Genomic DNA, 54120 nt, shown 5'->3' on the forward strand with positions numbered 1-54120 from the left:
AAGCTCGCCGACGGCGGGATCATGCGGACGAACGAGATGCGCCGGGTCGGGTACCCGTCGCACATCCGCGAGTCCCGGCTGCGGGTGTTCGGCACCGAGGGCAGCTTCGAGCAGCTCGCCACCACGACGCTGTGGCAGAACAAGCAAGGCGTCGAGGACGTCAGCCACTTGATGGAGACGAAGCCGAGCGGTTCCGGGGACGACGCCGACCTGGCGAACGTCGACCCCGCGCTGCGGGACGCGTTCCGGTCCGGGCTGTCCCCGGTGCACGACCGCTCGCGGCTGCCGAAGGAGTTCGACGGTCTGCACAACGGGCACGAGGGCTCGCACCACTTCCTCGCCGACGACTTCGTCCGCGCGGTCGCCGACAAGACCCTGCCGCCGATCAACGCGTGGGTCTCCGCCCGCTACACCCTCCCCGGCATCTACGCGCACCAGTCCGCCCTGCAAGGCGGCGTACAGCTCGAGATCCCCGACCACGGCGACGCCCCGGAGTGACCTCCTGCCGATAAGATCCGGTATGGATCTGTTCGCCGGGATTTCTGTTCGGGACTACGACATCGCGGTCGCCTGGTACGAGAAGTTGCTGGGGGCGCCGCCGAGTTTCCTGCCCAACGACATCGAGGCGGTGTGGGAGATCGGCGAGCACCGGTACCTCTACATCGAGGTCGTTCCGGAGCACGCCGGCCACGCGCAGCACACGTTGTTCGTCGAGGACTTCGACGCCGCGCTCGGTGCGATCGCCGAGCGCGGCCTCGAGCCCGCCGACCGGGAGACGTACGACAACGGCGTACGGCATGCGACCTTCTACGACCCGGACGGCAACGAGGTCTCGTACGGCGGCGCGCCGGTGGCGTGACGTCACGGTACGGCGATGTGGTCCAGCTCGGTCCAGGGCAGGACTCTCGCGGTGATGGTCGGATGCTGTTCGAGTTCTGCCCTCAGCAGCCGGTGCACGCCGTCCAGGATGGTGATGCGGTCGTCGGAGCGGTGGACGACGTCGATGGGATGGCGGAGGTCGGCGGCGAGGGTGCGTTCGTACTGTGCCTGGTACGTGACCGGATCCGCGGCGACCTGGCGGGGCGTGACCTGAAAGGGCCGGTCGTCGTGCGCCCAGAACGGTAGGTCGAGATGGTGGGTCAGGTCGCCGACCGGCAGTTCGACCGTCGGTAGGTCGAGGGCGTGCAGCCGTTCGAGGTCCCAGTGGAAGTCGAGGATGTACGCCGTGAGTTCAGGTGGCACCGTCAGCGGGAAAGGGCGGCGGGTCATTCGTAGATGCGGCGCAACCGGAGCGTCATCGAGTTCTCGATGTGCTGGGTCATCGCGGACTCGGCGGCGGCCGGATCGCCCGAGGTGATCGCCTCGACGAGCATGCGGTGTTCGGTGAGGACCTCGGGGCCGATGTCGCGGTCGTAGTGCAACCGGAAGATGTGCAGGTGGCAGTGGGTCCGCTCGAAGGCCGATCGAACCTGTTCGCTCCCGGACAGCGACGCGATCAGCGAATGGAACCGGTTGTCGTGCACGGTCAGCGACTTGTACCCGGCGTAGTCGATCGAAGTCGGCTCGACTGCGTTCGCCAGCTCAGCGCGCAACAGCTTCACACCCTCGGGGGAGATCAGCTCGGCCGCCCGCCGGGCCGCCCAAGGCTCGAGCAGGAGCCGGAACCGGTACAGATCGTCGAACTCCTCGAGCGAGAGGAGCGGAGTCGCGCGGTAACCCTTGAGCGGCTCCTTGACCGCCAGCCCTTCCGACTCCAGCCGGGCCAGCGCCTCCCGCACCGGCGTCGACGACACCTGGAACTCCCGCGCGAGCCCGTCGATCGAGATCCGCGCCCCGGGCCGGATGACGTGGTCCATCAGCATCGTCTTGATGGCCTCGTACACGTCGTCGGCGAGCATCTGCCGCCGGAGCAGCCGCCGGTCCACCGGTGCCACTGGCTCGCTCATGAGGTGTCTCCGGAATCTGGTCGCGGGGTTGACCCCACCGTTCGGTTTCGGCAGGGTAACACTGGTAATCATGCATCATGCACGATTCGGGTGAGAGCAAGCTATGGGAAGGTCGCGAACGATGGTGAGGTTCGAACAGATCGGCGTCCTGCCCGAGCCCGGCGACAACGTCGCGATCGCCTCCCGGCGGCTGGACGCCGGCACCGAGGTCGAGCTCGACGGTACGACGATCACGCTGCCGCACACCGTGCTCGAAGGGCACCGCTTCGTGGTCGTCCCGGTCGCTGCCGGCGACGCGCTGACCTCGTGGAACACCGCGTTCGCGCGCGCCTCCCGTGACCTGGTCCCCGGCGACTACGTCTGTACGCCGACCAGCCTCGCCGCGGTCACTGCCCGCGGTGTGGACGGCCTGCCTGAGGTGCCGAGTGCGACCAACGAGCCGCTCGACCCGTTCGAGTTGGACGAGTCGGCGCTGCACTTCGGCTCCCAGGTGACCAGTGTCGAGCAGCCCGGCACCTTCCTCGGCTATCCCCGTGAACAGGGCCCGGCCGGGACGCGGAATCACGTCGTACTGCTGGCAACCAGTTCGCGGAGCAGTGGGTTCGTCACGGAGTTGGCCCGGCGTTTCGACGGCGCGGCCGCGGGCGACGGCGTCGTACCGGTGGCGCACACCGAAGGCGGCGAGGACGAGGTCCCGAACAACCTGCACTTCCTGCTCGCCACGCTCGGCGGCTTCACACTCAACCCGAACGTCGGCGCCGTCCTGATCGTCGACACCGAGGGGGACGTGGTCTCCGGCGAGGCGATCAAGAACTTCCTGGCCGAGAACGGCTATCCGTCGATCAAGGTGCCGCACGCGTACTTCACCCGGAAAGGCGGCTTCGAGCACGACCTGACGGCCGCCGGCGCGCTGATCGAGCCGTGGCTGCCGGTCGTCGACGCGCAGCAGCGCGAGGAGGTCCCGCTCGCGGACCTCAGGATCGCCCTGCAGTGCGGCGGATCCGACGCGTTCTCCGGGATCTCGGCCAACCCGCTCGCCGGCCAGGTCAGCGCGGAGGTCATCCGGCATGGTGGTACGGCGGTGCTCGCGGAGACCGACGAACTGATCGGCGCCGAGCCGTACGTGCTGAAGAACGTCCGCGACCTCGCCACCGCCAAGCGCTTCCTGGCCACCATCAAGTCGTTCAAGGAACGTGTCGGCTGGCACGGGCACACGGCCGAGGGCAACCCGTCCGGCGGCAACGTGTACCGCGGGCTCTACAACATCGTGCTGAAGTCGATCGGCGCCGCCCGCAAACTTCCGCGCGAGGTCCGCCTGGACCACGTCATCGACTACGGCGAGCCGCTGCCCGGCAACGGCTACATCTTCATGGACAGCCCCGGCAACGACCTCGAGTCGGTGGCCGGCCAGATCGGCAGCGGCTGCAACCTGATCTTCTTCACCACCGGCAACGGATCGATCACCAACTTCCCGTTCGTCCCGACCCTGAAGTTCGTCACGACGAGCGCGCGGTACGAGCGGTTGCGGGCCGAGATGGACGTCGACGCCGGCAAGTACCTGACCGGTACGTCGATGGCGGACCTGACCGCGGAGACCTTCGATCTCGTGGTCCGCGTCGCATCCGGTGAGAAGAGTGCGGGCGAACGGGCCGGCCACAGCCAGGTGTCGATCTGGCGGAACTGGAAGCAGACCGGCCCGCGCGAGGGCATCTCGATCACCACCGACGGCCGGATGAGCCGCAAGCTCGCCGACCTGCCGACCGAGGACCGCGACGCCCCGCTCGACGGGGTCCCGCACCGCGGCCTGACCGCCGAGAGCCGGACCCCCACGGACTTGTTGCGTGTCGACGACCGGTTGGTGCCCGAGGCAGTCGGCCTGATCCTGCCGACCAGCCTCTGTTCGGGCATGATCGCGCTGCGGATCGCAGCACAGGCAGAGCTGGAGAGGTGGGCAGGTGACGCCGTCACCCGGATGGTCGCCCTCCCGCACACCGAGGGTTGTGGCAGCAGCGGCGGCGCGTCCGAGGAGACGTTCGCGCGGATCATGCTCGGCTACCTCCTGCACCCGAACACGCGGATGGCTCTGCTGCTCGAGCACGGCTGCGAGAAGACGCACAACGACTACTTCCGGTCGCGGCTGGTCGAGGCGGGCAAGGATCCGTCCCGCTTCGGCTGGGCCAGCATCCAGGCGGACGGCGGTCTCGACGCTGTCGGCAACAAGGTCAAGGAGTGGTTCGGCAGCTTCGACCTGCCCGCTCCGGTCGCGCAGCCCGGTGATCTCGGCGCGCTGACGATCGGGTTGGAGGCACGCGGTCCGTTCTCGGTCGAAACCGCCGAGGCGCTCGCGCTGATCGGCCGCGAGATCGTCGGCTCCGGCGGTTCCGTCGTACTGTCGTCCCGTGGCGCGTTGCTGGCGCACGACGGATTCCGTACCGCGGCGTTCGGATCGGCGGACCCGGTGGGCCCGACGATCGCGCACGGCCAGCGGTTCGCGGAGCCGGGGTGGCACGTGATGCGGATGCCGGGGACGGACTGGATGGAGACCGCGACCGGCTTCGGCGCGACGGGTGTCCAGCAGATCCTCGCGCACGTCGCGGGCGGCACCTTGTCGGCGCAGCGGTTCGTCCCGGTCGTCGAGTTCAGCAACGACCCGGAGACGGTTGCGACGTACGGCGACGACCTGGACGCGGTGGCCACCGGTGACGCCGCCGAACAGGCGCGGATCGGGCTGGACGTCGTCGCCGCGGTCGCGAGTCGCCGGCTCGTCCCCAAGGCGGTTGCCTCCGGCAACGTCGGTTTCCAGATCACCCGTGGTCTGCTCGGTACGTCAATGTAGCTGTGTCTGTTAAGGGAAGGCCTTGCCATGCACTTGGTCCGTTATCTGTCTCCCGTCGACGGTCGTCCTGTCCCCGGTGTACGCACCGGGGAGACAGTGGCTCCGCTGCCGGGGGTGAACAGTTTCGCCGAACTGCTCCGGCTCACCCGCGAGGAGCTGCAGGCGGAGGTCGACAAGGCCGGTGAGGCGTTGCCGGTCCAAGGGCTGACGTTTCTCCCGCCGATCGACGGTCGCGGCGAGGTGTGGTGCGCGGGCGTGACGTACGAGCGCTCGCGCGGCGCCCGGATGGAGGAGAGCAGCGAGCAGTCGGTCTACGACAAGGTCTACACCGCTGACCGGCCCGAGCTGTTCCAGAAGGCGCCCGCCTGGCGCGTGGTCGTCGACGGCGAGCCGGTCGGGATCCGGTCCGACTCCGGTCACGACGTACCTGAACCAGAGCTTGCGGTCGTGGCCAACAGTCACGGTGAGATCGTCGGGTTCACGGTCTGCAACGACATGAGCTCGCGGTCGATCGAAGGCGTCAACCCGCTGTACGTGCCGCAGGCGAAGCTGTTCGCCGGCGGTTGTGCGCTGGCGTCGGGGGTCCGGCCGGTCTGGGAGGTCCCGGACCCCAAGAAGCTCGAGATCAACCTGGTGATCCGCCGTGCGGGCGAGGAGGTGTTCAGCGGTACGACGTCCACCGAGAAGCTGGTGCGCGAGCTCCAGGACCTCATCGACGTACTGTTCCTGCCGAACGACTTCCCGGACGGCGTGATCCTCGCGACCGGCACCGGGATCGTCCCCGAGCTGGACTTCGCACTCGCCGAGGGCGACGTCATCACGATCACCATCGACGAGGTCGGCACCCTCACGAATACCGTGGCCGCAGGCCGGGAACCGTTCGCGTTCCTGGCAACCGACAACCTGGAGGGAATCCGATGACCGGCTCCGACACCACCCCCGCTCAGCTGGAGCAGGCGCTCGCCGCCGCCGCCGCGGCCGCGCCCGCCTTCGGGGCCTCCGAGCCGTCGGTCCGGGCCGGGTGGATCCGCGCCGTCGCGGAGGCGCTCGACGCGGCCTCGGACGAGCTGGTGCCGATCGCGCTGCGTGAGAGCTCCCTGCCGCAGGCGCGTCTGACCGGCGAGGTCGCCCGCAGCACCGGACAGCTGCGGATGTTCGCGGACGCGCTCGAAGAGGGTTCGCTGCTGGAAGTCGTCATCGACACCTTGGACCCGCAGGCCAAACCGGTCCCGCGCCCCGATCTCCGCCGCGTCCTCGTCCCGCTCGGACCGGTGCTGGTGTTTGCCGCCAGCAACTTCCCGTTCGCGTTCAGCGTCTGCGGCGGTGACACCGCGTCCGCGCTCGCGGCCGGTTGCCCGGTGATCGTCAAGGCGCACCCGGGTCACCCGGAGCTGTCTGCCCGGACCGCCGAGGTGATGATCGAGGCCTTGAAGGCAGCCGGTGCGCCGGACGGGACGTTCGGTCTGATCGCGGGCTTCGACGTCGGCGTCACGGCCCTCAAGGACCCGCGGATCACCGCCGCCGGCTTCACCGGTTCGGTCCCCGCCGGCAAGGCACTGCACGAGATCGCGGTGACGCGGCCGGAGCCGATCCCGTTCTACGGCGAGCTCGGCAGCCTGAACCCGGTCTTCGTCACGCAAGCAGCGATCGATGCCCGCGGCAAGGACATCGCGAGCGGGTACGTCGGTTCGTTCACCCTCGGCGTCGGGCAGTTCTGCACCAAGCCCGGCCTGCTCTTCCTCCCGTCCGGCCACGGCCTGCAGGAGCAACTGTCCGAGGCGACCGGTGCCGTCGCCGAGGCGCCGATGCTGAACGATCGGATCAAGGACGGCTTCAGCTCCGGTCTCGACCGCCTGGAGAAGGTCGACGGCGTACGCGTCTGGGCCTCCGGCGGCGCGACCCTCCTGCAGACCACGGTGACCGAGCTGCTGGCCCGCCGTGGCGAGATCCTCGAGGAGTGCTTCGGCCCGGTCTCGATCGTCGTCGAGTACTCCTCGGTCGACGAGCTGCGCGCAGCGGTCGAGGCTTTCGACGGCAACCTGACCGCGACGCTGCACGCGGAGGACTCCGACGCCGAGCTCGCGCGCGACCTGCTCCCGCTGCTGACCGCCCGTGCAGGGCGCGTGCTGTGGAACGGCTGGCCGACCGGGGTCGCGGTGTCGTGGGCCCAGCATCACGGCGGGCCGTTCCCGTCGACGGTCGGTTCGATCCACACCAGTGTCGGGGTGACGGCGGCGCGGCGGTTCCAGCGGCCCGTTGTGTACCAGGACGCTCCTGATGCGGTGCTGCCCGACGTACTGAAGGACTCGAACCCGGCCGGGATCGCCCGCCGGGTGAACGGAACCGTGACTACGGACGAGGTGTCGCGATGACTGATGTACCTCCGACCAACGACCCGGCCGAGGGCGACGTCCTCGCCGGTGAATCGGCTCCCGCGTCGACCGGACGGCGGAGTTTCGACCACTGGTTCGGTGAGCACGGCCGCAACGGCTTCATCCACCGGTCCTGGATGAAGTCGCAGGGCTTCTCCGAGGAGGCGTTCGACGGGCGCCCGGTGATCGGGATCTGCAACACCTGGTCCGAGCTCACCCCGTGCAACGCGCACCTGCGCCGGCTCGCCGACTCGGTGAAGCGCGGCGTCTGGCAGGCCGGCGGGTTCCCGCTGGAGTTCCCGGTGATGTCGCTCGGCGAGACGCTGCTGCGGCCGACCGCGATGCTGTTCCGCAACCTGCTCAGCATGGACGTCGAGGAGTCGCTGCGCGGTAATCCGATCGACGGCGTCGTCCTGCTGACCGGCTGCGACAAGACGACGCCCGGCTCCATCATGGGCGCCGCCAGCGTCGACCTGCCGACCATGGTCGTCACCGGCGGTCCCATGTTGAACGGCAAGTTCCGCGGCTGCGACATCGGCTCCGGTACGGCGGTCTGGCGCTTCACGCAGGACCTCAACGCGGGCCGGATGTCGGCCGAGGACTTCGCGGCGGCCGAGGGCGGGCAGTCCCGCAGCAACGGGCACTGCATGACGATGGGCACGGCGTCGACGATGGCCTGTATGGCCGAGTCACTCGGTCTGCAGCTGACCGGCGGCGCGGCGATCCCGGCCGTCGACTCGCGCCGGTACGTGATCGCGCAGAAGACCGGGCAGCGGATCGTCGAGATGGTCAAGGAAGACCTGAAGATCAGCGACATCCTCACCCGCGACGCCTTCGCGAACGCGGTCCGGGCGAACGCGGCGATCGGCGGCTCGACGAACTTCGTCATCCACCTGCTCGCGATCGCCGGCCGGGTCGGCGTCGACGTGACGCTCGACGACATCGACGAGTGGGCGCGCGGCGTCCCGTGGCTGGTCGACCTGCAGCCGTCGGGCAAGTACCTGATGGAGGACTTCTACTACGCCGGCGGACTGCCCGCGGTGCTCAAGGAGATCCTCCCGCTGCTCAAGACCGACGCGATCACGGTCACCGGCAAGACGATCGGCGAGAACGTCGCGAACGCGGAGCGGATCGAGGCGACGTACCCCGGTGGCGCTCCCGGCAGCGAGACGTACGCCGTGATTCGCCCGGTCGGCGATCCGCTCGGTAGTGGCGCGGGAACCGCCGTACTGAAGGGGAATCTCGCCCCGGACGGCGCGGTCATCAAGCAATCGGCCGCGTCCGAGCGGCTGTCGCGGCACCGTGGCAAGGCGCTCGTGTTCGGCAGCATCGAGGAGTACGACAAGGCGGTCGAGGACCCGGATCTCGACGTCGACGAGGACACCGTGCTGGTGCTGCAGAACGCCGGGCCGCGCGGGTACCCGGGCATGCCCGAGGTCGGCAACATGACGATCCCGCGCAAGCTCGCCGAGATCGGCGTCGACGACATGGTGCGAATCTCGGACGCGCGGATGAGCGGTACGGCGTACGGCACCGTCGTACTGCATGTCACGCCGGAGGCTGCCGTCGGTGGGCCGTTGGCGCTCGTGCGGACGGGGGACTGGATCGAGCTCGACGTACCGGCGCGGCGGCTGCATCTCGACGTACCGGACGAGGAGCTGGAGAAGCGACGCGCCGACTGGCAGCCGCCGGCACCGCCGACGGACCGCGGATGGGCCAGGCTGTACGTCGACCACGTAACCCAGGCCAACCAAGGCTGCGACCTCGACTTCCTCGTAGGCCGCACCGGCTCCGCTGTCGGCCGCCAGAGTCACTGATATGACCACCTCACCTCCGCCTTCCCCCTCCAGCCCGTCTTCCTCCAACCCGCCGAGCGAAGCGAGGCGCGGTTGGGGTCCGTTCGAACCGGTCCGGGGATTGAGGCCGTCGGGGACGCTCCCGCAGGTGACGCCGATCCGGCGGATCCTCTCGGATCTGCCGGTGTCGGCCGACCCGTACGCCGACGCGCGTGCGGCGCTCGAACCGCTCCGGGGACGGATCGTGCCGGATGCCCGGATAGCGGTGACCGCGGGCAGCCGGGGCATTCACGATCTGGTCCCGGTGGTGAAGGCAGCCGTGGACTGGCTCCGGGACGCCGGCGCCGCGCCGTTCGTGATCCCCGCGATGGGGTCACACGGCGGCGCGACCGCCGACGGCCAGCGGGAGATGCTCGAAGGCCTCGGAATCACCTCGGAAACCGTTGGCTGCCCCATCGAGGCAACAATGGAGACCGTGGTCGTCGGCAGGCTCCCGGACGGCACCGAGGTCCACCACGACACGATCGCCGCCAAGGCCGACGGCGTACTGCTCGTGAACCGGGTCAAACCGCACACCGACTTCCGCGGTCCGATCGAGAGCGGGATCGCGAAGATCCTCGCGATCGGACTCGGCAACCACCTCGGCGCGGCTTCCCTGCACGCCGGTGGCATCCCGTCGCTCGGCGCCAACATCGAGGCCGCCGCCCGGATGGTGGTTGCACAAGGCAAGATCCTCGGCGGTCTGGCGATCCTCGAGAACGCGCGCGAGCAGACCGCCTCGGTCGAGCTGCTCGCGTCCAACGGGATCGCTGAAGCAGCCGAGAACGCCTTGCTGCAAAGGGCTTCCAGCCTGCTCGGACGACTGCCGTTCGACGAGCTGGACGTCCTGGTCGTCGACGAGCTGGGCAAGGACAAGTCCGGCGCCGGCATGGACACCAACGTGATCGGTCGGTGCTGGGTGCACGGGATCCCGGAGTTCGAGTCGCCGTCGATCGCCGCGATCAGCGTGCACTCGCTGTCGCCGGCCTCGCACGGCAACGCCTCCGGACTCGGCCTCGCGGACGTGATCCCGGCGCGGCTTCTGGACCAGATCGACCTGCGGGCGAGCTACGTGAACGCGCTGACCTCGGGCGCCGGCGGTGCCCGCCGTTCGCGGTTGCCGATGGTGATGGAGGACGACGAGGCCGCCGTACTCGCCGCCGTGACGATGTGCGGACGGCGGCACTGGTCGGAGCTTCGGCTGGCCCGGATCAAGGACACCCTGTCACCGAACGAGTTGATGGTGACACCGGCCCTGCTGACCGAGGCGGCCGAACGATTCGACCTGGAGATCACCGGTACGGCGAGGGACCTGACGCAGGCCGGTCGACTCGGACCTTGGAGCGAGACATGAACCTTCGCGAAGCACGTGCCCTGCTGGCCGACCGCGGCTTCCGGCCGGGCGAGACGTCGACCCGTACCTTCCCCGACGGATCGCCGTACAAGGTCGAGATCCCTTCCTGTGAAGGGCCGCGGGTGATGACCGCGGTACTGGAGGAGGCCAAGTCCCGCGGCATCACGATCGACCGGGTGTCGCAGGGCAGCGGCGTGATGATGCTGACCGACGGCGAGATCGAGGAGATGCTGTCTTTGGGCGCCTCCGCGGGAGTCGAGGTGTGCCTGTTTCTCGGTCCGCGGGGCGCATGGGACATCGGAGGTCAGGCGAAGGTGTCGGCCGCGGTCGGTGGTGTTGCGCGGGGCAACGAACAGGTGGCGGCGTCGTTGTGTGACGCGTTCCGCGCGGTCGAGCTCGGCGTACGGAGCCTGCTGGTCGGCGACATCGGCGTACTCGAGATCCTGGGCCAGTTGAAGATCGAGGGCGAACTGCCGGCAGATCTGGTGCTGAAGACGTCGGTGTTGATGCCGTTGCCGAACGCACCGACCGCCCGGCTGTACGAGCGGCTCGGCGCGACCAGCCTGAACGTGTCGACGGACCTTCCGGTGCCGGTGCTCGCGGAGATCCGGTCGGTGACGACTGTGCCGATCGACATGTACATCGAGGTGCCCGACGACCAGGGCGGCCACGTCCGCTTCTACGACGTACCGGAGATCGTCCGGACCGCGGCGCCCGTCTATCTGAAGATGGGCCTGCGGAACGCACCGAACATCTACCCGGTCGGGGCGCATCTGGCCGGTACGGCGGAAGCCCTCGGACGGGAGCGTGTCCGGCGGGCGGAACTGATCCTGCGGTTGCTCGCCGAGCAAGATGAGGGATGAGCTCGTGGACCGGCTGCGGTCGGTCCTCGGAGATGACGCTGTCGTCGACGATCCCGACGTACTGGACAGCCATCGCAACGATCACGCGAAGTTCTGCACGGCCGGAATGCCTCGGGCGCTCGTGCGTCCGTCGTCGACCGCAGAGGTCGTCGAGGTGGTTCGGGCTGCCGGTGAGCTCGGCGTCCCGATCGTGACGCAGGGCGCGCGGACGGGGCTTTCGGGTGCGGCGAACGCGATCGACGGGTGCTTGCTGCTGTCGACTACGCGGATGACGCAGATCCTGGAGGTCTCGGCCGAGGACCAGGTTGCCGTGGTCCAGCCGGGCGTGGTGAATGCTCAGTTGTCGCGCGCTGTCCTCGAGCAGGGGCTGTTCTACCCGCCGGATCCTTCCTCCTGGGAGCAGTCCACGATCGGTGGGAACATCGCGACGAACGCGGGCGGGTTGTGCTGCGTGAAGTACGGCGTGACCGCGGACTTCGTGCGCGGACTCGAAGTGGTGCTGGCGTCCGGTGAGGTGGTGCGCACTGGGCGGCGCTCGGCGAAGGGCGTCGCCGGGTACGACCTCACGCGGCTGATCGTCGGGTCCGAGGGCACGCTCGGGGTGGTGACCGAGGCGACGCTCGCGTTGCGCCCGGCGCCCGAGGCGGCGTTGACCGCGGCGGCGACCTTCCTCTCCATCGAGGACGGGATCGCGGCCGCTGCCGCCGTGATGGCGTCGGGTCTGCGTCCGTCATTGCTCGAGTTCCTGGATCAGCCGACACTGCGGGCGATCCAGGACTTCCGGGACATGGGTCTCCCGGAAGACGTCGGCTCGATGCTGCTCGCGCAGTCCGACCGGGGATTGCGCGCTGCGGACGACGTCGCGCGGATCGCGGAGATCTGCACGGCACACGGCGCGGTCGACGTCGCCGAGGCGTCCGACGCGGAAGAGTCCCGCATGCTGCTCGAGGCGCGCCGGCTGGTGAACTCCGCGCTGGAGCCGTTGGGTACGACGCTGATCGACGACGTCGCCGTACCGCGGTCGCAGCTGGTCACGCTGCTGCGCGGGATCGCGGAGATCGGCGCGAAGTACGACGTACTGATTTGTTGCCCTGGGCATGTAGGTGACGGGAACATGCACCCGACCGTGGTCTTCGACCCCGCCGACGCGGCGGCCGAGGCGCGGGCGCTGGAGGCGTTCGGTGCGGTGATGCAGCTGGGACTGCGGCTCGGCGGGACGATCACCGGCGAGCACGGGATCGGGACGTTGAAGGCGCGCTGGCTGGAGACCGAGCTCGGGCCGGTCGGGCTCGACCTGCATAGGCGGATCAAGGCCGCGTTCGATCCTGGGAATTTGTTCAATCCTGGAAAGGTGCTGCTGTGATCGATGCCTCCGCAGTCCGCCCGTCGCCTCGACAGGTCGCGTGGCAGCGGCAGGAGCTGACCGCGTTCGTGCACTTCGGGCCGAACACGTTCACCGACCTCGAGTGGGGGACCGGTGTCGACGATCCGGCGGTGTTCGATCCTTCGGCGCTGGACTGCACACAATGGGTTGCTGCGTTGGTCTCCGCCGGGTTCAAGAGCGTGATCCTGACGGCCAAGCATCATGACGGATTCTGTTTGTGGCCGAGCAAGTACCTGCCGCATACCGTTGCCGCGTCGCCGTATCGGGGCGATGTCGTCGCGGAGCTGTCGGCCGCTTGCCAGGCGGGCGGGCTCGGGTTCGGGGTGTATCTCTCGCCGGCGGATCTCTATCAGGAGAAGGCGCCGGGCGGGTACTACGGGAACGGCAGTCCCGCTGTGGCCTCGCGGATCGGTGAGTTCTCGTACGTCGTGGACGACTACAACCGGTTCTACCTTCAGCAGTTGCATGAACTGCTCACGTCGTACGGGCCGATCGCCGAGGTCTGGCTCGACGGGGCCAATCCGACCAGCAGTGCGCAGAGCTATGCGTACGACGCGTGGTTCGACCTGATCCGGCGGCTCGCTCCGGACGCGACGATCGCGATCGGTGGGCCGGATGTGCGGTGGGTCGGCAACGAGGACGGGTTCGCACGGGAGACGGAGTGGAGCGTCATACCGTTCGTTGACGGGCGGATGGTGGCCGCACAGACGGCGGCTTCCGTGGCTGGGCCTGACGAGTTGGCGCAGGCTGACGAGTTGCGGTGGTATCCGGCTGAAGTCGACGTGTCGATCCGGCCCGGGTGGTTCTACCACCCGTCTGAGGACGCGTCGGTGAAGACTTTGCCGGAGCTCCTGGACATCTATCGCAGGTCGGTCGGGCGGAACGCCGTACTGCTGCTGAACATCCCGCCGGATCGGCGAGGGTTGTTCGCGGATCCTGATGTGGAGGCGTTGGCCGCATTTGGCGCCGCGGTGCGGGAGTACTACGACACCGCGGTCGCGCTGCCGGGGGAGGTCAACGTGCTCGACCTGCGCGAGGACATCACGGCCGGCCAGCAGGTCGAATCGTTCGCCGTGGACGGTTTCGTCGACGGCGAGTGGACCGAGATCGCCCGCGGTACGACGATCGGCCATCGCCGACTTTTGCCGTTGAGCACGCCGATCCACGTTGACGACGTACGCGTCCGGATTCTCGCCACCCGAGCCGAGGCGGCTGTCTCGCTGGCCGTCCACTTCGACCCGCTGCTGTCCTGAGTCCCCCTGCCCGGAGTCGAACCAGGAACCGAGCCTTCGGAGGGCCCGGTGAGATTCCGTCACCAGGGGGATGTGTGCGTAAGGACAGGTAGTGCACCGGTGAGACGCCGTACGCCCGAACGTCTTCACGCTCAGGTGCGCTAGGTCGTTGCCGGACACTACCTGTCCTTGTGTGCACTACTCCTGGACCGAGACCACGCGGGTCCAGTCGGAGCATTCGGCCTCGCACCACACGTGATCCCCGCGGTGTGCGATCCGGTCGCGCTGCACATGCCCGCAGGCAAGCAGCACGCGTCGCATCGAGTGCCCCTGCTGGACCGGAGCACCGGTCCTGCCGCCAGGCACTCGTTTCCTGTTCCTGAGGTCGGCCATGGCCGGTCCTCCTCTCTTGTCCTATCTGTTGGTCCTGCGTGCAGAAGGCAGGATTCGAACCTGCTCAGCGCGTGGCAACGGGTTTACAGCCCGCCCCGCCTCTCCAACGGCGGCGCTTCTGCTCATCGCCTGGGGAGGTAGCGACCGACTCTTTCCGAGTAGCGCTCGTACTCGTCCCCGAAACTCGCTTGCAGCCGGTTTTCCTCCCGGACAACATCCCGGTGGATCCACAGGCCAACGGCCGGCAGGGTCGCCAAAGTCCACCCCGCCCCGGTCGCCAGTCCGATGCCCAGGTGCGCGAGCGCCCATCCGACGTACATCGGATTCCGGCTCAGTGCGTACGGCCCGCTGGTGACGAGCCTGTCCGGGCTGGACAGATCGGTGGTTCGTGCCGCTCGCAACGAGCCCGCGATGACCAAGCCTCCGGCGGCGACGAGCGACCATCCGGCAGGTCGTCTTCCGACTCGCCACGGTCGCACCTGCTCGAGCGCGAAGCCGACCGCGATCCCGGCCAGGCTGGCTTCGGGGATCGGGATGTTCGTCAGCCGCGTGTCCGTGTGACTTCCTCGAGGAACGCGGCGGGCCGCTCGATGTGCGGGACATGCCCGGCGTCGTCGATCACCTGCAACGGCCAGCCGAGCCTTGTGCCTGCCTCCTCGGCCAGACGCAGCGGCACGAATCGGTCCTTCGCACCCCAGACCAGCGTCGTGGGGACATCGATCTGGTCATGGACCTGCTTGGTGCAGGTGGAGACCAGGTAGCGCATCGTCCGCTTGACATGCGGCACGCGGGCGCGGCTCCGCGTATAGGTGCTGAAGGCGTCCATCCAGTCCGGGGCGCGGCGTCGTACGGAATCGAGATCGGCGAACGCCCACCGTTCGATGCGCTCCATGTTCGCCTCGGAGGGATGCAGCGCGAACCGGACAGCGATCACTTGCAGCCCGATCGGCAACCGGTACGGTCCGACCCCAGGTACGGCGTAGAGCACCAACCGCTGCAGTTGCTCGCCGTGGGTCGCCGCGAACCGTGCGGCCAACGTCCCGACGAGCGAGTGTGCGATCAAGGTCGGCGGCTGATCGCAGGTCAGCTCGAGCAGCGCATTCAGCCAGCCGTCGAACGTCGCCTGGTCCAACCGAGCAACCGGATGGGACTGGCCGAGCCCCGGCACATCAGGCACGACGAGCTGGTACTGCTCCGCGAGCCGTGGAATCACCGGCGCCCAGTAGGCCCCGCCACACTCGATACCACCGTGCAGGAGAACGAGCGGCGGACCGTCCCCGCCTTGGAGAACGACTGTCGACACGTCGTTGACGTCGATCCGCCGTTCCTCGACAGGCAGCCCTTTCAGCAGCCGCTCACGCTCGATCATGAGGTCAACGTAGGACTCGGCGACGTACATCCGCTTCGGAAGAACTACCCAAACCGCTCCACGCGGAACTGCGAACAACCACGTACCAGCTGGACTCGGCTTGGCAGGGCGGCCGGTCGTTCCCGGCCGCCCAGCGGTGAGAGCGAGATTCGAACTCGCGAGCCGACCGAAGCCGACCGACGGTTTAGCAAACCGCTGCCCCTGCCAACAGGCGGACCTCACCAACAGGCCCTGCCGTGTCCCCTGACCACGGCAGGACCTGTTCAGCCCTTGACGCAGATGACCTGCTTCAGATGAGCCACGACCTCGACCAGGTCGGACTGGGCGGCGATGACCGAGTCGATGTCCTTGTACGCGGCCGGAATCTCGTCGATCACGCCGGCGTCCTTGCGGGACTCGACACCGGTCGTCTGAGCGACCAGGTCGTCGACGGTGAACCGGCGCTTCGCCTCGTTGCGGCTCATCCGCCGGCCTGCCCCGTGTGAGGCCGAGTAGAACGAGCGCTCCGAGCCGAGCCCGCGCACGACGTACGAACCGGTGCCCATCGACCCCGGGATCAGCCCGAGGTCCCCGCGCCCGGCCCGGATCGCACCCTTGCGGGTGACGAGCAGATCGAGCCCGTCGATGTGCTCCTCGGCCACGTAGTTGTGGTGGCACGAGATCGGCTGCTCGAACCGTACGTCGACCTCGAACGACTCCCGCACCGCCTGCATCACCAGCGCGAGCATGACGGCCCGGTTCCGGGCGGCGTACTCCTGGGCCCAGGTGAGGTCGCGACGGTACGCGTCCATCTCCGGCGTACCGGACAGGAACACCGCCAGGTCACGGTCCGGGAGATCCGCGTTGTGCGGCAGGTCCCGGGCGATCCGCATGTGCCGCTCCGCGAGCTCCTTGCCGATGTTCCGGCTACCGGAGTGCAGCATCAGCCACACGCGGTCCTCGTCGTCGAGGCACACCTCGATGAAGTGGTTGCCCCCGCCCAGCGACCCCATCTGCTGCTTGGCCTTGCGCTCGCGGTCCTGCACTCCGTCGTGCAGACTCGTGAACTCGCCCCACAGCTTGTCCCACGGACGCGGGTCCAGCCCGAGCCGTCGTACGCCGACCTGGTCCTCGTGAGCCCGGAAGCCCACAGGTACGGCGGCCTCGATCCGCGAACGGATCGCCGACAGGTCGTCCGGTAGGTCCGAAGCCGTCAGCGAGGTCAGGACACCTTCCATCCCACACCCGATGTCGACCCCGACCGCGGCCGGCGACACCGCCTGGTTCATCGCGATCACAGACCCGACGGTCGCGCCCTTGCCGAGGTGCACGTCCGGCATCACCCGGACGCCGTGCACCCACGGCAGCGCCGCAATGTTCCGCAGCTGCTGCAGCGCCTTCGCGTCGACGTCGTACTCCTGCGCCCACATGAGCGTGGAGCTCTTGGCCCCACTCAGCTCAACCGGAAGCTCCACGTTCATCTCCCCACTCTCCTCGATCGTGTACATGCGGTGAGACTGGGACTCGAACCCAGACGTCCGTTGAAGGACCTGCCGTTTTCGAGACGGCTGCCGCTAGGCCTGACACTCGGCTTATCTCACCAGGGTTGTGCAGCTGCCAGGGCAGGGCTCGAACCTGCGGAGCCTCGGGTCAGAACCGAGGGTGGGTCACCGGCGCCCACCTGGCATCGCGCTCCTCGGCGGCACCGGTGGGTGTCGCGTCAGAGCGCTATCTCGGCACGGGAAGGGACCCACGGCTGCCACAGCAGCGGCATGCCGGCCTCTTCCGGTGTTCGCGAGCCCTTCTTCTCGTTGCACTCCGCGTGCGCGGCGACGGCGTTCAGCCACTCGCCTCGACCGCCTCGTGATCGTGGGATCACGTGGTCCATCGTGGTGGCGCCGAGCTTGCCGCAGTACGCGCAGGTGTACTTGTCGCGCTTCAGTACGCCGGCCCGCGTGTACTGCAGCCGGCCGGAGGCGTAGCGCCACTTCATCACGACGTACCGGACGAGACGCAGGACGCGGGGGAGGGGGAACGGTCCGATGCTGGCGCCGTCGTGCGCTTCCTCGACGACGGCGACCTCCCGGACGAGCATCCGGATGGCGTGCGGGATCGACACGACGTGCAGCTGCTCGTACGACGCGTTCAGCACGATCACACCGCTCATGTGGTTCCTCCTCCCTTCCAGTGTGCCCGACCCGCGGTCAGCAGGTCGGCGAATTCGGTGTCGGTCGGTGCGTGCGGCCCCAGGGATTCGAACCCTGAACCTCCTGGTTCTAAGCCAGGCGCCTCTCCCAGTTGGGCCAGAGCCGCGGGCGTACGACGTACGCTGCGTGAGCACGTCGTACTAGAGGGTGTCCGGCGGGGCTCGAACCCGCTTCCTCCGGGGCCACATCCCGGTGCCTCGCCCACTTCGACCTCGGACACAGCACGCCCGGCAGGATTCGAACCTGCACCCTCCTGCTTCGTAGGCAGGCGCTCTGTCCGGTTGAGCCACGGGCGTTCGGTGCCCTGCGCCGGATGTACTGCGGATTTCCGTCGCAGGGCACGCTTGTGGCGCCCGCTCGGCCGGTAGCTGAGCATCCTGCGGGCGCCTGGTCCAGTTGGAGGGACTCGAACCCCCGATCCCCTCATCCCAAATGAGGTGGCCTGGCCGCTGGCCTACAACTGGTCCTCTCCCGGCCCTCGGACAGGCCGGGAGAAATGCGATGAATGTCCAGTTGTCATTGTTCGTGCCGATATCCGTGAATACCGGAAATAATCTCGGTGAAGTAATCCCGTCGCCGGGCAAAAGAAAAGAGCCGCCTGCTGCCGGTACCCGGCCCAGACGGCTCCTGGAGATCTCTCCACTCGGAGATCACCCAGGCGGGCCGCCCATGCGCAGGCTGAGCTGGTGGTAGAAGGTGTCGCCCACGGATCGCAGGCACGCCGACAAAGCCACACGGCCGGGCCGCCAGGCTTCATTCGCGATCTGCGTCCTGTACACGATCTTCTCCTCAGGGTCTTGGTCTTGCCGGAATTAGTTTCACCCACCACCCACAACGAAGTCAACGCATTTCCCAAAACAATCATTCCCCCGCAATTCCACCACCCCTCCGACGCGCACCACCCCACCCGAGTTCCGGCATGCCGCCCCACCACCCGAGTTCCGGCATGCCGCCCCACCACCCGAGTTCCGGGATGCCGCCCCACCACCCGAGTTCCGGGATGCCGCCCCACCACCCGAGTTCCGGGATGCCGCCCCACCACCCGAGTTCCGGCATGCCGCCCCACCACCCGAGTTCCGGCATGCCGCCCCACCACCCGAGTTCCGGCGTGCCGCCCCACCCCGGTTCCGGTACGCCGCCGTCCGCCCCTTCCGCCGTACGACGCCGCTCACCCCCGACGCAGACACCCGTCCACCTCGTGACCCCGACCACACCCCGCACCCCGCCGTACCCCTCCCCAAGGATCCGATTCGGAATCCTTCCCCTCCGCCCGCTACACTCTTGCCTCGGCACCCGCCGCCTTAGCTCAGTCGGCAGAGCGTCTCACTCGTAATGAGAAGGTCGTCGGTTCGATTCCGACAGGCGGCTCCACCCAAACCCCCAGGTCAGAGACCACTCTCCGACGCTGGGGGTTCGTCGTTCCCCGCCTCGATCGCCTTCGGTGCCCTGTGGTGCCCCCAAGCTTCTTGGCCGCGTCCCACAGGTCCGACCGAGCGTGCCCAGAGACTGTCAAACCAGCGTCGCGCCTGACCCGAGCTGTGATCCGCCGACAGATTCGAAGCACATGTCCGCCAGCGGAGGTGCGACAGGTCTAGACGCCTGCCGTTGGCATGACGGGCGGGCGAAGCACGCCTCTGCCCGACGAGCAGACACCCAGAAGATGAGACGTTACGGTCGCCTGGTGACCTACGAGTTCGACCTCGTTGCTGAGAGTGGGGAGCTGCGCTTGGTCGAGCGCGGCTTCGAGCGGGTCAGGCTCCTTTGTCCGAACTCCAACCCGCTACCCGGGTGAGCGTTGTTGGCACCCCGCCGACGCGGATCAGGATCCTGGCGCAGGGAAGCGCCACAGAGATCGCACCCGGGCTCCTTGCCGACATTGAGGCACCCGCCGGGACGCCGCTTCGGTACGAGCAGTTGGACTAAGCTGCCGCGTCCGCTCATACCGCGATGACGCTTTCGGCTATCGCACATCACCTGGCAGACCTATGTCGCGCATCACCGGGCGGAGGACACCGCCTGACCCGAGCTGTGATCCGCCACCAGATCCGCGACACATATCCGCCAACTGATGTGCGACAGGCTAGACGCCTGGCGACCACCTGAGAGCAGCCGGCCAACACACGGATCTGCCGATGTGGGGACGTCGCAGATCGACAGTCGCGCGGAGAGCCTCCGTCCTACCGTTCAGGTCAGGGCTCTCACGAAACTGGCCATGTCAGCTGGAGGCAGCAGGTCGGTCAAGACGCCCTCGACTCTGCGAGGGAAGTCGGGACGCAGTCCGCCCTCGTCCCAGACGTCGCGGTCGAAGTCGCCCAGAAGGACCGATTCGACGCGGGTCAGTGCCTCTGGTGACGACCTGGGATGATCTTAGGCGTGGAAGCTGACACCCCTCCTTTGCCGGGCCGGGAGGAGATTCGGCGGTACAACCTGGACCGGCTCAACCAAGCGTTGCGGCGTCCCGGAATGTGGGGTGGAGAGGTCGCCATCCGCTTGTTCCTGGATGCTGTCGCGTTCGTCGAGGGAAGGCACGAAGAGTGGGGGCGGGAACATGACGACCTTCGGGCCCGAGCTGCGTTCACCTCCGTTGGTGTTCGCGGTGCATTTGCGGCGATCCTGCCCAGGTACGCGGACACGGATGCAGCGGTGGCCTCGGTTTACGCGGAGATCGCTTGGCGACACGGTTGGCTGACCGTTGATCGAACCCTGCCAGACCAGGAACACCGGCAGCTGAGCGCCGACAGCGGTCGGTGGGGTGCGCGGGACTTCCAGCTTGATGAGATCCAAGCCGAACTCGGGCCGCCTTCGGTGTTGTTTGGTGGCCACAACCCGCGTTACGGCAAGACTCTGGCCTATGCCCCTACGAGCCGAGACAGCGGCTTGGTCTGCCTGCACTTCGCGGGCACCTACGACTGGACCGCCCCCGATTCGCAGCCGGAAACCCAGCCCGCGCTCGTGGCGGTCCGGTACGGCGGGGGCGCCTTCGCAGATACGTTCACCTTCACCCCGACGGGCGATGCGTACCGCGACAACGGTGAGGTGTAGCCGCTCTGCCGAGCGAGGAACAGGGCCATTCGCCTGATGCGCGGACATGCCGCAATGGTGAACTTGTGAGGCGGTTGACGCGACCTGCCGCGGCCCTGAGCACTGAGGGAATGGACATCTCACAACCGGGCCCGGCCGTCTCCGGTGTCGTCGTCACGACGTCTCGCATCCCACGGATAGCCGTCGCCGCCTACCTGGCTCGGTTCAAAGGTCAGTCCCGGATCCACACCGAGTCGGATTTGCGGGGGTATCTCGTGTGGTGCGATCAGCGCGGCCTGGATCCTCTCGCAGTGAGCCGGCCACACGTTGAGCTCTACATCCGCTGGCTACAAGAAGTGCGCCGGTACCGGCCATCGACGGTGTCCCGACGTATGTCGGTCGTCGCGGGCTTCTACCGGACGTGCGTGATAGACGGTGTCCTTGAGCACTCCCCGGCCGAGTATGTGCGCCGCCCGCATGTGCCGGCCGAATCCCCAACGCTCGGGCTGACACATCTGCAGTTCGAGGCCGTGTTGACCGCCGGGAGGCAGTCGCCCAACCGCTGCGACTTCGCCCTCGTCTCGATGTTGGGGCTGCTCGGGCTGCGGATCTTCGAGGCTACCGGCAGCGACATCGAGGACCTCGGCGAGGAGCACGGCCATCGGGTTCTCCGCGTACATGGCAAGGGCGACAAGATCGTGCTTGTACCGCTTCCCCCAGCCGTAGGCCGCGCCATTGAGCGGGCCATCGACGACCGGACCGCCGGACCGATCCTGCTGACCTCTCGGGGCACGCGGATGGACCGGCACTGCGCAACCCGCCGACTGCGCCGGCTCGCCGAACAAGCAGGTATCAAGCTGCCGCGGATGCACCCGCACATGCTCAGGCATACCTTCGTCACCACGATGCTCGACGCCGGCGTTGACCTGCGCGATGTACAAATCGCCGCCCGCCACGCCGACCCACGCACCACCATGCGCTATGACCGCGCCCGCAAGAACCTCGACCGCCATCCCAACAACATCCTCGCCGCGTACATGGCCTCCGCCACTTGAAAGCAGGTCTTCCTGTCGTGCCGATGAGCGGTCGACGGTCGAGCCCTACGATGACCAGCATGGGGAAGTTCATATTCGAGATCCGGGACGCGTTCGACCCGCTGGACGGGTATGAAGGTGACGTCACGCTGGCTGGGGTTCGCGTCGATTACGACGGGGACTCACTCGCTGTCGGCGATACGTTGCTTGTGCCCGTTTCAGGCGGCCGGACTGTGCGTTCGACCGTCGCGCAGTTTCCCCTCACGTCCTTTACAGACCGTGACTTGCGGGCCATATCTGTGGTCGGCGTCACTGCGGCAGACGTCCTCATCGGCAGCCGAGCCGAGCGTGCTACCGACTGATTCGAGCGCACTCGCCTGACGCAGATAGCGAGTGCTGCGGCCATCCGGACATGCCGCATTCCGCGCTGTTATGCCGATGAGCGGACGCGCCAATCCCGGCGTACGGTGGATTCAGGAAGCCAGCCAGGCTTCCGCTCAAGGAGCAGTCATGGCCGACAAATCGCCTCGGCAACACATGTCCAAGAAGGCGGGCAAGTCTCTCAAGGAGAAACGCGCCGAGAAGCACGCGAAGGCAGAGGACAAGAGCAAGACTCAGATCGTGCCGCCGGACAAGCACCGCTGAACGTAACATCGGTTCCGCGTGGGCTGTCAGCGCAGGTCCGGTCATGCTGCTGTCCGCGCGAGTGCGAGAGTCTGCTGTCAGCCCGGTTCTCCTCAGGCGGTCGGTATTCCGAGGGGACAATGGAGACCACCGATCGGAGGAGAACGTGCTGCTTCCTGGGATCCACGGTCAGATCGAGCGCCGGCTACTGGTGAACTACCGGGTGGACCCTGAGGTGATAGCCCGCGTGCTTCCCCACCCGTTCCGGCCGCAGTTGGTCGGTGGCGCCGCGGTTGCCGGCATCTGCCTCATCCGCCTGGGCCAGATGCGCCCGAGACACGCGCCGCGATGGGTCGGGCTGCGTAGCGAGAACGCCGCGCACCGCGTGGCGGTCGAGTGGGACACGGCGAACGGCCCGCAGACAGGCGTCTACATCCCTAGGCGCGACAGCGACTCGTGGGCCAACGTCGTGCTCGGTGGCCGCGTCTATCCCGGCGAGCACCACCGGGCGCGGTTCCGCGTGGACGAGACCGACGAAGCTATCCGGGTGGCCTACACCTCTCTGGACGGCGCCGCCTGGGTCGACGTCTCGGTGAACATCAGCGACGAGTTTGGCGACAGTCGCCTCTTCGCGGGCATTGAGGAGGCCTCAGCCTTCTTCGAGACCGGCTCAGTCGGATACTCGGCCACACGCCGGCCCGACCGGTTCGACGGGCTGGGATTGAAGACCTCCGCGTGGAAGGTTGAACCCACGTCGGTAACTCATGCGCGCTCGTCGTTCTTCGACGACGCCGGGATCTTCCCGGCCGGAACCGCCGAACTCGACGACGCCCTGATCATGCGAAAGATGCCAGTGCTGTGGGAGCCACTCTCGAGCCTGCGGCTCCAAGCTGAGCCCGCCGCATGATGTCCGGATCTGCCGCGGATAGTAAGGCGCGGTCGTGCCGATGAGCGTTCACACAATGGGTGTTGAGCTGGGGTAGTAGGTGGTCTCCATGTCTCGGGCGCACTGGTCGCGCAGCGTCAGCCATTCAGGTCCGTCTGATCGGAGTGAGCCAGGTCTTCCGCACCACTCGCAGATGGCCTCAGACGCGCGGCGGAACCTGTCCGTGATCTCGTCCACCAGGGCCAGCTCCTCGGACGCGACTTCTCCGGCCCTCGGTCGTGCCTGGAACGTGAGCACGCCCCACTTCTGCTTGATTGCGTAGAACCGGTAGTTGGGGAAGGCAGCGGCGAGTTCGTCGTGGCAGTCACTGACCAGTGGTTTCCAACCCTCACCGCACCAGACAACCTCGAAGTCTGGGCTCAGGGCGTGAGGCCGAAGCCGGTCCAGCAACTCTCGGCTGTTCGCCGGATCAAGCACCCACATGCGGCGGCGCCTTCTGGTCGCAGTTGGTCACCTGGACAGCATGCCGATGGGTGGCCGAGAACGCACGCACATGCCGCCGATCGGTTGTCGCAAGTCTCGCTCATGCCGATGTGCGGTCAGTCCAGGTAGCGTCCACGGCCGGGCGGCTACGCTCGCTCAGGTGCAACTCGACCAACGCAGCGGCGACATCGATCCCGAGCTCTGGTTTCCCTGCCCCTACCGCGAAGGGGCGCGCGACATTCTGTATCCCTCGGCGGGTAACACCTTCCGAGGTCGGATGCCGGCGTGGTGCGAACTTCGACAAGTCAGCTTCCGAGTGAGCCTCAGTGAGCTGCCGGACGACCTGCCCGTGGCCACCCGCCTCTGGATCCGGGGCTTCCTCGCTGGATCTGTCCCACAACTCGACGACGATACCGACCTGGAGACACGCGACCGGCAAGTCGACGTGTTTCTAACGACCGGCACTTGGCCCGACCAATAGCGAAACGTCCCCATCTGCCGCTGTGGGTGGAGGCCGCAACAAGGCTTGACAAGGCGTGTCTGTCGGGCTGGCGCTCGATGGTCGCCTTCCCACCCGGGCGGCCCGACGCCACACTGAGACCATGACTGGCGGCCCCTGGCTCGAGTCGGCGCGCGGCCGCCGCAGCGCGTTGATCGTGGCGAGCAACGAGTACCAGGACCCGGGGCTCAGCGAGCTCCGGGCTCCGGCCGCGGACGCCGACGCCCTGGCGGCGGTGTTGAGCGACCCGGAGATCGGCGGCTTCGATGTCCGGACGCTGCTGAACGAGCCGGCCCACGTGGTCAATGAGGCCGTCGAGGAGTTCCTTACCGACCGCTCTCCCGACGACCTCTTGTTGTTGCACTTCTCCTGCCATGGCATCAAGGACCAGGACGGCGAACTGTACTTCGCGATGGCGAACACCCGGCTCCGCCTCCTGGGCGCGACCGCGGTCGCCGCCGACTTCGTGAACCGCCGGATGACCCAGAGCCGGTCGCACCGCATCGTCTTGTTCCTCGACTGCTGCTACGCCGGAGCCTTCGATCGTGGGCTGAGGGCCCGCGCCACCAAGGTCATGGATCTCGAGGAGCGATTCGGCGGGCGCGGGCGAGCGGTGATCACGGCGTCGGGAGCCGTCGAATACGCCTTCGAGGGCGGTGAGCTCACCGAGTCCGGCGATCCGGCTCCCTCTGTCTTCACGACCGCGATGGTCCGTGGTCTCACCACCGGGGAGGCAGACCGCGACCAGGACGGGTACGTCGACCTGGACGAGCTCTACGACTACGTCTACGAAGCGGTCCGCGAGGTCACCCCGCACCAGAACCCCGGCAAGTGGACCTTCGGCGTCCAGGGCGACCTGGTCATCGCCCGGCGCAACACCCCGGTCACCCAGCCGGCCGCGCTGCCGCCGGAGCTCCAGCACTCCATCGACAGCCCGCTCGCCGGCGTCCGGGCAGGCGCGGTGGACGAGCTGGCCCGACTGCTGTCCGGCCGCCACCAAGGCCTTGCCCTGGCTGCCCGACAGGCCCTCGAAATCTTGGCCGACGACGACAGCCGCACCGTCGTGGCCGCCGCGTCGGCCGTCCTCGACGGGTCACCCCACACCGCGCCGCCGAACGCCACCGGCACGGCACCACCGACAGAACCAACCAACACAGGCGGGGCGACTGGCCCGATCCGACGCCCGCCGACGGCAACGACGCCGGCTCACCCGCCGGGACCCACCACACCGACAACACCGTCTCGGAGGCGTTGGTGGCCGGGGACGATCCGAGGACGGGTGATCGTGGCCGCACTGGCGGCAGCCGCCCTGCTCGTGGGTGGCGTGGTCACCTGGCGGGTGCTCGATCAGGCCGGCCACTCCACGACGATCCCAGCGTCATTCGACGGCCAGTGGCGGGGCACCGACACCAGGGGAGTGTTCACGGCGACGCTCGGCAAGGAGCTGCAAAAGGGCGAGTTGTTGAGTGATGCCTCATCGTGCTTTCAGGGCCCGCTCACCGTCCGCGACGCCACCGACTCCCGGCTGACGATGCGCTTCGCGCCAGGCCCTGCAGCCGACCCGGGGTGCAAACCGTGGACCGTGGTCTTCACGCACCTGTCCGGCGGCGACCTGAAGATGGCAGTCGATCCCGACCCCGGCGGCAACGTGCCCGAGTTCGAGGTCCGGATGACCCGGCAGGGTTGAGGCGGATCAGGCGGCGGAGGCGACCCTCTGCACACCGCCCACTACACACGTAACGGTCCACTGGCACTACTGATCGCATCGTCCGCAAATGCCGCTGACAGGAAAGTCGAGGCGTCCGAGGTCGCATCAAACTAGCCTCTGCCTATGAGCGAAGCATTCTGGGCCGAAGGAGTGTGGCGGCCGATTGAATACGCCGAGGCATGGGCGGCGTTCGACGCTCGCTTCGACTTCAAACCTGACTACTACGAGCGTGATGTGCCTGCGATCCGGCTGCCTGACAGCTGTGTGGTGATCGACCTCGCTCCTGTGTTTGCTCACGAGGGCGCTCGGTTCGTGGCCGCGGAAGCGGCGATCGCCGCGGCCGCCCTCCGGAGCTTTGTTTGGCTGACCGACGAGGAAGAGTTGACCGCGTTGGACTGGCAGCACACCCCATACCACTACTCGCCGGCGAAGCACGCTCTCGCGGACGTCGGATGGCCCGTCCCGGTGTTCCCGAACGGCGACTACTACGTTCACACCACATCGGACCTACGGTGGGGCACGTTCGCACACCCGTGGCAGCAGTCGCTGACCGTCTGGGGCGAAGAGCTGGTGCGCACCCTCGGGGCGGAACTGTTGACCTGGCTACCGCGCCACCCACAGAGCCCATAAACGCACGTATCTGCCGGGATCCGCGCTTTCGGCTGTCGCAGATCACCTGGCGGAGATCTGTCGCGCATCTGTCGACGGAGGACACCGCCTGACCCGAGCACCCTGCCGAATTGGGCTCTTATGGATCAAGGCGCGCCTTCGGCGCGCGGGCCCGGACTGCGGGCGGCGCTGGCCCGCCGTCCTCGCCGGACCTGACGAGCAGGACGCTACCCCGTCTACGCGACCCCACCTGCCACCAGCCGACGTGGTCGGCGTCTGACCGCCGGTCAGCCCGTCCCCTCGCCGCTCGATCGTACGGCCCCACGACCCAGGTCAAGAGCGCTTCGCGTCCCTACGGGATCGGCAAGCCGGCTCTTGACATGCGCCGCGCTGGCCTGGGTTTGGCGGTCATGAGGGGGACGGGGCGGGTGTGGAGACGCTGACGGACGAAAGTCCTTGGCCACGCTCGGGGCAGCGCCACTATCGTCGGCCAAGTGATCATTCGCCCCGTTCGTGAGAGCGACATTGAGAGCCTTCATCAAAACCGTCTGTGCGGGCTCACCATCGACGAGACCACCACGCTGGTCATGTCGGCGATCGACGAGGAACACGGGCGCGACTCCCGCTTTCTCGTCGCGGCCGAAAAGGACGGCGGCGTGGTGGGGATGACCACGGTAAAGCGCCTGGAGCATCGGTTGTGCAGGCATCGGGCCGAGCTGGGCGGCCTTGTCATTCTTCCCGTCGCTCGTGGGACAGGTCTCGCTCGAAGGATTGTGGACGCTGCGGGCAGTCACGCCAGTGACTGGGGTTGCTCGATCCTTGAGGTCAGCTGTCGCGGAGGCACTCATGCCGAGAAGGCCTACATCGGACTCGGATTCCAGGTGTGGGGTCAGTTGCCCGGCGGCTACCACGATCACGATGGTCTCGTCTTCGATGAGGTCCGATTGTGGACGTCGCTTCCAACGAAGACACCGTGACTGGTCCTTTGAGTTCGCAATGACGACCAGGGCGTGCATCGTGCCCTCCACGTGCCCTAACCGATGGTCAGTGGCGGTCACTCAGGGGGTGCTGTAGGCATCGGTTTCAGGCGCCGAGGCACGATCACAGCCCCAGGCCGGGAGTCGTCGCATGGTTGGTGCTTATGGCAACGGGCTCGTGATGAGAAGGTCGTCGGTTCGATCCCGACAGGCGGCTCCACCCAGACCCCCAGGTCAGAGATCTCTCTGAAGCTGGGGGTTCGTCGTTAGTGGCTGTTTGCGGGTGCCTCGGTTGAGGTGGTGACTGCGGCTGGGTCGGTGGGATGTTGTGGTGCGGTGGGTTTGGATCTTGTGAGCCACAGGCCGGTGAAGATGGCGGTGGTCAATGTGACGGTGCCGGCTGCGAGGAAGGCGGTGTTGAGGCCGGTCTCGAAGGAGGCGCCGTCGGATTGCCGGGTGCGGACGATGGCTCCGAGAACTGCCACGCCGAGGACCGCGCCGATCTGTCGCGTCGTGCTGCTGATGCCTGATGCGAGGCCGCCTTCCTGCGGGCTGACCGCTTGGATGGCGGCTCCTGTCAGTGGGGACATGGTCAGGGCGAAGCCGATGCCTACGACTCCTAGCCGCCACCACACGTTCCCGTAGCCGGTGTCGGCGTGCACCATGCCGAGCGCCAGCAGTCCCAGGCCGGCCAGGGCCAGGCCGGTGGTCACCACGATTCGGAAGCCGTACCGGGCGGCGAGCCGGCCCGCGTACGGGCTGACGATCACCATGGCGAGGGTTGCCGGCAGGGTCTGCAGGCCGGCGCGCAGGATCGAGCTGCCCTGGACGTACACGAAGAACTGGGAGAAGAAGAACGACGACCCCATGAGTGCGAACCCCACCACGACCATGGCGGTGTTTGACACTGTGAACAGCCGCTGCCGGAACAGCCGCAGCGGCAGCATCGGAGCGGAACGACGCGCTTCGACGGCGACGAATACGGCGAGGAGGATCAAGGCGGCGGTGAAGCTGCCCAGGATCACCGACGACGTCCAGCCGCGGGCACCACCCTCGATCAGCCCGTAGGTCAGCGCTCCCACCCCCAGAACGGACAACACCGTCCCCGGCACATCGATCGCGGGGGCGCTCGGATTGCGGGTTTCTGCAAGGCTGCGCAGACCGACCAGCAGAAGGACTACGCCGATAGGCAGGTTGACCAGGAAGATGGCGGGCCAGCCGAAGGCCTCTGTCAGTACGCCGCCGGCCACGGGGCCTGCTGCCAGACCGATTCCGCTGAATCCAGCCCACAGCCCGATCGCCTTGATTCGTTCTTGCGGCACGGGATAGGCGGCGGCGAGCAGGGCCAGCGAAGCAGGGCTCAGCGCCGCGGCCCCGATGCCCTGCAGCACCCGGCCGGCGACCGGCCAGCCGAGCGAGGGCGCGAGGCTGCACACCACCGACGCGGCGGTGAAGACCGCGACGCCGGTCAGGTACACCCGCTTGCGGCCGAACCGGTCGGCGAAGACACCGCCGGACAGCAGGAGCATGGCGACCAGCAGTACGTACGCGTCGACGATCCACTGCAGACCAGTCAGCTGAGTGTGCAGCCGGTGCTGCATGTCGGGCAGCGCCGCTCCGACAATCGTGTTGTCGAGCAGGACCATGAATTGGCCGAGGCAGGTCACCGCGAGCAGCACGGCCCGATTCGGTCGACTGCCTACGGCCGCAGGCGATGCAGCCATGGGGATCCTCTCAATCGTCAGGTGCGCCTCGGGCGCTCTAAAGCAGCCAGCGGCTGCGTTAGGCGAGTGTAGGAAGGTATGCGTAGCAAACGCAAGTCGCAACTGCGTTAAGGTGGGGTTCATGAACGAGCGAGAGCGAGCCCGGCGGCCCGGCGGGCGTAGCGCGCGCGTCGCCGCGGAGGTGCACCAGGCGGTCACCGACCTGATCAACGAGCGCGGCTACGGCAACTTCACCGTCGGCGACGTTGCGGCCCGCGCTGGTGTGGCCGACAGCAGCATCTATCGCCGGTGGGGCAACCTGGCAACCCTGCTCACCGACGTGGCGCTCACCCGCCTCAACGCGCAGTCGCCGATGCCCGACACCGGGAGCCTGGCCGGCGACCTACGCACCTACGCGGCCCAGGTGGCCCGCGAGATCACCGGACCCGACGGTCTGGCGTTGCTGCGTCTGGCCGTGGCGCTGTCCAGCCAAGGCCACCAGGGCCAGCAGGCGGGTGACGACCTCCTCGCCGAACGCACCCGGCAACTGCAGTCCATGCTCGATCGCGCCGTGGAACGCGGCGAGCACGCACCCGACGCGTTAGGCGTGGTCGACCACATCCTGGCCCCGATGTATGTCCGCGTCCTGCTCGGCATAGGCCCGCTCACTCCGGAGTACGTCGACGGGCTGGTCGACCGATTGCTATGACCTCAATCCGGCTGCGGCGCTGGGGTCCGTCGTTCCGGGGCGCGGTCAGGTGCCGTGCGGTGGAACGCCGTTCTCGAGGTACACGGCTTCCGGCGTACGTCGGCTTTTGAACCCGGCCGCGACGCGTGCGAACTGTTCTGGGTCGAGGAGGTGGCCGGCCTCTTCGAGTGTGACGAACCTGGAGGAGGTGACCTCCGCCGGCTGGAGCACGATGCGGTCGATATCGGCCGGTGCCAGTACCCCGCCGTCGAACAGGAACGCGACGATCTCTGTGAAGTCTCCCGTCTGCGGGATCCAATCCACGGCGAGCAGACTGCCCGGCTCGACGAAGAGGCCGATCTCCTCCAGCACCTCGCGCTGGGCGGCGAGGCGTGGCGATTCGTCGCGTTCGACCATGCCGCCGGGGATGTCCCAGGTCGTCTTGTACGGCGGCTGAAGCACCAGCAACCGGTCCGCTTGATCCGTGAACAGGCAGTCGGCAGCCATCCGTTTGGTGGGGAACCTCGCGGTGAAGTGCACGTCGTCGGCCACGTCGCCAGCCAACCACAGCCCGCGTTCCCCAGTTCGGTTCGTGGGGTTAGCGGGCGCCGCCAGGCACGCCTTCTACCGGGTGGTTGATCTCAACGTTGACAGGGGTTGGGCTTGCGAGGATGGTGAGCAGCACGGGGCGTGAGCGGGTGGGGGTGTCGGGCGTGTTCGTTGTCGACGGGCACGGACGCCGGGGTCTTGTGCTGCCTGCAGGGGGAGCTCAGACGTGTGGCGAACATGAGCGCACGGACCGCGACTGTCGCGGGCGTGTTCTATCTGGCGACCGAGATCACCTCGGTCGCGGCGCTACTGCGGTATCAACCGATTCTGCGTGACGGCAGCGCAGTCAGTTTTGCCATCTGAGCCCTCCTCGACTTCATTCGTTGTGCAATCCCTTTGGGGGATATTTCTGATGACAACATCTGTGGTGTACCCGGTGCATGTGAACGCCGCATCCGATCCGAAACCGTCCAGGTGGCTCTGGCTGGTCAAGTGGATCCTCGTGATCCCGCACTACGTCGTGTTGCTGTTCTTGTGGATCGGCTTCATGGTCAGCTCGGTCGTGGCGTTCTTCGCGATCCTGTTCACCGGTCGCTATCCGCGCGGCATCTTCGACTACAACGTCGGCGTGATGCGGTGGTCGTGGCGCGTGACGTACTACGCCTATGGAGCACTCGGCACCGACCAGTACCCGCCGTTCACGCTGGCCGAGGTCGAGGACTATCCCGCGCACCTGTCGGTCGACTACCCCGAACGCCTGTCCCGAGGCCTGGTCCTGGTGAAGTGGTGGCTGCTTGCGATCCCGCACTACATCATCGTCGGCTTCTTCGTCGGCGGTGGAATGTGGGCCGCGAACCGTTCCGACAACTGGCAGTGGAACGTCGGCGGCAGCGGTGGTCTGGTGGGAATCCTGGTGATCATCGCCGCGGTCATCCTGGCCTTCACCGGCGCATACCCTCGACCGCTGTACGACGTGATTCTCGGAATGAACCGCTGGGCTCTCCGGGTCGCAGGCTATGCCGCTCTGATGACTGATGTGTATCCGCCGTTCCGTCTCGACCAGGGCGGCAGTGATCCCGTCCTCGCCGTACCGCCTCCGTCCGGCGACCCGAGTTCTGAGCGCCTGCTCAGGGCATCAGACACGCCGTGAGCGGACGAAGCAACACTGCTAGTCGCGACGTACGAACGCCCAGCCCAGGTCGCGATCAGGAGCTGACTGTCCGGCGGATGAACGTCATGCGGCTCGGGTACGCGTTCATGGGGATGGGGCTGGCGATCGTCAAGTGGCCGGTTCTGGTTCAGGACGTTCGATCGTTGCCGGTGATGGAAGGGGTTGTCGCCTGCCTGCTGACGGCCATGTCGTTGCTGGCGTTCCTCGGGCTCAGATACCCCGTGCGGATGCTGCCGATCCTGCTGTTCGAGGTGGCCTGGAAGGTCATCTGGCTCGGTACGGTCGCGATTCCCCACCTGATCGCCAACGATCTGAGCACCGAAGCGCGCGACGTACTGTTCAACTGCACCTTCATCGTCGTCATCGTGGCCGTCATCCCGTGGCGCTACACCTGGCAGCGCTACGTCCGGACCCCGGGCGATCCCTGGCGCTGACACTCGATCAGCGGTCCTGGGTGTCCAGAAACCCATCCACTGCTCGGCGCCCCAGGCTTCGTAACCGTGACCCCAGGAGGACGGCAGGAACAGGTAGCCGAGTTCGACTGACGCGAGCTCCGGGCGGACCTGGCCTGGGCGGTCCGTGTCGCGTTGGTAGAGGGTGACCATGCCGATCATCTTGATCGGGCCGGGCGGCCAGCCGACGGACTCGAGGTCGCTCATGGTCGGCCACCCTGTCCGCGCGTCACTCGATCAGTTCGGGGTCGTGCACGAACTTGCGGACGTCCTGGGGACAGCGGCAGGCGGCGGCGATCTTGGCGGCCCATATGAGGGCCTCTTCGCGGGTCGGGACGTCGACGGTCATGAAGCCGCCGATGAGTTCCTTGCCCTCCAGGTACGGGCCGTCGACGACCTGCCCGTCGGTGCCGACCACCGCGTGTTCCACGTCGCCGTCGTCGTAGCTCAACCCGCCGCCGAACCGGAACACGCCGGCGTCCTTCGCCTCCTGACACACTGCGTGCGAGGCCTTGCCCACCTCGGGGAAGTCCTCCTCCGGGATGTGGTCCATCGCGCCCTTCTCGAACGAGATCAGGTACCGCGGCATCTCATCACTCCTTTGTCCTGACGACCTCTTCCGGCCGCCGCTCACCCTTGCAACGAACGCCGAGCTCCGGATCCGACAGGGCTGCTCAAATCAATCATGGTTGAATGCGCGGATGGAGGCGCACCCGGTTGATCAGGCGCGGTGGGCGGACCTGGTCGAGCTGTTCGGGCCGAGCGGCGGTACGCGGGGTTGCTGGTGCATGGCCCGTCGACTGCCGGCAGCAACTGTTGCCGCGAACGGGAGCGCCGAGAACCGCGCCGCACTTGAGGGTTTCGTCGAGGCGGGCGTCCCGGTCGGGCTCATCGGGTACGTCGACGACCGCCCGGCGATCTGGTGCGCCGTGGCCCCGCGGACGGAGTACTACGCGATCCTGCACTCGCGAACGCTGCCGATCGACGAGGCGGACGACGACACGATCTGGGCGATCAACTGCCTGTTCGTGAAGAGCGGGTACCGCGGGCGAGGGCTGACGTCGCCGATGGTCGAAGCGGCCGTCGAGTACGCGCGGAGCTCGGGCGCGCGGATCGTGGAGGCGTACCCGGTGAAGGCGATGCCCGGTGATCCCGGTCGCGGCGTACTCAGCACGTTCCTCGCCGCCGGCTTCACGACGTACGCCGAAGACCGTACGACGGCCAAACGAAACGTCGTCGTACGCCGAAGCCTGTGAACGCCCAAGCCCGAGCCGCCCGCGCTGCCCGCGCCGAGGCCCGTCTGCAGGCGGCGCACGAGCTGCTGCGGGACCTGGACCTGATCGCACGATGGAGCGTGTACGGCGAGGTGACCGTCGTCGGCTCCGTCGCGATCGAGCTGGTCGTGGACCCGGACATCGATCTGGAGATCCGCTCGGAGGAGCCGCGCGTCGCGGACGGGTTCGCCGTGATGAGTGTCCTGGCGGAGCTTCCGCAGGTACGGCGGATCACGTATCTCGACGCGCGCGACCGCCACGAGCAAGGGCAGTACTGGAAGCTCGAATACGAAACGCCGGATGACACCTGGACCGTCGACATGTGGGTGTTCGGCCCTGATGCCCCCGGTGGCGGACCGTTCGCCGAAGCGCTCCGACACCATCTGACGCCGGACACCCGCGACACCATCCTCGCGATCAAAGAGGAGGCCGTCACCCGGGGCGAGCGCGCGCGGGGCTACTGGCTGTACCAGGCGGTCCTCGACGGCGGCGCGTCGACGTACGACGAGTACCGCGACTGGCTCGGCAACCGCAACATCTACGAACGCACCAACTGGCTCCCTATCATCAGTCCATGAGGGGACTGGTGGCTCTGCTCTGGGTGACCGTGGTCGTCAATCTTGGCGCCGCAGTCGGTAACGGGCTGGCCGGTGACGCGTTGGGGGCTGTCCTGCCCGCCGTCATCGCCGTGCTGATGGCGTTCGGGGCCTACCGCACCATGAAGCATCCGCCGAAGCCCCAACCGTTGACCAGGGCGCGCGTCGTGGTGGGCGCGGTGCTCGGTGGAGCGGCAACTCTCGCGGTGCTTGCAACCCTTGGCTGGACTGCGATCTTCGTTCCGGACTGGCCGATCAGGGCGGTGTCGTTGGCCGGCATGGTGTTCGTCGTCTGCTTGGTGATCTGGACGGTGCGGACCGTGCGTCGCCTGGACCGCGAAGCCCGCGCGCTCGGCGACGCCGCCGGCTGAGCGGCGCGGGGCCGTCTGAGGTCAGGCCTCCCAGCTCCAGACTTCACCATCCAAGGTGAAGTCCCAGTTCCGTCCGCGTACGCCGTGGGTCAGGTAGTCGACCGCGGGTAGGGCGATCGGTGGGTACGGCTGGTCGCGCAGCAGCCGTACGGCGTCCTCTACCGGGAACCACCGGACCTCCATCACCGACCCGTCCGGATCGTCGACGGCGAACGCGGGATCGCTCACGTCCACCACGTAGTTCCAGGACTGCGACGTCATCCGACCGTCGACAACTGTCCGTGTCGTCCACACCAGTTCGAGTTCATGGGCCGCGGCGAGCAGCCCCGACTCCTCGCGTAGCTCCCGCACCGCGCCGTGCGCCGGAGTCTCCCCGTCCTCGACGGCTCCGCTCGGGAGGTTCCAGTACGGCGCATCCCAGGCCTTGTACTGCTCCCGGACCACCGCGACCATCCCGTCGTACCGTGCGATCACGCCCGCATACCGCTGCATGCGGAGGAGTATTCCAGGTTCCGGAAGGGGAGTGTCCGGAATTGGATTTACCGTGCTGTTTATGAGTGAGAGCGCGTGGGTTTCGCCGTGGTGGGAGCCGCCGGTGGCGGGGAGTGATGTCGAGCATCTGGTCGGGGCGCTGGACCGGTTGCGTACGACGTTCCGGTACAAGGTCGACGAGCTGGACGCGGATGGGTTGAACACCCGGATCGGGGCGTCGTCGATCACGCTCGGTGGGTTGATGAAGCATCTGGCGGCGAACGAGGACTACATGTTCGACGTGAAGTTCCAGGGCAAGCCGATGGGTGGGCCGTGGCTGGAGAACGGCTGGCGCGACGACAACGACTGGGAGTTCAACTCCGCGGCCGACAACACGCCGGCAGAGCTGTACGCGCTGTGGGACGGTGCGGTCGCGCGGTCCCGGGAGACGTTGGCGGCGGCGATCGCCGAGGGCGGGCTCGACCAGCCGGCCGACATCGCCTGGCCGGACGGGCGGCACGCGAGCCTCCGTCGGCTGGTGTGCGACCTGATCGAGGAATACGGCCGCCACACGGGCCACGCCGACCTGATCCGCGAGGCCGTCGACGGCCGCGTCGGCGAGGACCCGCCCCACGACTGGAACCCCGTCGGCCCCAAGCCCTGAAGCCGCCGCCTACCGCCCTCCCCCGCCTACCGCCCGGCGCCGCCTACCGCCGCCTGCCGCCTGCCGCCCGCCGCCGCCTGGCGCTGGGGCGGACCGCCAGCACTACACAACCTCCTTCGGCGACGTCGGCTCACGCTCAGCGCGCGCCGCGAGCGGCAGTTGTGTAGTGCTGGCGGTCCGCAACGACTACTTGATCCGCTGCATCGTCCCGTCTGCCGCGACGCCGATCACCGTCGTCACGCCGTCGACCGTCAGGTTCACGATCATCCGCGAGCCCTGCAAGGACGTCGTGTACGACACTGTCGCATTCGTGCGGGTCGGTGCGATCACCGAGAGGATGCTCGCGTTCCGCCCGGACCGGTTGAACTTCACCACCGGTGACGGCAGCCGCTTGTCGATCGTCCTGTAGTGCCAGCCCTGGATCGGGTCCTGCTGCCCGGTCGTCACCTCGATCGGCGTCGTCTGCTGCTGGAACGGGATCTGCAGCAACGTCGTCTTCACCTTGTCGCCCGGCCGCGCGGCCACCGCCCGGTCCTTGCCGCTGACAACCACCTTCTGGTCCGCGGGCAGATGCCACAGCGTCGAGTACTCCTGCTCCGCAGCCGACGAACCGCGATCCAGCACCACCATCAGATCGGGATCCTTCAGCACCAGCACGTCCCGCGTCCGGTCGATCCCGGCGCCCGGGGAGTCGTGCAGCTCGTAGAACTCCGACGTCGCCTGGATCGACGACCGCACCAGCTTGGTCTCCGGGTGCCCGGTCGCCGACTTCACGGTCATCTCGTTGTGCGCGAACTGGCTCCTGGCCCAGAACCGCCAGTCGTCCATCTTGTACCCGGCGTGCCCGCCGTCGACCAGGATGTCGCGCCCGCGCGAGGTGTACGTGATCGAGGTGTGGTCGTTGTGCCCGTGCAGCTTCTGCGACGGCCCGAACCGGATGCTGTACGTCGATTCCTGCGTGAACGGCCGCGTCTCGCCCCATCCGGTCCGCCCGAAGATGTACCCGGCGTCGAAGATGCCGATCCGCTGCGTCGGCCGGATCCCGCGGACGCCGCGGGTCCCGGCGTACTCGAGGACCGTCCCGGTGACGGGCGTCGTGCGCACCACCTCGGAGTCGCCGAGCTGCGGCAGGTTCCCGAGCGAGTTGGTCGCCAGCGCGAGCCACTTCGCGAGTTCCCGCCGGCGGGCCGTGATCGTCGTACCGGGGTCGGCGCCGCACTTCCGCAGTACGTCGATCGCCCGCCCCCACAGCACGTAGTTGAACTGCGCGTACGCCGTCGACTGCTCGTTCGTCGAGCCCTGCGTGTCGATCGACGTCTTGATCGCACTCGTCAGCCGGTCGGACGCGATCTTCTTCAGATCGTCGCGCTGGAGCGTGCACCCGATCCCGAACAACGCCAAGCTCTCGTCGGTGCCGTGGTTCCAGTCGCCGCTGTAGTTCTTCTGCAGGAACCACGCGTGCTCCAGCAGCGCCTTGTCCAGCCACGCGTACGTCAGCGGCAGCCGCGCCACGTGCAGCCCCGACAGCACCGCCTGCCGCAGGCAGATCAGCACGTTGGTGCGATGCATCGTGGACTCGTACGCGCCGACGTCGGACTTCCACGAGTACGGGTTGTCCTTGACCCAGTCGTGGGTGATCGCGCTCACCCGTTGCAGGGCGGCCTTGTCGCCGGCCGCGGCGGCGTCGATTCCTTGCCCCAGCCAACGAAGCGAGTGCAGCCACATGTACCAGCTGGGGTTGTTGGGCGGATTCATCCGCCAGTTGATGTTCCCCTTGCCGTCACCGACCTTGGTGGGCGGCGTCGTACCCCAGGTGAACGTGTCCTTGTAGAGGTTGGCGACCGGGTTCGTGTGGTCGATCCCGCTGTACGCCGGGCACGTGTAGACGTTCTGCCGCACCGGTGCCGGTGGGGCGGTCGGCGGCTCGGGCGTGTGGCTCACGGTCGGGTCCGGAGCAGCCTCCGGCTCGGAGCCGCCCCACGGGATCATCAGTACGGCGCCCAGTACGGCGACGCTCGCGAGCAACGCGATCGTGAGTCGCAGCGTCGTACCGGACGTGCGCAGATGTCTCGCAGGCATCGTTGGTCCTCCCCGCACACCCGAAGGCATACCTATTCTGGCCTAGACCTGAATTCGGGTTGGGCGATCCCCGGGACAGAGTCAAGTGGTTGTGTTGCTGAGTCGCGGTACTTCAGAAACGCGGCACTTCAGAAAACGCGGAGCGAGTCGTCGAAGGTTGCACCCGGCATCAAATCTGCCGGTCAGCTCCTGTCGGGTACGTCGCCATCGGTTCCCCCCGAGGTCGGATTGTTGCCGCTACCTGATAGATGTCGCGAGCGGGCCGAAAAGTTGCGCGGATCGGCAACTTCGGTTCCGTTGCCCGGAAGGGCAGGGTCAGTTGGGCCGGATCGCCTGCAGAATCAGGGCGTTCCGCGCGTTCTGACCCTCCGGCACGGTCGTGTGGCGGCCGTCACGTAGGTCGGTGTGCAGCCGGTCAGGGCGTTCGGCAAGGAACTCGGCCCAATGGACGATCCGCAGGTTCGGATGCCGCAGTGCCGCCTGCTCCAGTTGCAGGTTGATCCACTCGCTGTTGCGCTGATCGGCGACCTGGACCGTGGTCGGCTCGTCGGTCCGGGAGACCTGTACGTCGACCCAGTACACGGTCCGCTGTGGGCCCGCGATCCGGAGTGCACGCTCGACCTGCGCCGCGAACGCGGGCGGATCGAAGATGTCGTTGGACCCGACTGCCATCACGATCCGCCGCGGGAGGCCGTACTCGCGGGACCAGACGGCCATCGCGTCGACAGCGGCGGACGCCGGCTGACCGGCCCAGCTGTACTGCGCGAACGACGTACCGAGTTGTTGCCCGAGGAGCCGGCCGAGAGCCGCGCCGTCCTGTACGGCGATGCTGTCCCCGAAGAGCACTACGCCGTCGGACGCGACGACGTGGCGGACCTCCGCACTGCTCGAGATCACGCGGTTGTTCGCCTGCCAGGATCCGAGCGCGCCGGATCCGTAGGTTCCCGCGTTGACCACCGGTGCGGCCGCCTTCGCGTGCGCCGACGGGGCTTCGAGGTGCAGCAGGGTCAGGAAGAACGCGGTCAGGACCACGATGACGGCGGCCGAGGCCGACCAGCGCTTGATGAACACACCTCTGTTCACGCTGAGGTTGGCCCAGAGGTTGGCACTGAGGTTGGCACTGCGGTCGGCACGTCGGCTAGCGACTTTGGATGGCGTCCGCGATGAGTTCGTTGCGGGCGGATCCGCCCATCGGCGGACGGGTGTGGACGCCGTCGCGCAGGTACTGTGCCGGCCGGTTCGGCCGGGACGTGAGGAACCCGGACCAGTCGATGATGCGCAGGTTCGGGTGGCGGAGCGCCGCGTCCTGCAGCTGCTGGTTGATCCACGCGCTGTTGGCGAGATCGGCCTCGCGTACCGCGGCCGGCTGCTTGGTGCGGTCCGCGTACACGTTCACCCAGTACACGGTCCGGTCCGGCCCGGCGATCCGCAGCGCGCGCTCGACCTGTGCCGCGAACGCGGGCGGGTCGAAGATGTCGTTCGTACCGACCGCCATCACGATCCGCCGCGGCAGACCGTAGTTGCGCGACCACTCTTCGAGCGCGTCGACCGCTGCCGACGCCGGCTGTCCGGACCAGTCGTGGAAGGCGATCGAGTCGCCGGTGCGATCCGCCAGCAACCGCTCGAGCGCGGCGCTGTCCTGGACGGCGATGCTGTCGCCGAACATGAGGATGCCGTCGAACGCGAGCACCTCGCGGATCTGGTCCTCAGGACTGATCCGGTGGATCAGGTTCTGCCACGGGCCGAGCGTGCCCGATCCGTACCGCCCCGGCCCGCTCGACGGGACGCTGTACGACCCGCCGACCGTGGTGTCGGCGCTCGTCGGCCGCGGATCGAGTACGACGAGGACGCCGCCGAGCAACGCCACCACGAGCAGCGTCACGACGATCGCGGCGACCGACTCCAGAAACGCCCGTAGCGCGGATGGCTTCTCATGGTGCGCATGACCCGGCCGTTCCCGTACCTGTTGCAACATCTCGACACACCCCCCAGCCTCCGTCGCCGCTCCCTACACAGACATGACGCGGTGACCCCCGAATTCGCTGCATGCTCCTACCCTCAACACCCCGGAGCGAACCCCCCGGTTCCCACCCCAGCATCCCCGAAGACCCAAATTCCGGCCATACCGGAACCCGTCACCCGTGAGCGAGTGACGGGACGTGGGCGCTCGATCACGACCGGTGGACGATGCGGCGCGCCCGCGCCGTGCCTGGACACCCGTCGGGTAGCTCAGCCCGCCCGCTCCGCCTCGCTGCGCTCGACGCAGAACTCGTTGCCTTCGGGATCGCGCATCGTGACCCAGCCACGGCCGTCCGGGACCCTGTGGTCCTCGTAGATCGTGCCGCCGAGCGACAGGATCCGCTTGACCTCCTGGTCGCGCGTACGCTCAGTCGGGCCCCAGTCGAGGTGCACCCGGTTCTTCACGGCCTTTCCTTCCGGGACCCTGATGAACAGCAGCCCGGGGACCGGCGCCGGCGCCTGAAGCAGGACCTCGTCGTCGCCCGGCACGTCCCCGTCGGCCATCGGCCAGCCGGTCACGGCACTCCAGAACTGCGCGAGCTTGTACGGGTCTCCGGCATCGATCGTGACGTGTCGCAGCAACATGCCGAGACCTTAAGGCATGTCTGGATTCAGGGGGTCGCGAACTGTCGGGGGCCGGGTCTACTGTGCGGGACATGGGTGCCGGGCCAGAGGGCCCGGCCGGTTGGGGGAAGGACAGTTCGATGGCATCTCGGCTCAATCCGTACATCCAGTTCGACGGCGACGCGCGCGCGGCGATGGAGTTCTACCAGGGGGTCTTCGGCGGGGATCTGTCGTCGAACACCTTCAAGGAGTTCGGCGCCGGTCACGGACCGGACGACGACGAGAAGCTGATGCACAGCCAGTTGGAGACGCCGAGCGGGTTCACGCTGATGGCGGCCGACACGCCGCAGGGCATGTCGTACAACCCGGGCGAGAACATCGCGATCAGCCTGAGCGGCGACGGTGACGAGCTGCGCGGCTACTACGAGAAGCTGTCCGCCGACGGCGGCAAGGTGACGGTCCCGCTCGAGAAGCAGATGTGGGGCGACGAGTTCGGCATGGTCACCGACAAGTTCGGCATCAACTGGATGGTCAACATCGCGGCGAGCTGACACCCGCCTCCCCGGGGAAAATGGGTGTCCCCGGGGAGCGTCGCGCCGCTAGCTTGGGCCGGTATGGGACTCAACGACGTGCTGTACGACCCGATCCGGCACAACAACTGGGCGACCGGGAGCCTGATCAGGTTCTGCCTCGCGCAGAACCTGACCGCCGAGCAGCTCGAGATCACCGGCGTCGGGACGTACGGCGGCATTCTCGCCACCCTCGACCACATCGTCCGCTGCGACGGTAGTTATCTGCGCCGGATCGCGGACCGGCCCCTCGAGTACGTCGACAGCGAACCGGCGACCGACCTGGAGACCCTCGCCACCTGGAACGCCGAGGCCGGCGCCCTCTGGGAGTACTTCCTCACCCAGCCGTTCGACGTCGAACGCGTGATCGTCGTCGACGACAACACCCGCGGCACCCGCGCCGGCATCTTCGTCGCCCAGGCGATCAACCACGCCAACCACCACCGCGAGCAGGTCTGCGCCATTCTGACCGGCATGGGCATCGAGCCCCCGGACATCCAGGCCTGGGAATACGCCTGGGAGACCGAGCGCATCTGGGACCTTCCCGCCCCGGCCGCCGCGGCGGAGTAGGTCAGCTGCTGATCGTGGCCGCCATCAGGCCGGGTTCGTAGGAGCCGCCGAGCTGGTTCAGGGTGACGGCGATCCGGTTGCTCGCGTTGATCATGGCGATCAGCGTGACCAGTCCGATCAGCTGGTTCTCGTCGTAGTACTTCGCCGCACGGGCCCACGTCTCCTCCGAGACGCCCTCGGACGCGTCGGCGAGCCGGGTCGCCTCCTCGGCCATCGCCAGCGCGGCCTGCTCCTCTTCGGTGAACACGGTCGAGTGACGCCAGCCGGCGACCAGGTTCAGCCGAGTCGTCGTCTCACCCTCGGCCGCGGCTTCCTTCGCGTGGATGTCGATGCAGTGTCCGCAGCCGTTGATCTGGCTGGCCCGGAGCATCACCAGGTTCTGGGTCGCCGCCGGCAGGCCGGTCTGCTGCACGAGGCTGTGGACCGCGAACATCCGCTTCGCGAGCTTGGTACCGAGCTCGTTCTGCAACAGGTCGATACGGGGTTCCATCGTCGTCGTCCTCACTATGGGATCTACTGGACGAACACGAGATGCCGTCGGCGCGACTCCCGTGACGACCCGACGACGTGACGAGCGCCATACCGCCGGAGCTGTCACAGAATCCGGCCGAGCGGCATCTGGTGGGTGACACACGCGCGTACGAGGAGACCAGACCATGACCGGTACGGACCGGGCCACCGAGGCCTTCGTTGCCCATCGCAACCTCCTGTTCACCGTCGCCTACGAGCTCCTCGGCTCGGCCGCGGACGCCGAGGACGTGCTGCAGGAGACCTGGCTGCGCTGGGTCAAGGTGGATCTCGACACGGTGCAGGACAACCGCGCGTACCTGGTCCGGATCGCCAGCCGCCAGGCCCTGCAACGCCTCCGCACCCTCGGCCGCCGCAAGGAGTCGTACGTCGGCCCGTGGCTTCCCGAACCGCTGCTCACCGCGCCGGACGTCGCCGAGGACGTCGAACTCGCCGACAGCGTCTCGATGGCGATGCTGCTGGTCCTCGAAACCCTCAAGCCGACCGAACGCGCCGTGTTCGTCCTCCGCGAGGTGTTCGGCCTCGACTACGACGAGATCGCCAAGGCCGTCGACAAGACTCCCGAAGCCGTCCGCCAGGTAGCCCACCGGGCCCGCTCCCACGTGGCCGCCCGCCGCCCGCGCGGCGTCGTCTCCGCCACCGAGACCCGCGACGCCCTCGAAGCGTTCCAACGCGCTGTGAACACCGGCGACCTCCAGGGCTTGGTCGACATCCTCGCCCCCGATGTGGTCTTCCTGGGCGACGGCGGCGGCGTGGTCCAGGCTCTCCCACGCCCGGTCGTCGGCGCCGATAAGGTCGCCCGCATCCTCGCGGTGGGCTTGGAACATCTGGCCGAGGGGTCCCTCGAAATCACCCAGATCAACGGGCAACCCGCGTTGATCCTCCGCTTCACCGACGAGGTGGACACGGTCACCGTCCTTCACGTGGAGGACGGCAAGATCGCCGGCTTCTACGCCGTACGGAACCCGGCCAAGCTGGCCCACCTCAAAGAAGAGACCTTCCTGACCCGCTGACTAGGAGACGTCGGGCCGGGTCATCAGCGGCGACTGCACATGCAGCACCAGGCTGGGCCCGGTCAGGGGCAGGGTGTTCCAGGTCGCCACCGCGGTCCCCGCTTCTACCACCAGGCGGACCCGGTGCGGGGTGGTGATGACGAACAGCTCGGCGACGAACGTGTCGTCCTGCCAGGCGCCGGTCGCTACAACCGGACGGCCGAGCGGCGAGCTCTCCCGCCATCCGCCGTGGCCGACCTCGAAGTCGAGCAGCGACCCGAGCCGCAGACGCCATCCACCGGTCACGGGATCGACGGTCACGGTGGTGCCGTCGGGCAGCGGCGAATCCGCTGCGGAGCCGTCGAGCCTCGCCTTGACGGAACGCTCCGGCGCGGCCGAACCCGGCACCGGCGCGAACGACAACTGCCGCAGTCGATCGGCGAGCAGTTCCTCGTCCTCGGCGCTTCCTGGGTCGTCCAGGCCGGGCAACAGACATTCCCACAACAGGCCGGGCAGCGCGTGTTCCTGCTCGTTGGAGCCGGTCACCACGACCACTAGATCGTGTTCCGGGGCAACCACGCAGTACTGACCGAAGGCGCCGTTGCCGTGGTAGCCGTGCTGCGACATCCAGAACTGGTAGCCGTATCCGTACAGGAATTCCGGGTTCCGCCTCCAGTTCGGGAGGGGGAGAGTGTCGACGTGCCGGCTCGTCGCCAGCTCCACCCACTCGCGCGGGACGAGCTGGCGGTCGTGCCACAGGCCGCCGCGTAACAGCAGTTCGCCGAAGGCGGCGACGGCCTCGGTCGTGAGGTGGAGGCCGTGGAATCCGAACGCGGCACCGCTCGCCACCCGGTCCCATTCGGCGTGATCGATGCCCATCGGCTGGAAGATGCGTTCGTCGAGCAGTTCCGGGAGGCCGCGGCCGGTCACCCGCTCCACCATCCGAGCCAGGATGAACGTGGTCGAGTTGTCGTAGGTGTGCTGGGATCCCTCCGGCGCGGAGAACGGCGTACGAAGGAAGCCCTTCACCAGATCGCCCGGCTCCAGTTGCCAGGCCTGTTCGAGGCTGTCCTCGGCGTGGCCGGCCGTCATGGACAGCAAGTGGTGAACGGTGATCCGGCGGCCCTGCTCGGAGACGTCATCCGGAACGTGGTCGGGCAACACGTCGACCAACCGATCGTCCAGCGCGAGCAGCCCATCGGCGATCGCGAGCCCGACAGCGATCGAGGTGAACGACTTGGTCAGCGAGTAGAGCAGGTGCGGGCGTTCCGCCGAGTACGGCGCCCACCAGCCCTCCGCGACGACGTGACCGCGCCGTACGACCATGATCGAGTGACACTCGACCGACTCCGCTTCGAGCCGATCCAGCAACTCAACGATCGAACGCGCCGAAACCCCCGCCGCACCAGGCGCCGACCGCGGCAACAGACCAGCCATCCCGAAACCCTAACAACGCCAAGGGACGCTACGCCCGTGCTTTTCCGGCTCAGTTAGTCGAGCAGGTGGGTGGATTCGGGGACGGGGGTTACGGGGGTGCCTTTGGTCAGGTAGGTGGTGAGGTTTTGGACCACCAGGTTGGCCATGGCGGTTCGGGTGGGGATGGTGGCGGAGCCTACGTGGGGGAGGAGGACGGCGTTGGGGAGGGTGAGGAGGTCGGGGTGGACCTTGGGTTCGTGTTCGAAGACGTCGAGGCCGGCGGCGTGGATGGTGTTGGTGCGGAGGGCGTCGACGAGAGCCTGTTCGTCGACGACGGTGCCGCGGGCCACGTTGATGACGATGCCGTCGGGGCCCAGAGCCTTGAGTACTTCGGCGTTGACGAGGTGGCGGGTGGTGTCGCCGCCGGGGATGACGATCATCAGTACGTCGACGTCGGCGGCCATCTCGACGAGCGACGGGTAGTACTGGTACTCGACGTCCTTCGGGCGGCGGTTGTGGTAGGCAACGGTGATGCCGAAGGGCTGGACGCGGTCGGCGATCGCCTGGCCGATGCGGCCGAGGCCGAGGATGCCCATCCGGCGGCCGTGCATGGTTGCGCGGGTCAACGGATACGGGGTGCCGTCGGCCCACTTGCCGTCGCGAAGGTAGCGCTCGGCCTGCCCCAGTTCGCGGACCGTCATCAGCAGCAGACCGAGCGCGGTGTCGGCAACCTCGTCGTCCAGGACGCCGGGAGTGTTGGTGACGATGACGCCGCGCTCGGCGGCGGCGGTCGCGTCGATGCGGTCGTAGCCGACGCCGAAGCTCGCGACCAGGCGGACCGCGGGCAGGCGGTCGAGGTACGGGCCGTCGATCGCCGTACCGCCCGTGGCGACGGCGACGATCTCGTCCCGGCGGGCCGCGAGTACGGCGTCCGGGTCGGTCTCCTCCCAGAGCCGGATCAGCTCGCAGTGACCGTCCAGCCCGGGGGCGACGGCCTCGTGCATCGGTCCTGGCATCAGTACGACTGGTAGTCCCATGCCTTCATCCTTGTCGACCGTCGGCGGCCGGACAGGAACCGCCCCGGATTTCTCACGGCCTGGACAGGAACCGGAGTTCACCCGGCCCACTGTCGCCTCGGTGCGGGAAAGGACGACGATCAGGGGAGGAGGTCATCATGATCATCGACTGCGCTTACTACCGGGACGGACGCCGCCAGCACGTCGAGGCGATGTCGGTCGCGGACGCCGCCGCCAGTTGCCGGGCCGGCGGGTTCGTCTGGCTGGGCATGTACGAGCCCACCGCCGAGGAACTCACCGAGGTCCGGGAGAGTTTCGGCCTGCACGAGCTGGCCGTTGAGGATGCGCAAACGTTTCACCTCCGCCCAAAGGTCGAGCCGTACGAGGGCGACATCCGCCTCGTCATCCTCCGCACCGCCCGGTACGACGAAGAGCGCGAGGAAGTGGACTTCGGCGAGGTCAGCATCTTCGTCGGGCCGGCGTTCGTGATCACCGTCCGTCAGGGTGTGGCCAGTGACCTGCACGGTGCGCGGATCCGGCTCGAGCAGCGGCCCGAGCTGCTGGAGGCCGGCACGAGTTCGGTGCTCTGGGCGATCCTCGACCAGGTCGTCGACGGCTACGGTCCGGTCGTCGCGGAACTGGAGCGAGACATCGAGGAGGTCGAGCGGACGGTGTTCGCCGGTTCGGTCGCCCCGACCGAGCGGATCTATTTCCTGCGCCGCGAGGTGACCGATTTCTACCGCGCCGTACACCCGCTGCTAGCAGTGCTAGCCACCCTGGAACGCGGCGCCCGCGACACCGCACTGCTGCCGTACTTCCGCGACGTGCACGACCATCTCGTCCTGGTGAACGAAGAGGTCGCCGCCCAGCGGGACCTGCTCGCGACGGTCCTGGAGGCGAACATGGCGGTGATCGGTGTCGAGCAGACCAAGGTCAGCGTCCGGCAGAACGCGACGATCGAGCAGCTCACCATCCTCGCCACGGTGTTCCTCCCACTGACCTTCGTCACCGGCTTCTTCGGCCAGAACTTCGGCTGGCTCGTGGACCACATCGGCGCCGAATGGGACTTCATCGTCCTCGGCGTCGGCGGACTCCTGGTCCCGTGCATCGCCCTGGCGATCTGGTTCCGCCGCCAACGAGCAGCCCGCCGAGAAGCCGCCTGAGATACAGTCGCGATCCGTGGCGCGAGTACCCATTGATCCCGCCGACGGCCGGGAGATCGAGAACCTGATCGTTCGGTACGCCGAGTTGGTGGACGACGGTGATTTCGCCGGCGTGGGCGAGCTCCTCGCCCACACGACGCACCGCGGAAGCGGTGCACCGCACCTGCGGTCGTGACGCCGCAGCTGATCGTTGTCCGGGGCAACTCCGGATCGGGCAAGAGCTCGGTCGTGGAGGGGATTCGCGGACAGTACGGTCACGGCATCGCCTACATCGAGCAGGACTACGTACGCCGTACCGTCTTCCAGGAACTGGCCGAGCCCGACGGTGCGAACATCGAGCTCATCGGTCAGATGGCCCGATACGCACTCGCTCGTGGATTCCACGCTGTGGTGGAGGGAATCCTCCCGACGGTCCGGTACGGCGGGATGCTTGCGGAGCTCGCCCGGGACCACGGCGGGCACTTCTACTACCTCGACATCCCGTTCGAGGAGACCGTGCGCCGGCACGCGACCCGCGACAAGGCGAGCGCCTTCACCGCCGACGACATGGCCGACTGGTACCGGCCGAGGGATCTGCTGGAGCGGCCGCGCGAGACGATCATCGACGAGTCGAGTTCGCTCGATGCGACCGTCCAGCAGATCCTCACCGAAACAGGGTTAGGTCCTGTCTGGTGATCCAGACAGGACCTAGGACGACCAGCCGCCGAGGTTGAGGTCGGCGACGACGACCGGCTGGCCGGTGGCGAGTGACTGGTTGGCCGCGATGCCGACCGCGACGGCGCGGACGCCGTCGTTGACGTCGGCGGCGCGACCCAGCGGATCGTTGCCGGGGCCAACAAAGAGGTCGTTGTAGATCAGCTTGTCGCCGCCGCCGTGGCCGCCTTCGCCGCGGGGGATCTCGACCTCGACGGCCGGCGCCCAGTGCTTCTGCAGCACGAGCCGCTCGCCGTTGGTGCGGACGTCGCCGGCGATCACGCGGTCGGACGGATAGCTCGGGTCGATCTGGTCGTCGACGACCGCGGCCCGTTCGACCACCTCGAGCTCGGCGCGGCCGAGCGTGCCGTTGATTGAGACCCGGTACCCCTCCCACGGCGAGTGCGCGTTCAGCGAGTAGCTCAGCCGCGCGCCGTTCGCGTACTCCGCGATCACGGACATGTTGTCCTCGATCGTGATCCCGGGAGCGAACACGTCCTGGTCGCGCAGGTACCCGTCGTACTTCTCGGCCTCGTAGTACAGCTGCCGGTTCGTGTCGTCGGTGCGCAGATCGAGCAGCCACGGGTCGTCGGCGGCACCGTCGATCGTGCCGCGCGCCGGACGCTCGCCGAGGCCGCGGGCCGCCGCGTTCTCGGAGCCGTAGAACGCCAGCGCGCCGGACGCGAACACGCGGGTCGGTGTCGAGGCGATCCACCAGTTCACCAGGTCGAAGTGGTGGGACGCCTTGTGGACGAGCAGACCGCCGGAGTTCTTCTTCTCGCGGTGCCAGCGGCGGAAGTAGTCAGCACCGTGCCGGGTGTCGAGCACCCACTGGAATTCGACGCTGGTGACCTGCCCGATCTCGCCGTCCTGGATCAGCTGCCGCAGCGCACTGTTCCGCGGTGAGTAGCGGTAGTTGAACGTGACGACCACGGACTTGCCCGATTCGTTCATCGCGTCGACGATCTGCCGGGTGCCGTCCGCGTCGATGGTCAGCGGCTTCTCGACGATCACGTCCGCACCGGCCCGCAGCAGCCGCGACACGACCGACGCGTGCGTGTAGTCGGGGCTGGTCACCACCACGCGGTCGACGGACTGCTCCTTGACCATCTGCTCCAGGTCGTCGGCGCCGTACTGCGGAAGCTCGGTGCCGCCGAGCCCCGCGACGAAGCGCTGGTGGAACGCCAGCCGGCCCGGGTTCGGGTCGAGCAGGGCGACCAGCTCCGCCTCCTCGGGGTGCTCCTGGAGGATCGCGCGGATGTACGACTGCGCTCGCGAACCGGTCCCGGCGACTGCATAGCGTCTGGCCACGGTGAACTCCTTCTACTCGTGTAGACACCGACGCTAGCAACCGCTTTCCAGACCGGTCAACCGTCGTACCATCACTGCATGCCCAAAGATCCGGTGACCCGCAACGACGTGGCGGAGTACGCCGGAGTCAGCACGGCCGTCGTCAGCTACGTCGTGAACGAGGGCCCGCGGAAGGTCGCGCCGGAGACCCGTGAGCGGGTGCTCGACGCGATCCGCGCGCTCGGGTACCGCCCGAACGCGACCGCGCGGGCGTTGCGGATGGGTACGACGCGGACGTTCGGGCTGATCACGCCGGATGGGGGCAACCCGCTGTTCGCGGAGCTCGCGAAGGCGATCGACCGGGAGGCGGCGGCCCGCGGGTACGTCGTACTGCAGACGAGCGCCGACGGGGACCCCGTCACCGAGCGGGCGAAGATCGCCGAGCTGCTCACGCGCCAGGTCAGCGGGCTCGTCCTGGTGGCGCCTACCGCAGATCCGTCGCTGGACGACGTCGAGGTCCCGGTGATCGCGATCAACCGCGTACTGCCGACGGTCAGCTCGGTGCGGCCGGCGTACCGCGAGGGTGCACGCGCGGGTGTCGAGCACCTCGTCTCGCACGGTCATCGCGTGATCGGGCTGGTCATCGGAGGCGCCGGTCACCCCGAACGCGAGCTCGGCTGGCGTGACGCGCTGACCGCCGCGGGTCTCACCGAGGGGCCGATCGCGCGCGCGACGTTCTCCCGCGAGGGTGGTTACCGCGCTGCGCAGACACTGTTGTCGGCCGAGCCCACCGCGATCTTCGCAAGCTCCGACCTGCAAGCGATTGGCGTACTGCGGGCACTCCACGAGGCTGGTGTGCGCGTGCCGGAGGACGTCGCGGTAGCTGCCTTCGACGGCACTCCCGAGACGGAGTACACCTGGCCGCCGTTGACCGTCGTACGCCAGCCTGTCGAGTTGGTGGCGCGCGAGGCGGTCCGCCGGCTGATCGACGGTGAGGACGCGATGGAGGCCTTGACCGTCCCGACCGAGCTGATCCTGCGCAGGTCCTGCGGCTGCTAAAGCGTCCCGACGTCCTCGAAGATCAGCGCCGTACGGGTCGCCAGGACCTCGGGGATCGCCTGGAGCTTCTCCAGGACCAGGCGACGGAGACCCTCGTTGTCGGCGGCACGGACCAGCAGGATCGCGTCGAAGTCGCCGCCGACGAGGGCCATGTGCTTGATCTCCGGGATCGCCTGCAGTTGCTTGCGGAGGGTCCGCCAGGAGCTCTGCCGGAGACTGAGGGTGACGTACGCCGACGTTGCCAGGCCGAGTCTGAGCGGGTCGACGGTGACCGTGAAACCGGTGATCACGCCGGTGTTGGTGAGCCGTTCGACGCGGGCGTACGCGTTCGCGCGGGAGATGTGCACCTCGTCGGCGAGGGCCCGGATCGACAGCCGTCCGTCCCGTCCGAGCGCCTCGATGATCTGCCGATCGATCTCGTCGAGCGCCGGAGCGACGACAATCTGTCCAGGACCGGCCCGGTGGACCATCACCTCGTCGGACATTCGTGCGACCTCCTCGGCTCGGGTCCGGGCCAAACGTCTCTCAATAATTCCAGCTATAGATCCACTTGGCCAGTAGGGACGACGATGTGGCTACCGTCCGTCTCCTGCTGGAGGGCCCCATGACCACCGTCGAGGAGCGTTTGCTCCCGTCCGCGGAACCCGTCTGTCTGATCGATCAGAACGGCGTACCGCACGACCACCCGTCGTACCGGCTGCCCACCAAGGATGCCCTGCTCGACGGCTACACACAGTTGATCCGGGGCCGCCGGTTCAACGATCAGGCGAGCGCTCTGGTCCGCCAGGGCCGACTCGCCGTCTACCCGTCGTCCTTCGGTCAGGAGGCCTGTCAGCTCGCGGCGACGATGGTGCTGCGCGACGGCGACTGGCTGTTCCCGACGTACCGCGACTCGGTGTCGATCATGAGCCGTGGCGTCGACCCGATCGAGACGCTGACGCTGCTCCGCGGTGACTGGCACTCGGGCTACGACCCTTACGAGCACAAGGTCGCGCCGCAGGCGACCCCGCTCGCGACCCAGCTCCCGCACGCGGTCGGTGTCGCGCACGCGGCCCGGCTCAAGGGCGAGGACACGGTCGTGATGGCGCTCGTCGGCGACGGCGGCACCAGTGAGGGCGACTTCCATGAGGCCCTCAACTTCGCCGCGGTCTTCCAGGCGCCGGTGGTGTTCTTCATCCAGAACAACGAGTACGCGATCTCCGTGCCGCTCGCGAGGCAGAGCGCCGCGCCGTCCCTTGCACACAAGGGCATCGGGTACGGCGTCCCGGGCGAACGTGCCGACGGCAACGACCTGGCCGGCCTGCTCGCGGTTCTTGGACAGGCTGTAGAGAAAGCACGGGCAGGTGAAGGTCCGCAGCTGATCGAGGCGCACACCTATCGCGTGCAGGCGCACACCAATGCGGACGACGCGTCCCGGTACCGCCAGGACGACGAGGTCGCTCCGTGGCTGGACCGCGATCCGATCGCGCGCCTGACGACGTACCTCGAGCAGCAGGGCTGGCTGGACGACGACGTTCGGGCGGCCGCTGAGGCCGGCGCGGTGGAGGTCGCCGCGCAGTTGCGTGACGGGTTGATGCCGGAGCCGGAAGTGGATCCGGCCGATCTGTTCGCCTACTTGTACGCCGGGCAGACGCAGCAGCTGCGGGAGCAGGCCGCGTTCCTCCGCGACGAGCTCGCCCGCGAGGAGGCCTGATGACGCACACGAAGATCTCGATGGCGCAAGCGCTCAACCAGGCGCTGCGGGACGCGATGACGGCCGACGAGTCGGTGGTGATGTTCGGTGAGGACGTCGGCGCGCTCGGCGGGGTCTTCCGGATCACCGACGGGCTGACCGCGGAGTTCGGCGAGAAGCGGTGCTTCGACACCCCGCTGGCCGAGGCGGGCATCGTCGGCATGGCGGTCGGGATGGCGATGAACGGGATGCGCCCGGTGGTCGAGATGCAGTTCGACGCGTTCGGGTACCCGGCGTTCGAGCAGGTCGTCTCGCACGTCGCCAAGATGCGCAACCGGACCCGCGGGCGTGTGCAGCTGCCGATGGTGATCCGGATCCCGTACGGCGGCGGCATCGGCGGGGTCGAGCACCACAGCGACTCCTCGGAGAGCTACTTCGCGCACACACCCGGGCTGACCGTGGTGACCCCGGCAACGGTCGCGGACGCCTACGGATTGTTGCGTAAGGCAATCGAATTTCCGGATCCGGTCGTGTTCATGGAGCCGAAGAAGCTCTACTGGGCGAAGGAAGAGGTCGACCTCACCGAGTCGCAGCCGGGGATCGGTACGGCCGTCGTACGCCGGGACGGTGCGGACGCGACGTTGATCGCTTACGGGCCGGCTGTTCCGGTCGCGTTGGAGGCGGCCGAGGTCGCCGCGGCCGAGGGGCGGCAGCTGACGGTGGTGGATCTGCGGTCGGTGGTGCCGTTCGACGACGAGACGGTGTGCGCGGCGGTACGGCGTACCGGACGGGCTGTCGTGGTGGCCGAGGCGAGCGGGTTCGCGAGCGTGTCGTCGGAGATCGTTGCCCGGGTCACCGAGAAGTGCTTCCATTCGCTGGCCGCTCCGGTGCGGCGGGTGACCGCGTTCGACATCCCGTTCCCGCCGCCGAAACTGGAGAGGTACCAGCTGCCGAGCGTCGACCGGATCCTCGACGCGGTCGACGACCTGCAGTGGGAGGACTCGTGAACACGTTCCATCTCCCCGACCTCGGTGAAGGGCTGACCGAGGCGGAGATCGTCCGGTGGCTGGTGAAGGTCGGCGATGTGGTCGCGGTCGACACTCCGATTGCTGAGGTCGAGACCGCGAAGTCGATCGTCGAACTGCCGTGTCCGTACGCAGGGGTGATCGAGGAGCTTCACGGCGAGCCCGGTACGACGGTCCCGGTCGGGAAGCCGCTGATCACGGTGGGGGATCCGGACGGGGCGGCGTACCGCGCTGAGGAGCGGGCCGGGTCGGGCAATGTGCTGGTCGGGTACGGGACGTCCGAGTCTTCCGGGGCCGGGCGACGGCGTCGGCCTCGGGTTTCCGGAACAAATGTTGCTCCTACTGCAGAAAAAGTTCCGGAAACAAGGGTTCCCCTGGTGATTTCCCCGTTGGTACGTCGGTTGGCGCGCGACGCCGAGGTGGATCTGCGTACCCTGACGGGCTCAGGCCCCGATGGGTTGATCGTCCGCCGCGACGTGGAGCTCGCGATAGCGCACCGCCTGCAAACGGAGAGCGCGCCCGCCGCAACAACGCCCGCTCGGACAATGCCCGCTGGGACAACGCCCGTCGCGTCAACGCCCGCCGCGGCGCAGCCGGTTGCGCCGGGATCCTTCGTAGCGCAGGCGCCCTCATCCCATCCCGCCGTGGCGCAGGCCGGCCTACCCCAGCCGTCTGTAGTGCAGTCGGGTGATGCGCGGACCGGTCTGCCTGAGTTGCGGCGTACGCCGATGAGTGGGTTCCGCAAGGCCGTGATCGCGACGTTGAGCCGGAGCCGGGCCGAGATCCCCGAGGCGACCACCTGGGTCGACGTGGACGCGACCGCCCTGGTCGAGCTGCGCGAATCATTGCGATCGGCAACGGACCCCGGGCCGGGGCTGCTCGCGCTGATGGCGCGCTTCGTGGTCGCCGGACTGCTGAAGTATCCGGAGCTCAACGGGTACGTCGACACCGAGCGCGAGGAACTCGTCCAGTACGACGGCGTGAACCTCGGCCTCGCGGCGCAGACGGATCGTGGGCTCATGGTCCCGGCCGTCGCGGGCGCTCATGCTCTGACGACGCGCGGTCTGGACGCCGAGATCCGCCGTCTGACGGCGTCGGCGCGCGACGGCCGGCTGACTCAGCAGGAGCTGACCTGCGGGACGTTCACGTTGAACAACTACGGCAGCTTCGGGGTGGACGGCAGCGCGGCGATCATCAACCACCCGCAGGTCGCGATCCTCGGCGTCGGCCGGATCATCGACCGTCCGTGGGTGGTCGACGGTGAGCTTGCCATCCGCAAGCTCACCCAGCTGTCGCTGGTGTTCGACCACCGCGTCTGCGACGGAGGTACGGCAGCAGCCTTCCTCCGCTTCGTCGCCGACTCCTTCGAAAACCCCGCGTCCGCCTTCGCCGACCTCTGAGAAGTCACGGCGGCGCCGCCGACCTACCCGAGACCTGGCGCGGCGCCGCCGACCTACCCGAGACCTGGCGCGGCGCCGCCGACCTACCCGAGACCTGGCGCGGCGCCGCCGACATCTAGGAGATCTGGCGAGGCCGGAGGCCGACCAGGATTACCCGCAGCCCGGAGGCGAAGCGTGCCTCCGGGCCGGCGGTGCTCTCGCGGTTGAGGTAGGCGGCGAGGTGTTCGGCATCGACCCCCATCTGGTCCGCCGACCTGGCGGCCCAGCGCGGTTCGTCCAGCCCACTTCGCCGTACCACAGCCAGCCAGGCCGAATCGGTCACCGCCGACCCGATCAAGTAGTGGAAGATCGCCGACACCGCCGAATCCAGGTGAGTGCCCCTGAAACCGGCCTCGTTGAGGATGGACTGCACACGTTCGGTCAGGGCCTGGTAGTTCGGCCCGAGACCGGCATGCGTCGGGAGCAACTGCGCGGCCCACGGGTGTTCCCACAGCGCCCGGTACGCCGCCTGCACG

At 67.9% G+C, this 54120-nt stretch carries 61 protein-coding genes and 9 tRNA genes (2 of these 70 cut by a window edge); 39 read left to right on the forward strand and 31 right to left on the reverse strand.

The genetic code is table 11. From position 1 onward, the window contains the following. Positions 1-498, forward strand: the final stretch of a protein-coding gene (locus tag EV647_RS39250; RefSeq protein WP_134012295.1) for a Gfo/Idh/MocA family protein. It extends 699 nt beyond the left edge of the window; the window shows 498 of its 1197 coding nt (coding positions 700-1197); its start codon lies beyond the left edge, outside the window; the stop codon is at positions 496-498. A gap of 22 nt (positions 499-520) precedes the next feature. Then, on the forward strand, positions 521-859 hold the full coding sequence (locus EV647_RS39255; protein WP_134012297.1) for a VOC family protein: 339 nt from the start codon (positions 521-523) through the stop codon (positions 857-859). Between the two features lie 2 nt (positions 860-861). Here the strand turns inward: EV647_RS39255 and EV647_RS39260 are convergent, their stop codons facing one another. Further along, positions 862-1269, reverse strand: a complete 408-nt coding sequence (locus tag EV647_RS39260; protein WP_134012299.1) for a ParB N-terminal domain-containing protein — start codon at positions 1267-1269, stop codon at positions 862-864. Continuing rightward, positions 1266-1946, reverse strand: a complete 681-nt coding sequence (locus tag EV647_RS39265; RefSeq protein ID WP_133785924.1) for a GntR family transcriptional regulator — start codon at positions 1944-1946, stop codon at positions 1266-1268. The genes EV647_RS39260 and EV647_RS39265 overlap by 4 nt, the downstream gene beginning before the upstream one ends. Positions 1947-2067: 121 nt before the next feature. Between EV647_RS39265 and EV647_RS39270 the strand changes: the two genes are divergently transcribed. The 8 genes from EV647_RS39270 (at position 2068) to EV647_RS39305 (ending at position 13843) form a co-directional block, all read left to right on the forward strand. After that, entirely contained in the window at positions 2068-4782 is a 2715-nt protein-coding gene (locus tag EV647_RS39270; protein WP_238177616.1) for a UxaA family hydrolase, read from the forward strand. 114 nt (positions 4783-4896) lie between these two features. Continuing rightward, positions 4897-5703, forward strand: coding sequence for a fumarylacetoacetate hydrolase family protein (locus EV647_RS39275; RefSeq protein WP_238177617.1), 807 nt, complete (start codon positions 4897-4899; stop codon positions 5701-5703). Further along, on the forward strand, positions 5700-7154 hold the full coding sequence (locus tag EV647_RS39280) for an aldehyde dehydrogenase (NADP(+)) (RefSeq protein WP_134012305.1): 1455 nt from the start codon (positions 5700-5702) through the stop codon (positions 7152-7154). Before EV647_RS39275 ends, EV647_RS39280 begins: the two co-directional genes overlap by 4 nt. Then, on the forward strand, positions 7151-8971 hold the full coding sequence (locus EV647_RS39285) for an IlvD/Edd family dehydratase (protein WP_134012307.1): 1821 nt from the start codon (positions 7151-7153) through the stop codon (positions 8969-8971). Before EV647_RS39280 ends, EV647_RS39285 begins: the two co-directional genes overlap by 4 nt. Positions 8972-9098: 127 nt before the next feature. Further along, positions 9099-10343 (forward strand): DUF362 domain-containing protein, encoded by a 1245-nt coding sequence (locus EV647_RS39290; RefSeq protein WP_238177618.1) that lies wholly within the window; start codon positions 9099-9101, stop codon positions 10341-10343. Then, a complete protein-coding gene (locus tag EV647_RS39295; protein ID WP_134012311.1) occupies positions 10340-11206 on the forward strand; it encodes a U32 family peptidase in 867 nt (288 codons plus the stop codon). The genes EV647_RS39290 and EV647_RS39295 overlap by 4 nt, the downstream gene beginning before the upstream one ends. A gap of 4 nt (positions 11207-11210) precedes the next feature. Next, positions 11211-12569, forward strand: a complete 1359-nt coding sequence (locus EV647_RS39300) for an FAD-binding oxidoreductase (RefSeq protein ID WP_238177619.1) — start codon at positions 11211-11213, stop codon at positions 12567-12569. Continuing rightward, positions 12566-13843, forward strand: coding sequence for an alpha-L-fucosidase (locus EV647_RS39305; RefSeq protein WP_134012315.1), 1278 nt, complete (start codon positions 12566-12568; stop codon positions 13841-13843). The genes EV647_RS39300 and EV647_RS39305 overlap by 4 nt, the downstream gene beginning before the upstream one ends. Before the next feature lie 177 nt (positions 13844-14020). Here the strand turns inward: EV647_RS39305 and EV647_RS43445 are convergent, their stop codons facing one another. The 3 genes from EV647_RS43445 to EV647_RS43780 form a co-directional block, all read right to left on the reverse strand. Continuing rightward, positions 14021-14143 (reverse strand): hypothetical protein, encoded by a 123-nt coding sequence (locus EV647_RS43445; RefSeq protein WP_255512188.1) that lies wholly within the window; start codon positions 14141-14143, stop codon positions 14021-14023. 111 nt (positions 14144-14254) lie between these two features. Beyond that, positions 14255-14337 (reverse strand) — tRNA-Tyr (locus EV647_RS39315). Then, positions 14338-14694 carry an isoprenylcysteine carboxylmethyltransferase family protein gene (locus EV647_RS43780; RefSeq protein WP_370344804.1) on the reverse strand — a complete coding sequence of 119 codons (357 nt, stop codon included), beginning with the start codon at positions 14692-14694 and terminating at the stop codon, positions 14338-14340. Between EV647_RS43780 and EV647_RS42710 the strand changes: the two genes are divergently transcribed. Next, positions 14627-14776: a hypothetical protein gene (locus EV647_RS42710; RefSeq protein ID WP_202876483.1), complete on the forward strand. Its 150-nt coding sequence runs from the start codon at positions 14627-14629 to the stop codon at positions 14774-14776. The two genes, EV647_RS43780 and EV647_RS42710, sit on opposite strands and share 68 nt — an antisense overlap. On the opposite strand, the gene EV647_RS39325 is transcribed toward EV647_RS42710, so the two are convergent. The 11 genes from EV647_RS39325 to EV647_RS39360 all read right to left on the reverse strand — a co-directional run bounded on the left by EV647_RS39325 (position 14757) and on the right by EV647_RS39360 (position 18982). Continuing rightward, on the reverse strand, positions 14757-15584 hold the full coding sequence (locus tag EV647_RS39325; RefSeq protein ID WP_166680541.1) for an alpha/beta fold hydrolase: 828 nt from the start codon (positions 15582-15584) through the stop codon (positions 14757-14759). The two genes, EV647_RS42710 and EV647_RS39325, sit on opposite strands and share 20 nt — an antisense overlap. Positions 15585-15718: 134 nt before the next feature. Next, a tRNA-Ser gene (locus EV647_RS39330) sits at positions 15719-15807 on the reverse strand. A gap of 40 nt (positions 15808-15847) precedes the next feature. Next, positions 15848-16993 carry an RtcB family protein gene (locus EV647_RS39335; protein WP_202871242.1) on the reverse strand — a complete coding sequence of 382 codons (1146 nt, stop codon included), beginning with the start codon at positions 16991-16993 and terminating at the stop codon, positions 15848-15850. Positions 16994-17072: 79 nt separating this feature from the next. Next, positions 17073-17165 (reverse strand) — tRNA-Ser (locus EV647_RS42340). A 12-nt stretch (positions 17166-17177) separates the two neighbouring features. Next, positions 17178-17250: transfer RNA gene (locus EV647_RS42345), tRNA-Gln, on the reverse strand. A 33-nt stretch (positions 17251-17283) separates the two neighbouring features. Then, on the reverse strand, positions 17284-17730 hold the full coding sequence (locus EV647_RS39340) for an HNH endonuclease (protein WP_134012319.1): 447 nt from the start codon (positions 17728-17730) through the stop codon (positions 17284-17286). Positions 17731-17802: 72 nt separating this feature from the next. Continuing rightward, positions 17803-17876 (reverse strand) — tRNA-Leu (locus EV647_RS39345). A 40-nt stretch (positions 17877-17916) separates the two neighbouring features. After that, positions 17917-17990, reverse strand: a tRNA-His gene (locus tag EV647_RS42350). Between the two features lie 2 nt (positions 17991-17992). Continuing rightward, positions 17993-18066 (reverse strand) — tRNA-Arg (locus EV647_RS39350). A gap of 92 nt (positions 18067-18158) precedes the next feature. Next, positions 18159-18234: transfer RNA gene (locus EV647_RS39355), tRNA-Pro, on the reverse strand. A 397-nt stretch (positions 18235-18631) separates the two neighbouring features. Then, positions 18632-18982 carry a hypothetical protein gene (locus tag EV647_RS39360; RefSeq protein ID WP_134012321.1) on the reverse strand — a complete coding sequence of 117 codons (351 nt, stop codon included), beginning with the start codon at positions 18980-18982 and terminating at the stop codon, positions 18632-18634. Positions 18983-19065: 83 nt separating this feature from the next. Here EV647_RS39360 and EV647_RS39365 point away from each other — a divergent pair. The 6 genes from EV647_RS39365 to EV647_RS39385 all read left to right on the forward strand — a co-directional run bounded on the left by EV647_RS39365 (position 19066) and on the right by EV647_RS39385 (position 23356). Beyond that, positions 19066-19141: transfer RNA gene (locus tag EV647_RS39365), tRNA-Thr, on the forward strand. 1002 nt (positions 19142-20143) lie between these two features. Then, on the forward strand, positions 20144-20812 hold the full coding sequence (locus EV647_RS39370) for a hypothetical protein (protein WP_134012324.1): 669 nt from the start codon (positions 20144-20146) through the stop codon (positions 20810-20812). A gap of 371 nt (positions 20813-21183) precedes the next feature. Continuing rightward, positions 21184-21846 carry a tyrosine-type recombinase/integrase gene (locus tag EV647_RS39375; RefSeq protein WP_238177620.1) on the forward strand — a complete coding sequence of 221 codons (663 nt, stop codon included), beginning with the start codon at positions 21184-21186 and terminating at the stop codon, positions 21844-21846. Positions 21847-21905: 59 nt separating this feature from the next. Next, entirely contained in the window at positions 21906-22187 is a 282-nt protein-coding gene (locus EV647_RS39380) for a hypothetical protein (RefSeq protein WP_134004184.1), read from the forward strand. Between the two features lie 148 nt (positions 22188-22335). Further along, positions 22336-22470: a hypothetical protein gene (locus EV647_RS43450; RefSeq protein WP_255517830.1), complete on the forward strand. Its 135-nt coding sequence runs from the start codon at positions 22336-22338 to the stop codon at positions 22468-22470. Between the two features lie 145 nt (positions 22471-22615). Next, positions 22616-23356: a DUF2071 domain-containing protein gene (locus tag EV647_RS39385; protein WP_202876469.1), complete on the forward strand. Its 741-nt coding sequence runs from the start codon at positions 22616-22618 to the stop codon at positions 23354-23356. Positions 23357-23404: 48 nt separating this feature from the next. Here EV647_RS39385 and EV647_RS39390 read toward each other — a convergent pair whose 3' ends face one another. Beyond that, positions 23405-23818, reverse strand: coding sequence for a hypothetical protein (locus EV647_RS39390; RefSeq protein ID WP_134012328.1), 414 nt, complete (start codon positions 23816-23818; stop codon positions 23405-23407). A 160-nt stretch (positions 23819-23978) separates the two neighbouring features. Between EV647_RS39390 and EV647_RS39395 the strand changes: the two genes are divergently transcribed. The 4 genes from EV647_RS39395 to EV647_RS39410 all read left to right on the forward strand — a co-directional run bounded on the left by EV647_RS39395 (position 23979) and on the right by EV647_RS39410 (position 27611). Next, positions 23979-24299 carry a hypothetical protein gene (locus EV647_RS39395; RefSeq protein WP_134012330.1) on the forward strand — a complete coding sequence of 107 codons (321 nt, stop codon included), beginning with the start codon at positions 23979-23981 and terminating at the stop codon, positions 24297-24299. Between the two features lie 121 nt (positions 24300-24420). Further along, positions 24421-26004 carry a caspase family protein gene (locus EV647_RS39400; RefSeq protein ID WP_134012332.1) on the forward strand — a complete coding sequence of 528 codons (1584 nt, stop codon included), beginning with the start codon at positions 24421-24423 and terminating at the stop codon, positions 26002-26004. A 144-nt stretch (positions 26005-26148) separates the two neighbouring features. Beyond that, the gene (locus tag EV647_RS39405; RefSeq protein WP_134012334.1) at positions 26149-26655 is read left to right on the forward strand and encodes a DUF2716 domain-containing protein; all 507 of its coding nucleotides are present in this window, start codon (positions 26149-26151) and stop codon (positions 26653-26655) included. A gap of 473 nt (positions 26656-27128) precedes the next feature. Beyond that, on the forward strand, positions 27129-27611 hold the full coding sequence (locus EV647_RS39410; protein WP_134012336.1) for a GNAT family N-acetyltransferase: 483 nt from the start codon (positions 27129-27131) through the stop codon (positions 27609-27611). A gap of 266 nt (positions 27612-27877) precedes the next feature. On the opposite strand, the gene EV647_RS39415 is transcribed toward EV647_RS39410, so the two are convergent. After that, positions 27878-29335: an MFS transporter gene (locus tag EV647_RS39415; RefSeq protein WP_134012338.1), complete on the reverse strand. Its 1458-nt coding sequence runs from the start codon at positions 29333-29335 to the stop codon at positions 27878-27880. Positions 29336-29456: 121 nt separating this feature from the next. Here EV647_RS39415 and EV647_RS39420 point away from each other — a divergent pair, with 121 nt between their 5' ends. Continuing rightward, on the forward strand, positions 29457-30023 hold the full coding sequence (locus EV647_RS39420) for a TetR/AcrR family transcriptional regulator (protein ID WP_134012340.1): 567 nt from the start codon (positions 29457-29459) through the stop codon (positions 30021-30023). A gap of 45 nt (positions 30024-30068) precedes the next feature. Here EV647_RS39420 and EV647_RS39425 read toward each other — a convergent pair whose 3' ends face one another. Then, a complete protein-coding gene (locus tag EV647_RS39425; protein ID WP_134012342.1) occupies positions 30069-30554 on the reverse strand; it encodes an NUDIX hydrolase in 486 nt (161 codons plus the stop codon). 234 nt (positions 30555-30788) lie between these two features. On the opposite strand from EV647_RS39425, the gene EV647_RS43455 reads away from it, so the two are divergent. The 3 genes from EV647_RS43455 to EV647_RS42355 all read left to right on the forward strand — a co-directional run bounded on the left by EV647_RS43455 (position 30789) and on the right by EV647_RS42355 (position 32156). Then, entirely contained in the window at positions 30789-30914 is a 126-nt protein-coding gene (locus tag EV647_RS43455) for a hypothetical protein (protein ID WP_255517859.1), read from the forward strand. Positions 30915-30963: 49 nt separating this feature from the next. Beyond that, on the forward strand, positions 30964-31701 hold the full coding sequence (locus EV647_RS39430; RefSeq protein ID WP_134012344.1) for a DUF4389 domain-containing protein: 738 nt from the start codon (positions 30964-30966) through the stop codon (positions 31699-31701). Between the two features lie 77 nt (positions 31702-31778). Next, positions 31779-32156 carry a hypothetical protein gene (locus EV647_RS42355; RefSeq protein WP_166680519.1) on the forward strand — a complete coding sequence of 126 codons (378 nt, stop codon included), beginning with the start codon at positions 31779-31781 and terminating at the stop codon, positions 32154-32156. Positions 32157-32403: 247 nt separating this feature from the next. On the opposite strand, the gene EV647_RS39440 is transcribed toward EV647_RS42355, so the two are convergent. Then, positions 32404-32763, reverse strand: coding sequence for a YciI family protein (locus tag EV647_RS39440; protein ID WP_134012345.1), 360 nt, complete (start codon positions 32761-32763; stop codon positions 32404-32406). A gap of 112 nt (positions 32764-32875) precedes the next feature. Between EV647_RS39440 and EV647_RS39445 the strand changes: the two genes are divergently transcribed. Genes EV647_RS39445 through EV647_RS39455 form a run of 3 tightly spaced genes read left to right on the forward strand, consistent with a single transcriptional unit; the run spans position 32876 to position 34415 of the window. Then, positions 32876-33430, forward strand: coding sequence for a GNAT family N-acetyltransferase (locus EV647_RS39445; RefSeq protein WP_166680542.1), 555 nt, complete (start codon positions 32876-32878; stop codon positions 33428-33430). Next, the gene (locus tag EV647_RS39450) at positions 33427-34026 is read left to right on the forward strand and encodes a hypothetical protein (RefSeq protein ID WP_134012347.1); all 600 of its coding nucleotides are present in this window, start codon (positions 33427-33429) and stop codon (positions 34024-34026) included. Before EV647_RS39445 ends, EV647_RS39450 begins: the two co-directional genes overlap by 4 nt. Beyond that, entirely contained in the window at positions 34023-34415 is a 393-nt protein-coding gene (locus EV647_RS39455; protein ID WP_134012348.1) for a hypothetical protein, read from the forward strand. The genes EV647_RS39450 and EV647_RS39455 overlap by 4 nt, the downstream gene beginning before the upstream one ends. Before the next feature lie 21 nt (positions 34416-34436). On the opposite strand, the gene EV647_RS39460 is transcribed toward EV647_RS39455, so the two are convergent. Then, a complete protein-coding gene (locus tag EV647_RS39460; RefSeq protein ID WP_134012350.1) occupies positions 34437-34907 on the reverse strand; it encodes an NUDIX hydrolase in 471 nt (156 codons plus the stop codon). A 61-nt stretch (positions 34908-34968) separates the two neighbouring features. Here EV647_RS39460 and EV647_RS39465 point away from each other — a divergent pair, with 61 nt between their 5' ends. Further along, positions 34969-35550 carry a DUF664 domain-containing protein gene (locus EV647_RS39465; protein ID WP_134012352.1) on the forward strand — a complete coding sequence of 194 codons (582 nt, stop codon included), beginning with the start codon at positions 34969-34971 and terminating at the stop codon, positions 35548-35550. Positions 35551-35736: 186 nt separating this feature from the next. Here EV647_RS39465 and EV647_RS39470 read toward each other — a convergent pair whose 3' ends face one another. The 4 genes from EV647_RS39470 to EV647_RS42360 form a co-directional block, all read right to left on the reverse strand. Then, a complete protein-coding gene (locus EV647_RS39470; protein WP_238177621.1) occupies positions 35737-37629 on the reverse strand; it encodes a heparinase II/III family protein in 1893 nt (630 codons plus the stop codon). Positions 37630-37944: 315 nt separating this feature from the next. Beyond that, the gene (locus EV647_RS39475) at positions 37945-38712 is read right to left on the reverse strand and encodes a hypothetical protein (RefSeq protein ID WP_238177622.1); all 768 of its coding nucleotides are present in this window, start codon (positions 38710-38712) and stop codon (positions 37945-37947) included. A gap of 55 nt (positions 38713-38767) precedes the next feature. Beyond that, positions 38768-39604 carry a GDSL-type esterase/lipase family protein gene (locus EV647_RS39480; RefSeq protein WP_202876470.1) on the reverse strand — a complete coding sequence of 279 codons (837 nt, stop codon included), beginning with the start codon at positions 39602-39604 and terminating at the stop codon, positions 38768-38770. 254 nt (positions 39605-39858) lie between these two features. Beyond that, entirely contained in the window at positions 39859-40233 is a 375-nt protein-coding gene (locus EV647_RS42360) for a VOC family protein (protein ID WP_166680543.1), read from the reverse strand. Positions 40234-40352: 119 nt separating this feature from the next. On the opposite strand from EV647_RS42360, the gene EV647_RS39490 reads away from it, so the two are divergent. After that, entirely contained in the window at positions 40353-40763 is a 411-nt protein-coding gene (locus EV647_RS39490; RefSeq protein WP_133785889.1) for a VOC family protein, read from the forward strand. Between the two features lie 63 nt (positions 40764-40826). After that, the gene (locus EV647_RS39495) at positions 40827-41351 is read left to right on the forward strand and encodes a DinB family protein (protein ID WP_134012358.1); all 525 of its coding nucleotides are present in this window, start codon (positions 40827-40829) and stop codon (positions 41349-41351) included. Between the two features lies 1 nt (position 41352). On the opposite strand, the gene EV647_RS39500 is transcribed toward EV647_RS39495, so the two are convergent. Further along, on the reverse strand, positions 41353-41841 hold the full coding sequence (locus EV647_RS39500) for a carboxymuconolactone decarboxylase family protein (RefSeq protein ID WP_134012360.1): 489 nt from the start codon (positions 41839-41841) through the stop codon (positions 41353-41355). Positions 41842-42007: 166 nt separating this feature from the next. Between EV647_RS39500 and EV647_RS39505 the strand changes: the two genes are divergently transcribed. After that, positions 42008-42892: an RNA polymerase sigma-70 factor gene (locus EV647_RS39505; RefSeq protein WP_134012362.1), complete on the forward strand. Its 885-nt coding sequence runs from the start codon at positions 42008-42010 to the stop codon at positions 42890-42892. Here the strand turns inward: EV647_RS39505 and EV647_RS39510 are convergent, their stop codons facing one another. After that, positions 42893-44308: a serine hydrolase gene (locus EV647_RS39510; RefSeq protein WP_134012364.1), complete on the reverse strand. Its 1416-nt coding sequence runs from the start codon at positions 44306-44308 to the stop codon at positions 42893-42895. It lies immediately after the preceding gene. Positions 44309-44361: 53 nt separating this feature from the next. Further along, positions 44362-45324 carry a 2-hydroxyacid dehydrogenase gene (locus tag EV647_RS39515; RefSeq protein ID WP_134012366.1) on the reverse strand — a complete coding sequence of 321 codons (963 nt, stop codon included), beginning with the start codon at positions 45322-45324 and terminating at the stop codon, positions 44362-44364. A 137-nt stretch (positions 45325-45461) separates the two neighbouring features. On the opposite strand from EV647_RS39515, the gene EV647_RS39520 reads away from it, so the two are divergent. Genes EV647_RS39520 through EV647_RS39530 form a run of 3 tightly spaced genes read left to right on the forward strand, consistent with a single transcriptional unit; the run spans position 45462 to position 47141 of the window. After that, entirely contained in the window at positions 45462-46466 is a 1005-nt protein-coding gene (locus tag EV647_RS39520; protein ID WP_134012368.1) for a magnesium and cobalt transport protein CorA, read from the forward strand. A gap of 16 nt (positions 46467-46482) precedes the next feature. Then, positions 46483-46641 (forward strand): hypothetical protein, encoded by a 159-nt coding sequence (locus EV647_RS39525; RefSeq protein ID WP_202876471.1) that lies wholly within the window; start codon positions 46483-46485, stop codon positions 46639-46641. Next, positions 46638-47141, forward strand: a complete 504-nt coding sequence (locus tag EV647_RS39530) for an AAA family ATPase (protein WP_202876472.1) — start codon at positions 46638-46640, stop codon at positions 47139-47141. The genes EV647_RS39525 and EV647_RS39530 overlap by 4 nt, the downstream gene beginning before the upstream one ends. Before the next feature lie 12 nt (positions 47142-47153). On the opposite strand, the gene EV647_RS39535 is transcribed toward EV647_RS39530, so the two are convergent. Then, the gene (locus tag EV647_RS39535; protein ID WP_134012370.1) at positions 47154-48470 is read right to left on the reverse strand and encodes a Gfo/Idh/MocA family protein; all 1317 of its coding nucleotides are present in this window, start codon (positions 48468-48470) and stop codon (positions 47154-47156) included. 78 nt (positions 48471-48548) lie between these two features. On the opposite strand from EV647_RS39535, the gene EV647_RS39540 reads away from it, so the two are divergent. Next, complete coding sequence (locus EV647_RS39540) at positions 48549-49508, forward strand: LacI family DNA-binding transcriptional regulator (RefSeq protein ID WP_134012372.1); 960 nt, start codon at positions 48549-48551, stop codon at positions 49506-49508. Here the strand turns inward: EV647_RS39540 and EV647_RS39545 are convergent. After that, a complete protein-coding gene (locus EV647_RS39545; RefSeq protein ID WP_130387870.1) occupies positions 49505-49993 on the reverse strand; it encodes an Lrp/AsnC family transcriptional regulator in 489 nt (162 codons plus the stop codon). The two genes, EV647_RS39540 and EV647_RS39545, sit on opposite strands and share 4 nt — an antisense overlap. 119 nt (positions 49994-50112) lie before the next feature. On the opposite strand from EV647_RS39545, the gene EV647_RS39550 reads away from it, so the two are divergent. From EV647_RS39550 to EV647_RS39560, 3 genes are read left to right on the forward strand one after another with little or no spacing between them, the layout of a single operon-like run. Continuing rightward, entirely contained in the window at positions 50113-51201 is a 1089-nt protein-coding gene (locus tag EV647_RS39550) for a thiamine pyrophosphate-dependent dehydrogenase E1 component subunit alpha (RefSeq protein ID WP_134012374.1), read from the forward strand. After that, the gene (locus tag EV647_RS39555) at positions 51201-52187 is read left to right on the forward strand and encodes an alpha-ketoacid dehydrogenase subunit beta (protein ID WP_134012376.1); all 987 of its coding nucleotides are present in this window, start codon (positions 51201-51203) and stop codon (positions 52185-52187) included. The genes EV647_RS39550 and EV647_RS39555 overlap by 1 nt, the downstream gene beginning before the upstream one ends. Next, positions 52184-53605 carry a dihydrolipoamide acetyltransferase family protein gene (locus EV647_RS39560; protein WP_134012378.1) on the forward strand — a complete coding sequence of 474 codons (1422 nt, stop codon included), beginning with the start codon at positions 52184-52186 and terminating at the stop codon, positions 53603-53605. Before EV647_RS39555 ends, EV647_RS39560 begins: the two co-directional genes overlap by 4 nt. 115 nt (positions 53606-53720) lie before the next feature. Here EV647_RS39560 and EV647_RS39565 read toward each other — a convergent pair whose 3' ends face one another. Then, a protein-coding gene (locus tag EV647_RS39565; protein WP_134012380.1) for a TetR/AcrR family transcriptional regulator C-terminal domain-containing protein crosses the window boundary here: on the reverse strand, positions 53721-54120 show its 3' portion. 305 nt of this gene lie beyond the right edge of the window; 400 of the gene's 705 nt are visible here — the last part of the coding sequence; its start codon lies off the right edge, out of view; its stop codon occupies positions 53721-53723.

The organism is Kribbella sp. VKM Ac-2566 (assembly GCF_004366005.1).
GTDB classification, from domain to species: Bacteria; Actinomycetota; Actinomycetes; order Propionibacteriales; family Kribbellaceae; genus Kribbella; species Kribbella pratensis.

Coding starts and splice junctions, on each gene's coding strand:
- EV647_RS39255 (WP_134012297.1), top strand. CDS start 521: ATGGATCTGTTCGCCGGGATTTCTGTTCGGGACTACGACATCGCGGTC.
- EV647_RS39260 (WP_134012299.1), bottom strand. CDS start 1,269: ATGACCCGCCGCCCTTTCCCGCTGACGGTGCCACCTGAACTCACGGCG.
- EV647_RS39265 (WP_133785924.1), bottom strand. CDS start 1,946: ATGAGCGAGCCAGTGGCACCGGTGGACCGGCGGCTGCTCCGGCGGCAG.
- EV647_RS39270 (WP_238177616.1), top strand. CDS start 2,068: ATGGTGAGGTTCGAACAGATCGGCGTCCTGCCCGAGCCCGGCGACAAC.
- EV647_RS39280 (WP_134012305.1), top strand. CDS start 5,700: ATGACCGGCTCCGACACCACCCCCGCTCAGCTGGAGCAGGCGCTCGCC.
- EV647_RS39285 (WP_134012307.1), top strand. CDS start 7,151: ATGACTGATGTACCTCCGACCAACGACCCGGCCGAGGGCGACGTCCTC.
- EV647_RS39295 (WP_134012311.1), top strand. CDS start 10,340: ATGAACCTTCGCGAAGCACGTGCCCTGCTGGCCGACCGCGGCTTCCGG.
- EV647_RS43445 (WP_255512188.1), bottom strand. CDS start 14,143: ATGCGACGCGTGCTGCTTGCCTGCGGGCATGTGCAGCGCGACCGGATC.
- EV647_RS42710 (WP_202876483.1), top strand. CDS start 14,627: ATGACCAAGCCTCCGGCGGCGACGAGCGACCATCCGGCAGGTCGTCTT.
- EV647_RS39325 (WP_166680541.1), bottom strand. CDS start 15,584: ATGATCGAGCGTGAGCGGCTGCTGAAAGGGCTGCCTGTCGAGGAACGG.
- EV647_RS39335 (WP_202871242.1), bottom strand. CDS start 16,993: ATGTGGGCGCAGGAGTACGACGTCGACGCGAAGGCGCTGCAGCAGCTG.
- EV647_RS39340 (WP_134012319.1), bottom strand. CDS start 17,730: ATGAGCGGTGTGATCGTGCTGAACGCGTCGTACGAGCAGCTGCACGTC.
- EV647_RS39375 (WP_238177620.1), top strand. CDS start 21,184: ATGTCGGTCGTCGCGGGCTTCTACCGGACGTGCGTGATAGACGGTGTC.
- EV647_RS39380 (WP_134004184.1), top strand. CDS start 21,906: ATGGGGAAGTTCATATTCGAGATCCGGGACGCGTTCGACCCGCTGGAC.
- EV647_RS43450 (WP_255517830.1), top strand. CDS start 22,336: ATGGCCGACAAATCGCCTCGGCAACACATGTCCAAGAAGGCGGGCAAG.
- EV647_RS39390 (WP_134012328.1), bottom strand. CDS start 23,818: ATGTGGGTGCTTGATCCGGCGAACAGCCGAGAGTTGCTGGACCGGCTT.
- EV647_RS39400 (WP_134012332.1), top strand. CDS start 24,421: ATGACTGGCGGCCCCTGGCTCGAGTCGGCGCGCGGCCGCCGCAGCGCG.
- EV647_RS39405 (WP_134012334.1), top strand. CDS start 26,149: ATGAGCGAAGCATTCTGGGCCGAAGGAGTGTGGCGGCCGATTGAATAC.
- EV647_RS39415 (WP_134012338.1), bottom strand. CDS start 29,335: ATGGCTGCATCGCCTGCGGCCGTAGGCAGTCGACCGAATCGGGCCGTG.
- EV647_RS39420 (WP_134012340.1), top strand. CDS start 29,457: ATGAACGAGCGAGAGCGAGCCCGGCGGCCCGGCGGGCGTAGCGCGCGC.
- EV647_RS43455 (WP_255517859.1), top strand. CDS start 30,789: ATGAGCGCACGGACCGCGACTGTCGCGGGCGTGTTCTATCTGGCGACC.
- EV647_RS39430 (WP_134012344.1), top strand. CDS start 30,964: ATGACAACATCTGTGGTGTACCCGGTGCATGTGAACGCCGCATCCGAT.
- EV647_RS42355 (WP_166680519.1), top strand. CDS start 31,779: ATGAACGTCATGCGGCTCGGGTACGCGTTCATGGGGATGGGGCTGGCG.
- EV647_RS39440 (WP_134012345.1), bottom strand. CDS start 32,763: ATGCCGCGGTACCTGATCTCGTTCGAGAAGGGCGCGATGGACCACATC.
- EV647_RS39445 (WP_166680542.1), top strand. CDS start 32,876: ATGGAGGCGCACCCGGTTGATCAGGCGCGGTGGGCGGACCTGGTCGAG.
- EV647_RS39455 (WP_134012348.1), top strand. CDS start 34,023: ATGAGGGGACTGGTGGCTCTGCTCTGGGTGACCGTGGTCGTCAATCTT.
- EV647_RS39460 (WP_134012350.1), bottom strand. CDS start 34,907: ATGCAGCGGTATGCGGGCGTGATCGCACGGTACGACGGGATGGTCGCG.
- EV647_RS39465 (WP_134012352.1), top strand. CDS start 34,969: ATGAGTGAGAGCGCGTGGGTTTCGCCGTGGTGGGAGCCGCCGGTGGCG.
- EV647_RS39470 (WP_238177621.1), bottom strand. CDS start 37,629: ATGCCTGCGAGACATCTGCGCACGTCCGGTACGACGCTGCGACTCACG.
- EV647_RS39480 (WP_202876470.1), bottom strand. CDS start 39,604: ATGTTGCAACAGGTACGGGAACGGCCGGGTCATGCGCACCATGAGAAG.
- EV647_RS42360 (WP_166680543.1), bottom strand. CDS start 40,233: ATGTTGCTGCGACACGTCACGATCGATGCCGGAGACCCGTACAAGCTC.
- EV647_RS39490 (WP_133785889.1), top strand. CDS start 40,353: ATGGCATCTCGGCTCAATCCGTACATCCAGTTCGACGGCGACGCGCGC.
- EV647_RS39495 (WP_134012358.1), top strand. CDS start 40,827: ATGGGACTCAACGACGTGCTGTACGACCCGATCCGGCACAACAACTGG.
- EV647_RS39500 (WP_134012360.1), bottom strand. CDS start 41,841: ATGGAACCCCGTATCGACCTGTTGCAGAACGAGCTCGGTACCAAGCTC.
- EV647_RS39505 (WP_134012362.1), top strand. CDS start 42,008: ATGACCGGTACGGACCGGGCCACCGAGGCCTTCGTTGCCCATCGCAAC.
- EV647_RS39510 (WP_134012364.1), bottom strand. CDS start 44,308: ATGGCTGGTCTGTTGCCGCGGTCGGCGCCTGGTGCGGCGGGGGTTTCG.
- EV647_RS39515 (WP_134012366.1), bottom strand. CDS start 45,324: ATGGGACTACCAGTCGTACTGATGCCAGGACCGATGCACGAGGCCGTC.
- EV647_RS39520 (WP_134012368.1), top strand. CDS start 45,462: ATGATCATCGACTGCGCTTACTACCGGGACGGACGCCGCCAGCACGTC.
- EV647_RS39540 (WP_134012372.1), top strand. CDS start 48,549: ATGCCCAAAGATCCGGTGACCCGCAACGACGTGGCGGAGTACGCCGGA.
- EV647_RS39545 (WP_130387870.1), bottom strand. CDS start 49,993: ATGTCCGACGAGGTGATGGTCCACCGGGCCGGTCCTGGACAGATTGTC.
- EV647_RS39550 (WP_134012374.1), top strand. CDS start 50,113: ATGACCACCGTCGAGGAGCGTTTGCTCCCGTCCGCGGAACCCGTCTGT.
- EV647_RS39555 (WP_134012376.1), top strand. CDS start 51,201: ATGACGCACACGAAGATCTCGATGGCGCAAGCGCTCAACCAGGCGCTG.